Raw genomic sequence first — 57,671 nt, forward strand, 5'->3', positions numbered from 1 at the left:
GTTGCTGTTGTATTCTTTGATCACCTCAAGGTGCTGGCTGTAGCCTGTTAGAGCTGCAACCAACATCATGAAAACTAAAATTGTTGATCTTACCATTTCACAACTTTTTTCGTGGTGATATTACCATCAATATCCTCAATTTGCATTAAATAGACGCCTGAATTTTTTAGACGTAATTGCTTTCTTCTTTCTGAAAGTTGATCTTGTTTGATCAATGAACCTCGTAGATCATAAATTTTGATCCCGGTTATCATTTTGTTTGATTCAATATTATAAAGGCCGTTGCTCGGATTCGGATAAACTTTAATATTATTTCCTTTATCTGTAAGAGTTTTACCGTCAGAACTGATAAAACTGTTATCCTGCAACAACCTCGATTTAAACCAGCAATACCCAAAGATATGACTATCACTGTTTCCGGCATGTGTGGCTGTATCAAAATCGTATTGTTCCTGGAAAATGTTTTCAACGTAGCTCAGGTACGGTTGATAGCCGTTATTCTGCAAATCCAGGAGTGCTCTGCCAGTTCTTTCACTACAGTAGTCACAGGAGTCCTGGACATTGTCACAGCCCATGTTACCATCTCCGTAATAAACCGGGCGGTTAGGATCATTCAGCAAGCTCTGATCGTGATACTTGGCCATGAAAACAGGTAATATAAATGACTCCCCGTAAGGTAGAGGGTTTCCAAAATCGTTATTCTTCAACAGGTTCACTTTGTAGTTAAAGTCATTATAAGTGCTGTTCGGGTTATTCGCTCTTCCCCAATAACAATCACAGGGGTTTTTGTGATAACTGTACAAATAAATGCGATGAGCGATGGAATCAACCAAATCTGCTCGTCTTTGTTCGGTGCGGTAAAGTCCTGTCCAACCATTATCACTGAAATTATCCTGCGTGACGTAATGTTCAGGATAACAAGGTTCAACGAGCTCTTTTAGTTTAGCAGAAAACTCAATTAGTCCCAATAACTTGTCGAGTTCCTGCTCGTGTTTGTCATCTGCTACTACATTATTATTCCACCACTCCCATTCAAACAAATGACCGTCAAAAGCATTATCACATATATTTTCTCCTTCTCCTATTTCGTTACACTCTTCTCCTGTGGCGTTTGTAATGAATCCGTTTTTTACCCTGAATTCAAAAAGATGTAAATTGTAAGCATCAACAATTACTTTGTCGATATAGGAAATACGTCCCTGCGAATCTTTTGGCAAGAACAAGGTATCTTCCCCGTAATCGAGGTATTTCAGGTCTTCAGGATTGTTGAGCCAGGTATCTTCATAGCTGTCGATAAAAGCCTCATTAAAACCTTCGATCATTTCTGTGTAATCGTCATACCAATTCCTCGAATACTCATCGTAATAGCTGTAAAAGCGTCCGTAGTATTGCGGTTTTGTCAATCCGGGAACAGCACCCACAACTTTGAGGTTGTAATCGTTTTTTGCTTTGTAAATGAAGCGCGCCAGGTGCCATTCGAGTTTTTTCTCTTCTTTCATTATATTATCGTAAGGTGTAAAAGGATTATTATTATTTACATCATAATCTTTGGCAGTTTGATCCCCGTCTTTTAGAATACCGGAAACATTGTAGAGGATGATCTCATCAAAGTGATTGTCGACAAGAAAATCGAGTAGTTCATTTTCGCGTTCATAAACACAATCATTATCTTCATCAATTCCAAAAGTTGATCCTACATCATTCGGGTCAAAATAGTATTTGGTTCCACTGGAGTTTGAATCGACAACCGCAAAACCGCCTACCCTGTTAATGCTCTGGTTGACAAAAACAGAACGATAGCGTTTCTTCATGGCAGCTTGCCCGCCAGTGTAATCATCATAGTCCTGTATGCGTTCACCCCACGTATCACCAAAACCACTCATAGTATCATACATGCATTTAAAACTTTCATTGAACGGAGGATTATTCGTTGGTGAAGTACAACTTTGACTTTTAGCATTTATTGCAAACAATGTTAATGCAATAGTAAAGATTCCTATAAGGTGGATTTTGCCTTGAATAAATTTTAATTTTTCGGTATTCATGGGTTTAAAATTTTTGATTAATTGTTCAAAGGTTATAAAAATAAAAACAACTAACAAATTATAAGGGTTGATTAACTTGTTGTAAATGTGTTAGAAAAGGGTTTGTAGTGCTGTGTGATAGGAAGGATTAGCCAATAACTATATGGTCATTTGGTTTTGGATTTTATAAGTTCATGTTAGTGCCGGGAATGTCATTAGGGTAGGGAGCTTGTTGTAATGATTAGATGAGTGGAGAAGGAGAAAATTGGGTATAAAAAAAGGGAACTCAATCGAGTTCCCTTCAAATAATTCAGATCAAAAATTCTTACTTTATTTTACTTTATTGACAACGGCTTTAAACGCTTCAGGATGGTTGAGCGCTAAGTCTGCAAGAACCTTGCGGTTCAACTCAACATTTGAATCCTTCAACTTGCCCATGAACTGTGAGTAAGACAATCCTTCCTGGCGAGCTGCTGCGTTGATACGCTGTATCCAAAGTTTTCTAAAGTTTCTTTTCTTTTGTTTGCGGCCGATGTAAGCATACTGCATTCCTTTTTCTACAGCATTCTTCGAAACCGTCCAAACATTCTTTCTGCGGCCATAGTAACCTTTGGCCTGCTTCATTACCTTTTTTCTCCTCGCTCTACTTGCTACGGAGTTTGTTGATCTTGGCATATTAAATTTCGTTTTTTGGAATTAAGCGGCACGAGGCACTTTGTTCAATTTTGGCTCAATTCCGGGTTTAACATTTTTGAAACCTGACAACTCTTACTTGAGTGTCAACAGGCGCTTGATGTTTGCTTCATCAGATTTGTGTACCAAACCTGAGTGCGTAAGCGCACGTTTTCTTTTCTTCGATTTTTTGGTGAGGATGTGCGATTTAAACGCGTGCTTCCTTTTCACCTTTCCAGAACCTGTAAGCTTAAAGCGCTTCTTGGCACTGGAGTTTGTTTTCATCTTTGGCATAAACTAACTATTTATCTCGATCTGAATTATTTCTTACTCTTCTTGGGCGCAAAGAACATCGTCATGCGTTTACCTTCCAGCTTGGGCATTTGTTCAACTGTACCGTATTCTTCAAGATCCTGAGCGAGTTGAAGTAAGAGCATTTTACCTTTATCCTTAAACAGGATTGAGCGTCCTTTAAAGAACACAAATGCTTTTAGCTTGGCACCGTCTTTCAAAAATTTGACAGCGTGATTTTTCTTAAACTCGTAATCGTGATCATCGGTGTTGGGCCCAAAACGAATTTCCTTCACAACAACTTTTTGCGTCTTTTGCTTGATCTCTTTCTGACGCTTCTTTTGTTCATAAAGGAACTTTTTGTAATCGATGATTTTACAGACAGGCGGATCGGCCTTTGGCGAAATTTCAACGAGGTCTAGCCCCATATCATCAGCCATATTCAATGCCTCTTTCAAAGGCATAACATCTTGTCCAATATTGTCACCAACTACCCTTACAGGATCAGCTTTAATGAAGCGGTTAATCCTGTGCGGATTCTCTTTCTTTCTGCGGATAGGTTTTTTTCTTCTTATGACTAAGTCCTCCTACTTTAATTAAACTTTGTGTTCATTAACCATTAAAAGTGCCGGTTTGTTCCTGCACCTCATTTTGTACGTGCTCGATGAACTTATCTACCGGCATCGTACCAAGATCGCCCTCTCCATGCTTGCGCACTGCCAGCGACTGGCTTTCAATTTCTTTTTCTCCGTAGATGAGCATATACGGGATTTTCTTCAATTCGTTGTCCCGTATCTTTCTGCCTATCTTTTCATTACGATCATCTACGAGGGCGCGAATATCGGAATTATTTAACTTTTTTGAAAGTTCCTCGGCTGCTTCGTTGTATTTTTCACTTACTGGAAGAATCGCAACCTGCTCTGGTGTGAGCCACATCGGGAAGTTTCCGGCACAGTGCTCAGTCAATACAGCGACAAAACGCTCCATCGAACCAAAAGGCGCGCGGTGGATCATTACCGGGCGGTGTTTTTGATTGTCGGATCCCGTAAACTCGAGCTCAAAACGCTCCGGTAGATTGTAATCTACCTGGATTGTTCCGAGTTGCCATTTTCTACCGATTGCATCGCGAACCATGAAGTCGAGCTTTGGCCCGTAGAATGCAGCTTCGTCTTCTTCGATCACGTAGTTGAGTTCTTTTTCCTTAGCTGCTTCAATAATTGATTGTTCTGCTTTTTCCCAGTTCTCTTCAGATCCGATATACTTACTGTGATCTTTAGGATCTCTCACTGATACCTGAGCCGTGAAGTCTTTAAAGTCGAGTGTTTTAAAGATGTAGAGAACGAGATCGATTACTTTTTTGAACTCGTCTTTTACCTGGTCAGGTGTGCAAAAGATGTGTGCATCATCTTGCGTAAATCCGCGAACACGTGTGAGTCCGTGGAGCTCTCCACTTTGCTCGTAACGATAAACAGTGCCAAACTCAGCGTAGCGAACCGGCAAGTCGCGGTACGATTTCGGCTCTGACTTGTAAACCTCACAGTGATGCGGGCAGTTCATCGGCTTGAGCAAAAACTCTTCACCTTCATTAGGTGTATCGATGGGCTTAAATGAATCTTCACCATATTTAGCGTAGTGACCACTCGTTACGTAAAGATCTTTGTGCCCGATGTGTGGTGTGATAACGGGTTCATAACCCGCTATTTTTTGAGCTCTTTTCAAAAACTGCTCAAGACGCTCGCGAAGTGCAGCACCTTTAGGTAACCACAACGGAAGTCCCTGACCAACTTTTTCAGAGAAAGTAAATAGGCCGAGCTCTTTTCCGATCTTTCTGTGGTCGCGTTTTTTCGCTTCTTCGAGTTGCTCGAGGTATTCTGTCAATTCCTTTTTCTTGGGAAATGTGATACCGTAAATGCGAGTGAGCATTTTGTTGTTCTCATCACCTCTCCAATATGCACCGGCAGTGCTCAAAAGCTTGGCAGCTTTGATAAAGCCGGTATTTGGAATGTGCGGACCTCTACACAAATCAGTGAAATTTCCCTGTGTGTAGAATGTTATTTCGCCATCGTTGAGGTCGTTTATGAGTTCCAGCTTGTACTCATCACCTTTTTTGTTGTAATAATCGAGTGCATCTTGTTTGGATATTTCCTGGCGCTGGTACTCATTTTTCTCTTTGGCCAGTTCGAGCATTTTTTGCTCGATTTTTTTGAAATCATCACTCGAAAATTCGTGATCGCCAAAGTCAACATCGTAGTAAAAACCATTTTCAATTGGCGGACCAATACCCAGTTTTATACCCGGATAGAGTTCTTCGAGAGCTTCTGCCAGCAAGTGAGCTGATGAGTGCCACATGGTTGATTTTCCGTCATCATCATTCCAGGTGAGCAACTTGAGCGTTGCATCGTCATCAATAGGACGTGTAGCATCGCGAACTTCACCGTTAACCTCTGCGGCTAACACGTTGCGTGCCAGTCCTTCACTAATACTTTTGGCAACATCCAGCGCTGAAGTTCCTTTTTCCACTTCGCGCTTTGAACCATCCGGTAATGTAATTGTAATCTTTTCCATAGCTATTCGAGGCCGGCAAAGATAGTAAGTTTCCAACGTTTGTAAAGGCCTCTTCTCATCTTTACACGATTGAGTTACGAGGTATTTTCGGTCAGAGCCTGAAAAATATCATTAACACAAACTCTAAAGTTTAGTGATATCGATTGGTTTTGATCGTAAAAGACACATTACTTTTATTCAAAAGCCTGCAAGTCAGTGAGTTTTTTGTAAACACCACCCTGAGCGATGAGATTATCGTGATTTCCGCGTTCTACGACTTCACCTTCCTGCATGACGATGATTTCATCAGCGTGTTGAATAGTCGACAATCGGTGTGCGATGACGATAGAGGTGCGGTTTTCCATCAATTTGTACAGAGCGTCCTGTACAAGTTTTTCAGATTCTGTATCAAGGGCAGAGGTTGCTTCGTCCAGAATCATAATGGGTGGGTTTTTCAATACAGCTCTGGCTATGCTGATGCGTTGTTGTTGACCGCCTGATAACTTTCCTCCACCATCGCCAATGTTGGTGTCGTATCCGTTTGGAAGGTTCTCGATGAATTCGTGTGCATTCGCAATTTTAGCCGCTTCAATCACAGCTTCGCGATCGGGGTTTTCAACTCCCAGAGCAATGTTATTGAACACGCTGTCATTGAACAGAATTGAACGCTGAGAAACAATTCCCATGAGGTTGCGCAGATCTTTGATCTTGTATTCCCTGATGTCTTTATCATCGATGAAAACTCCGCCCTCAATGGGATCGTAAAAACGAGGAAGTAAATCTACCAGTGTGGATTTACCACCACCTGATTGGCCTACAAGTGCGACTGTTTTTCCCTTGGAAACTTTGATGTTGATGTTTTTCAGAACCTTAGCTTCTTCATAAGCAAAACTCAAGTTTCTGTATTCGATTGAGTTTTCAAAACTCCTGATAGGAAGGGCATTTGGCTTGTCTTTGATTTTGTTCTCAGCCTGTAATATTTTTTCGATTCGCTCCGTTGAGGCAGCTCCTTTTTGAATGTTGTAATAAGCTGTTGAAAGCGATTTGGCCGGATTCAGCAACTGTGAGAACATCGCGATGTAGCCGAGAAATTCTTCAGCACTAAAGTCGATTGATTCATCAACGACCATCTTTCCACCGTACCAAACCAAAATAACCATCACTAATGCTCCTAAAAATTCACTGGCCGGAGAGGCGAGATCGCGTTTGCGAAACATGCGCAACATGGTGTTGCGGTAAATGGTATTGATACCTGTGAATTTTTTATCAGCAGATTCTTCTGCATTAAAAGCCTTAAGAATACGCAATCCTCCCAGTGTTTCTTCAACGGTTGACAGTAATTCTCCCATTCTGATCTGGAGCTTGGATGAGGTGCGTTTAAGGCTTTTTCCAATTTTCCCGATTATGAGACCACTAATTGGTAAAAGGATGAAAGCGAAAAGTGTCAGTTCTGCATTTAGCGTCAACATGAAAATGAGAGACATCACAATGCTGATGGGATCGCGAAAGACCATTTCCAGCGAGTTCATGATCGACCACTCGATTTCTTGTACGTCTCCCGTGATCCGACTAATAATATCTCCTTTTTTCTCTTCAGAGTAGAATGAGAGCGGAAGTGCTAAAATCTTTTTGAAAACCTGGGCTCTTATATCTCTTACAACTCCACTCCGAATTGAAGCGAGAAAGAACTTCGCAAAGTAGCGGAAGAGGTTTTTGAGAAAGAATAAAATAGCGATCAATATACAGATGTAAAAGAGTGCTCCCTCAACACCAAAATCATCGATGTAAGGTGTGATTTGATAGCTGAACATCTCCTTTACATAATCAGAACTCAACTCAAATTTCGGACGTTCTGTAACACGATCTGCCCGGCCCATGATGATGGACAAAAACGGGATGAGCGCCAGAATTGAAAGCAGGTGAAAGATTACGTGTAATACATTCGAAAAAACACTTAAAAAAGCGAGTGTTTTGTAAGGTACTATGTACTTAACTATTTTGAGTAAGCTCTTCATTCAGAGAATTTAAACGTTGAGTAATTTCCAGTTCTTAAAAGGGAAAAAGTGTTTTCCGCCATTGATATTTCGCTCCAAGAACGAAAGAAAGCGGTATTTCGTCTTTTCGTGTTTGAACTTTGGCCGGTTTGGCAGTTTGTTGGTTGTGTAATTGAGGCTATCGGCCCAGTTGAAATCTTTCATTTTATCTTTCATCACAGCCGGGTGTGTCTCTTTGAATTTAGGCAGTCCTTTTAGCGGACCGTAATCAAATTCCTGTTCCCGATCTTTGTAGAGTGCTTCGGCCTTGCTGTCTCCTTTGTGAATGCTGTCGAGTGCTTTCTTTTTACTCTGCATGTATCTCGGTGGTCGTACCCAGCCGTAGTGATAAATGTAGGCGTCAACCTTAGCTACATTCAACAGGTAAGAGCCTTTTTGCTGGCGGTAACTCTTACCATCAAAATTCGGAATTCTGCGAAATGATTGTGCTGATTCAAATGAGTGGATATCAGGTTTGTTACGCACAATTCTAATCTCATTTTGGTACCAACCGTGGTGATTGATGTAGTGGTCGTAATCGCCAAAAAAGTGACGGTATTTGAACAAAAGACCTTCAACCTTTTCATTGTTTAAAAGCTCTTCACATCTCGCTTTTATGACGGGTAAATATTTTTCGTGAACCACTTCATCAGCCTGTACATAAAACAACCAGTCACCGGTGCAGTGCTTCATCGCGATATCAGTTTGATGGGCGTTTTCCATTCCGTTTGGAAAAGCTTCCGTATCCCACTCAGTCTCGATGATTTTCAGTTTTGGCGAGTCAATACTCTCGAGAATCTCTTTCGTGTTGTCGTCTTCATCACCTTTGCCTAAAACGAAAATAAACTCGTCACAAATCGGCAAGATAGAAAGGATGGATTCTTTAATCGGGTAATATAATTTCGATACGTTTCGCCCAAAGCTAAAACCGCTTATCTTCATGCATGAAAGATTTTGTGCGAAATTAGGTTTTTTGAAATTATACTAATGCGTTATCAGTACTTTCTTGGTGTAGTTACGGTCAGAGCCGGAAATGCTGATTACGTAAACTCCGGGATTTAGGTCTGCGGGCAAACTGGTTCTGACCATTGAGCCGGCATAGAACGGTTTGCTGTAAACGAGCTGACCACTGAGGTTGTACATCGATAATTCAATTCCGGAGTCGAATGCTTTGTCAATCGTGATTTGTCCACCCGGTGAAGCCGGATTGGGATAAAAGTTGATTTCGTCAGATTCTTTTTTAACGATTTCATTTCCAACAGCAAAAGTTGGTTGGTAAACTAAAATATGATTTCTCGGGTGTACATTTTCTGAGGTAAAGTCGAGTACCTGTCCGCTCTCGCGTTTAACGATAACTTTTCCATTGTTTTCAGTTCCGTGTACTCCAAAGCTCAAAAATGGGTCGAGTGGAAACTGATCATCGGGAATTGTGATAACTGTTGTGCCATCGCCTTGTGGTTCTGACCAAAAACGGAGTTGTTCTCTTTTCTTCCAAAAGTTGCCGTAAGTTTCCATGTCGAGAATCATGTTTTTCTCGCTCAGGTAGTCGAGGTAGAGTTTCATCGCATCAACTTTCCATATTCTGTTGGGGTGGATGAGCAGTGTGACAGGTGAATAGTTGTATTCGTATTGTTTTGTCGCCTTCACCCAGTCTGTTACACCTTCATGGTAATTGTAAGATTCAAATCCGTTTGCATTGTAAACATCGCTCAGTGTCATCGAGATTTCGTAAACGGATGTTGTGCGTCCGCTGAAACTTCTGTTTTCTTTTAAAGGAAATGGAAAACTGTACATGAGGTCATTAGTACTCAGAGAGCTTTCAAACTGGTAATTTTGAGCTTCCAGCGCATTGGCGAGTTTATCGGGGAAGCGTAAATGTCCTGATCTAAATGTTTTGATGCTGACACCGTGATTTGCTTCCAGTATGTTTTTGGAAACTTCAACTTCCGGCATTACATAGCCATTATTGGTGCTGTTGCCATCGTAAAATGGCGTGTAGTTGAATGGTGTTAATCCTGACGGACCCAATGGGAATTCGTGAAAATCATAAAAGTGACCAACGGAGTGGCTGCTGATGATTTGGTTGTAGGATAATAGTTGTTGAACTTCAGGATGGTTTTCCACGTAGAAGTCGCTCATAGCGCTATCGGCAAAGTAACGAGTAGTGATGTTGTAATTTGCTCTTATTCCTCTTTTTAGTTCTTCCATAGCGAAATACTTCATGGTGTCCATACCGGTTCGGCTGTCTACATCGTGAGTAACCATTACGGTGTTGTAGCTATTAGCCGGTGAAGTATGCTTCCAAACAAAGTTATCGATTTCTTTTGCTAGAATCGATCTGATAAAGAGCGGGAAAACATCGGCTCCGGGCTCAAAACCGTTTGAAAAAGTGCGTTCAGCATTGTAGTCGTAATTCAGCATGCAGCGGAGTGAGACATCTCTCAGCGACAAACCAAAAGCATAGAGTTTTCCCTGTCCGTATTCATGGCGAATTACAGCTGGCTTTGACTGATCATTTTCAAAGTAGGCGAGAGGTGTTGCGCCATCTAAATCGTAATGGCGTGAGTAAATTACCTCGGGGTAATCGGTTCTACCGAGTTGAATTTCCTTTTCGAGGGGATCATCAAAATAAGTGAAAAGATCAGGATTTGAGTCAGTATCCCAATTGAGGAAGTAGTTGTTTTGAGTTGAGGTATAATCTGAAATTCCAAACAGGTCGTAGAAATCCGGGTCTTTGACATTGGAGGTGATCACTACACCACCGTTTGAAACATAGTTTGTAATGGAGTCGCGCTGTGAAGAATTAAAAGTTCCGTTTAAAATATCAGATGAGAAGAGAATTGCTCCGTACTGACTGGCATCTCCAATTGATTTTCGCACAACAAATGAAGCTCCTGTCGCGATTAAAATCTGCTTACAAGCGAAAAGGCGTGAATCGTTGTTATTGTTGAGGTGAGTCATGTCGAGCAGGCAAACCATGCTCTGCTTTTGAATGCTATTTTGTGCCTGTAAACTGAAAGTCAGTAGCACAGTTACGAAAGCCAGTAAAATACTTCTCATACGTAATGGATTTAGAACTCAGGTATTGACACAAATACCAGGCCGACTAAAATACGCTTTTCTTCTAACTTACTGAAAGCTTGTGTTAACGGTATGAGCGAAGTTTTTTGGCTGTAAAACGGACTCTAAAGTTTTCTAATTATGGTAATGCCATCTCTAATTGGGAGAATGATCTCGCTTACACGATGATCTTCTTTGACATGTTTATTGAACTTGCGGAGCGCTACAGTATCCTCATCATTTGCTTTTTCATCGATTACTTTTCCGCTCCACAGTACGTTATCAGCAACGATGAAGCTACCCGGTTTCATTTTAGGAATTACTTTTTCGTAGTAATTAAGATAATTTGATTTATCGGCATCGAGGAAAACCAGGTCCCAGTCTTTATCGAGTTCATCGATGATCTCGAGTGCGTTTCCCAGGTGAAAGTGAATAGGGTTATTGGGCTCGTCCAGTTTTAGGTATTTTTTGAGAATGGGTTGTAATTCTTCGTTTTTATCAATGGTGTGAATTTCACCTCCATCTTTTAATCCTTCAAGCCAGCAAAGTGCTGAGTAGCCTGTATATGTGCCTATTTCCAGAATGTTTTCGGGTCTGACCATAAAGCTGATCATACTCAGGAGTCTGCCTTGATAATCACCGGCTAACATCCGTGGATTTAATACTTTAATGTGTGTTTCGCGATTGAGTTGTTGTAAAATTTCAGGTTCTGAGTCGCTGTGATTAATCGCGTAATCGAGAATATCGTGTTCGATGAAATCCATAAATCAATTGTTTGGCTCAAAGATAAGAGAGCTCATTTGATCGGGATTGAAAATGTCAGCTGCAACATCCTGTAATTGCTCGGCTGTGATGGATTCAATTTGGTCGAAAACATCTTCTAATGTGTCAACCTCGTTGTAATTCAACAGACTTTTGCCCATTGCCAACATCGTGTTGAGTCCGCTTTCACGGGCGAGTGAGAGCTGACCTTTTAATTGTTGCTTAGCCTGGTTGAGCTGGATTGGTCCCAGTTTTTTATTTGCTAACTTGTTCAGCTCTCTGTGAATCAGCTTGATTGATTTGTCGAGGTATTTTGGCTCAGTCCCCAAATAAACACTGAATAGACCTGTATCAGCGTAAGAGACAAATGCAGATTCGAGATGGTAAGCAAATCCGTATTTCTCGCTGATGTTGAGGTTTAGCCTGCTGTTCATAGCAGGTCCGCCCAAAATATTATTCAGCAAAACGAGCGCTCTCCTGTTTTCGTGATGCGAGTCATACGCGACATTTCCCATCATGAGATGCGCCTGGTTGACATCGCGTTTACTGACGACTTGCTGTGGTTTGTAATTTAATTTTGAAGGAGACTTTATTGCGTTTCGGTCAGAGCCGGCTGGCGTGTATTTTTCCAGTAGCCGAACTATTTTATCGAGTGATTCAGGTCCGGAGTAAGAAAAAATGATGTTTGAAGGAGTGTAATTCCGCGAGTAGAAGTCGATCAAAGAAGAGCGATTGAAGCGCTTGATATTGTCGAGCGTACCCAAAATATTATGCCCTAGGGGATGATCAGCAAAAAGTTGATCCTCAAAGTCATCGTAAATCTGCTCACCCGGGCTGTCCTGGTAGGCGTAGATTTCATCAATCACGATGAGTTTTTCTTTTGTTATTTCACGATCGGGGAAAATTGAGTTGAAAGTGATATCGCTCAACAACTCAACAGATCGCTGTGTGTGCTCAGCTAAAAAAGAGGCGTGAATAACGGTGTCTTCCTTTGAAGTGAAAGCGTTGAGCTCGCCACCTACATTATCAATTCTGCTGAGAACGTGAAATGCTTTTCTGTTGCTTGTTCCTTTGAAAAGGCAATGCTCGATGAAGTGAGCCATTCCAAATTCATCCTGTTTTTCATCGCGCGTACCGCAATCGATAAAAAAGCCGGCATGTGAGGCAATGCTGTTGTGTTGTTCGTAAACAACGCGTAATCCGCTATTTAATTTGACAACTTCTGGATCCATTAATCTTGACCTTTATTCTTTGGTCGCGGGTTGTTGTGCTTATTTTTATTTTGGTTATGACCGTGATGCTTTTTGCCTTTGTGGTGGTGTTTGTGCTTCGGTTTTCCTTTTCCCTTAAACTTATTTCGGTTATTCCCCGATTTTCGTTTTGGGTCATAACCCGGGCTTTTACCAATCTCCTCAGGCGTTTGGAGCTTTTCAACGTCCTTTTCAATCAGTTTTTCAATATTGTAGTATTTGAATTGATCTTTAGGGTTGATGAATGAAATAGCCGCTCCTGACTTTCCGGCTCTTGCTGTACGGCCAACACGGTGAACATAATCAGCAGGATCATCCGGGATATCATGATTGACAACATGACTCAAATCATCGATGTCGATTCCGCGAGAGAGAATATCAGTTGCAACAAGTACTTTGTAGTGACCAGCTTTGAACTTTCTCAAAATCTCATTTCGCTCACTTTGGTCTTTGCCTGAGTGAATAGCTGCGATGGGGAAGTTGTATTTTTTGAGGCTATTCGCAATGCGATCTACATCGCTTTTTCGTGAAGCAAAAACGACCATTGTTTTCACATCCTGTGTTTTGACAATATGTTCGAGCAGGGCTACTTTATTGTCATCGTAAACAAGGTAAGCCAGTTGGTTGATATTTTCAGCCGGCTTATCAACAGATAGGTTTATTTGTGTTGGGTTGTGGAGAATTTTCTCTGCCAGTTTTCTAATGTTAGGAGCCATCGTGGCAGAGAACATTAAGGTTTGCTTTTTCTCAGGCAACTTACTGTTGAGCAGTTTGATGTCTTCAATAAAACCCATATCAAGCATGCGGTCTGCCTCGTCCAGAATAAAAAAGTCTAATTCGCTGAAATCAGCATAACCGAGACTGATGTGCGATTTTAATCTCCCCGGTGTAGCGACAATAATATCGACACCGTTTTGGATAGATGCTTTTTGTTGTGAGAATTCAGCTCCTTCATTGCCACCGTATACTGCCTGGCAGGAAACATGAGTCCCGTATATAAAACCGATGAGGTTTTGCTCTATTTGCTGAGCGAGTTCGCGTGTTGGCGATAGTATCACACAACGAACTTTACTGCTCTCTTTTTCCAGTAGCTTATTGACGAGTGGAATGAGAAAGGCTGCTGTTTTACCGGTTCCGGTTTGTGCACAGCCAATTATGTCTTGACCTTTTAGTATTTCAGGAATTACCTGAGCCTGAATAGGAGTGGGTTTGTCAAAACCGAATGCGTCTATTGCTGAGAGTAAGTCCTGATTGAGATTGAAATCTGAAAATGCTTTTATTTCCATATTGTATTGATATGCGAAGCTGTATTGCTTCTCTTTTGAATAGTTGAGATTGATGGGATATTGACTCAACTCTTTAATAACTGCTTCAAATGTAAAGAAGCTGTTTTAATTATTCATCAAATTACCAAAACGAAAAAAGGCTTTCTCAATTTGAGAAAGCCTTTGCATTATTGGGAATAATTGTTGGTATCTATTTTGAAACAGGAGCTCCGTCACTTTTGTTCACAGGCATTGTTTCTTCTTTTGGAGCTGGGTCGATGTGACCTTTAATTCTGATAACTTTTGTTGGCTGATTAACAGCGTTAGAAGATATCGTTACACTCTTGTTGATCGGTCCAATTCTCTTTGAATCGTACTTCACTTTTATCGCTGCACTTTCACCCGGAGCGATAGGTTCTCTTGGCCATGATGGCACTGTACATCCACAAGAACCTCTTGCATTCGATATGATAAGTGGTTCAGAACCAGTATTGGTAAACTTAAACTCCGTAGAGGCGTCACCGTACTGCTTCATCTTACCAAAGTCATGTACATTCTTTTCAAATTCGATTTCTGGTCCGCCAACATCCTGTGCGAACAAAGTAGCTCCTGCAAACAATACAAGGCTCAATGATAATAGTAATTTCTTCATAGCTATTTACTTTTTAAAATAGGTGAATACAAACATAAAAACTTTTACAAAACGCATATTATGCTTAACTAATAGTTAACAACGGAACGAGATTTGTAAAATATTCCTCAAATCTAATGATTGTTTTAAACAACAAGTAAATTTGTAATCCTTAAACCCGGAAAAATGAAACTGACATTTTCGTTTAACTATTTTCTCTTAATCATATTGACGGCTTTCTTATTGAATGGATGCTTCCCTAAAGAGGAAAGCGGAGATAGTAATCCATCCTCAACTAAAAAAATTGAACTGACAATAGAAGACATTAAAGGAAAAACTGTAACTTACGATTTTTATCAGGTTAATGGAGATGAGCTCGAGTATGTGTCAACTGAAATATCAGATAGAGATGGCAGTACAGTGGTACAGGTTGAAGTAGATCAAGAAGTAAATAACATAATTATTAAAAGAACTAAAGAAGGCGTTGAAAAACGCCAGGTTGTACCACTGAGGAGCAATAAAGAGAATGTTCAATTTGTGTTGTAATGAATAAAAACATCGTAAGACTCGCGATAGTAATTATACTCTTAATACTGTTATTTGTCTTATTCTACGATTGGGGAGAGCCAGATTTACCATTCGGGTTTGATTAATCGAATTTATTCTGCTGCCCCATTCCTGTCTTTGTACTAATTCAATAAATTTGCGCCCTTTAAACGGTGCAAAATGACTGAAATTCCATCAAAATACAATCCGGCTGAAGCTGAAGGTAAGTGGTATGACTACTGGATGAAAAATAACTACTTTCATTCAGAACCAGATGACCGCGAACCCTTTACAATAGTAATTCCCCCGCCAAACGTTACCGGTGTCCTTCACATGGGGCACATGCTCAATAACACCATCCAGGATGTGTTGGTAAGAAGAGCGCGTATGCAGGGAAAAAACGCCTGCTGGGTTCCCGGTACTGATCACGCTTCAATCGCTACAGAAGCTAAGGTTGTTCAAAAGCTAAAAGCTGAAGGAGTTGACAAGCGCGATCTTTCGCGTGAAGAATTCATGAAGCACGCCTGGGAATGGACCGATAAACACGGTGGTATCATTCTCGATCAACTGAAACGCCTTGGAGCTTCCTGTGATTGGGATCGTACCGTTTTTACGATGGATGATATCCGTTACGAATCAGTTCTTAAGTCGTTTGTTGATCTCTACAATGATGGATACATCTACCGCGGTTACCGAATGGTAAACTGGGATCCTGAAGCTCTTACGACAGTTTCTGATGAGGAGGTTATTCACAAAGATATTCAGTCAAAACTCTATCATGTTCGTTACCAGGTAGAAGGTGAAGATGAGTTTGTGACAATCGCTACAACTCGTCCCGAGACAATCCTCGGTGACTCTGCAGTTTGTATCAATCCAAATGATGAACGCTATTCTCACCTCAAAGGCAAACGCGTTATCGTTCCGATTGCAAATCGCTCGGTTCCGATTATTGAAGATGATTACGTGGATATGGAGTTTGGAACAGGATGTTTGAAGATTACTCCTGCTCACGACATCAATGACAAGGAAATTGGAGAGCGTCACAAACTCGAAGTGATCGATATCCTCAATGACAATGGAACGCTCAACAAGGAAGGTCTTCACTACGAAGGAATAGATCGATTTGAGGCGCGCAAACAAATTGTCATCGAACTTGATGAAAAAGACTTTTTGGTAAAATCTGAAGATTATCAAACTTCGGTCGGAACCAGTGAAAGAACAGGAGCGATTATCGAGCCCAAAGTTTCATTGCAGTGGTTCGTTGCCATGAAAAAGCTTGCCGGACCTGCACTCAAAGCAGTGATGGATGATGAGGTAAAATTGATCCCATCGAAATTTAAAAATACTTATCGCCACTGGATGGAGAATGTTCGCGATTGGTGTATCTCGCGCCAATTGTACTGGGGACATCAAATTCCGGCCTGGTATTACGGATCTGACCATGACGATTTTGTCGTGGCAATGACCGAAGATGAAGCGCTTGAAAAAGCGAAAGAAAAATCCGGTAATAAGAACCTAAGTGCCAAAGATCTGCATCAGGATGACGATGTTCTCGATACATGGTTCTCGAGTTGGCTGTGGCCGATGAGCGTTTTTGACGGAATTCGAAATCCTGACAATGAAGAGGTCAATTATTATTACAAAACGAATGACCTCGTTACTGCTCCTGAGATTTTATTCTTTTGGGTTGCGCGCATGATCATGGCAGGTTATTATTACCGCGATCAAAAGCCTTTTGACAATGTTTACCTAACCGGAATTGTTCGCGATAAAGAGGGCCGAAAAATGTCAAAATCGCTCGGTAACTCGCCTGATCCAATTGGGTTGATGGAGCGTTACGGAGCTGATGGTGTTCGCGTTGGAATGCTATTCACTTCACCGGCCGGCAACGATTTGCCGTTTGACGAACAACTCTGCGAGCAGGGACGAAATTTCGCCAATAAGATTTGGAACGCGTTGAGATTGCTCAAGTCGTGGAAAGTCGATGAAAAAATAGATCAGCCTGAGACTGCAGCTCTCGCTAACGAATGGTTCTCAAATCGTTTTACTTCAGTTTTTGCCCAAATTGAAAAAGACTTTTCCAATTACCGTATCAGTGATGCGTTGATGGGAATCTACAAACTCATTTGGGATGACTACTGCAGTTGGTACCTCGAAATGATTAAGCCGGGTTATGGCGATCCTGTTGACGGAAAAACAATTGCTCAGGCTATTGAGCACTTTGAAAACCTGATCAAAGTATTGCATCCTTTCATGCCATTCCTCACTGAAGAATTGTGGCACCGAATTGAAGAACGCGATGCTGATTCTGCATTAATCGTTAGTCAGTGGCCGGTTATTGAGTACAAGGCGAATGACGAAATACTCAACGATTTTAAACGAGTGGAAAAAGTGATTGCGGGGATTCGTACTTTCAGAAAGCAAAATAACATTCCGCAAAAAGAATCACTAAAGCTCTTTGTGAAAACACATGAAGAGTCGAGTTCTCATTTTGACCCGATAGTCGCGAAACTCAATAACCTCGAGTCTATCGAAAAGACAGATGATAAAGTAGAAGGAGCTTACTCATTTGTTGTGGGAAGCAATGAATACTTTATTCCGCTCGAAGGAGCTGTCGATGTCGAGGAGCAAAAAGAAAAGATCAAGGAGGAGATCGACTACATGAAAGGGTTTTTGAAAAAGGTTGAGAAAAAGCTAAGCAACGAACGATTCGTTGAAAACGCACCTGAAAAAGTCGTGGAAATGGAACGCCAAAAACAGCACGATGCCGAATCAAAAATCAAAGTGCTTGAGGAACAACTAGCCGGACTTTAAACATAACCGGCAGCCCAGTAAGCGAGATAGCCGATTACCTCGTGATTGAGTTTGTTCCATTTTGATAGAATCTCAACATTGGGAACAACCCAAAAAGCAAAATCGTAGCGCGGGTCTGATGATTCGCGATCTACCGAAAATTCATTAACAATAAGGCCTGTTTGATCGAAGCAGGCCTTTGCTCTTTTCATATGAGCTGCTGAAGTTACGAGCAGTAGCTTCTTATCGGTCAGATCCAGTTGTTCTAAAACCTTTTTGGTAAGCTCCGCATTTTCGCGAGTATTGCGCGATTCACTCTCTGAAATGATATCATCTTCAGGAATTCCCGAATCGATGAGGAACTGCTTAATCAAATCGGAATAGGGATGGCCACGACCGATTAATTCTCCTGATCCTCCGCTCAATAGAATTTTATCAATCTTGCCCTGGTTATAGAGCTTGAGGGGCATGAGAATTCTGTCAGAAGAATTATTGAATTCGATTCTGTCAAACTGCTCATCGTAGTAAGCAAACCCGCCCAAAACTATTGCGATGTCGTGATGCTCGAGGTTTTCGGTTCTGACCGTTTGCACTTCCCAGCTACTCAATACAAAGTTGTGCAGTGCTCTGTTTGAGAATATGTAAAAAACGATAATGCTGGCTAAGAGTAGTTTTTTTCTTTTCGCTCTCCAAAAGAAAGCAGCAACCAAAAGCCCGAAACCCCAAAAGTAAGGGGAGATGAGGAATGCCAGGACTTTTGATAAAAAGTAAAACATTACTGCACAGTCATTATTTTTCCAATGTTGAACGATTCTCCCGTCAATTGTACAAGATAGTTTCCTGAAGTCAAATTATTGACATTCAGTTGCTGGTTGTTCTTTCCGCTATTGAAGAGTTTTTTCTCAGTCAAAACTCGTTGACCGTTCATGTTGTAAACTTCGATTTTCACTCGCTCACTTTGCTGGAGTTCAAACGAAATGTTGACGTTTGTCTTAGCCGGATTGGGATAAAGCGTGTAATCGATTTCCTTCTCGTAAGCAGATTGATCAGCTAAACCAACATTTCCGCCCATATTCAATGTTGTGGAATAAACTCCATTTCCGTGAGTTCCCACCACAGTGTAGCCATCACTCAATCGAACGTCAATCATATCTACCACGACATTTCCAATTGTTTGAGTACCCTGCTGAACCCAGCTTGTACTGTCGCCATCGAGCTCAGTAGCAGCAAAAAGACCGATACTCGTTCCAACCAGGTAGATTGAAGAATCACCATTTTGAGTTGGAACAATTTCAGCCCAGCGGCAAGAAGGTCCGTCACTCAAATGTTGGAGATTATCTGGAATACCAGGCTGGGCGGTACCCTTTAAATTTCCTTCAATATCAGTCCATGATTGTCCACCATCTTCAGTGTACCAAAGACTCACAACATTGTAGTTCGAGTAAACGACAATTGCTTTATTGGCATCACGCGGATCAACAGCAATGCTTGAAGTGTAATTGCCTGAAGAAATATTATTCGTGACTGAGGAGACAGTAGAGTTTGAATTTGCATTGTCAATTCTGTAAATCTGTTTTGCATCAGTACCCACGTAAACAACATCTTCATTATGAGCAACACCAATAGCCTTGATGTTTGCATTGATCGATAAGTCAGCAACCTGACTCCAATTGTTTTTGACAAACGGAGATGCCAGGTTTACATTTTTATACAGCTCGTTGAAAATTGGTAAGTACATCTTGTTTCTATCCTTTGGATCGAGCGTAAAAGGATGAACGAATGAATAGGAAGCCCACTGAAAATTGGGCATGATATTCTCTCTGTTGAGTACATTTCCGGTTATTGGGTCCATATCGGTACGCTGAATATTTGCGTACTGAGTAGAAATAAAGGCTGTTGCACCACCATTGGTCAGAGCCGTATAAGCTCCGTCAGCACCTCTTGCTTTTTCCCAGTTGTTGCCCAGAGTTGAAGTGTTGGTGAACCAGGTTCCGTTATCCTGCGTACCACCGGCAGCGAGCGGAATTTCAGCATCGTGAACAGTTCCCACTGCATAAAATTGAGAGGTTATATAGCCATTATTCAAATCTTCCCAAATCACTTTGAAAGCAAGGCAGTCTTCTGTTTTGTGAATTCCACCGTCTGATGAAGCTAACATCACATCAGGATTGCCGGGCATGAATTTAACGTTGTGCTGATCGGGGTGTTGGCCATCTCTTATGTAGCGATAATTATTGTATCCCTGAGCATCGTAACCACCTAACTGAGCTGTGTTTGATGAAGAAGCAAAACCATCAGTAGTTCTGAAAAGATTTGTACCGCCAATAAAAACAACATCTTCATTATCAGGCTTTACAGCAAGCGACATACAATAGTTGTTGAAGGTGTTGAGCTGGTTATCGCCCTCAGTAGATTGTGGTAAGTTAGAGGATCTGTCGAGCCATTCACCATTGCTACCGGTTCCGTCTCCGCTAAGGAAACGATAACGCCAAAATGAGTTACTCTCAGAATTTGGTTCGCTTGGATCGATGTTTTGTCCTGCTCCAGGAGTGCGACAAAAGAAATACACGATGTTTTCATTAGATGGAGCAATTGCCAATCTACCGCGTTGTTGGTTATTGGGAAAATTTGAAGGTGAAATTTTCAACCAGTTCATACCATCAGTACTTCTGTAAATTCCTGCGCTATTGTCAGATCCTGAGATGTGAGCATAGAATATTCCGGATGAAGTACCCACGACTTCACTCCAGTCTGTTGTGAAGCCGCCACTCAAAACATTTTTCCATGAATCACCACCGTCATTACTGCGCATAATACCGCTTTCAGTTGAAGCCAGTACGATATCACTATCGTTGCGTGATGGGTCTGTCGTAATAGTAAAAACAGCACTCCAGGTTGAAAATGTTTGCGGTTCAGTTGAAGTGCTTGTGAGCTGAGTCCATGTTTGTCCGTTATCGGTAGATTTAAAAACTCCGTTCCCATTGTACGAAGCAGATGAAGATTTGCTGGCACTGTTACCGCGCGTTTCTCCAGTTCCGTAGTACCAAATATCAGTTTTTCCTGAGCGAACATCTTGCGTAACGCAGGAAACAGAAGAAATATCCATCGAGCTGGTTGTGCGGTTCCACGACTGACCACCATCAGTTGAACGCCACATTCCGCCTGAAACACCACCTGCCAAAATGATATCAGGATTTTCCTGATCGAAAGCGAGCGCCCGGGTTCTCCCGCCTACATTGTAAGGGCCAATTGGTTCGTACACTTGTGCGCCACTTCTCTCTAGTCCACTCGATTGTGGAAGAGTGTGAGAAAAAGCCATTTCTCTGAACTTGATCCCTTCAGGAATTTTCCCGGTTGCAGGATCTTTGAGCCTGTTCAATTCGTATTCAAATCTTCCTTCTGGACTCTCAGTGTTGGCTGAATCACGGTTCTGACCATTATCAATACTACACTGGAAGCTCAGCAGAGCTACCACAACAAAATAAAAAACTCTTTTCATCTACCTCAACGTTTTATAAAACTCAATTGAAAATTGTGACCTCTTCTCAAAAATCTCGGCCTCAATTTTCATATTCTTCTCGAGCGAAGTTAGGGGGTGCTTTTTTAATAACGGATATTTTGCAGTATCGGGTTGGTGAGAAAATATGAAATGGACATTTAGGGTGTCGTTTTCACGAATCTGACCGTGGTAATCAAATCCTTGTTTTACAAGTTTTTCAACAGTTACCAAAGCATCGCAATTTTGGCAATTACAATCATGATAACCTTTATATTGAGCATTTTGTTCCAGCTCGAGTATTCTCAACTGAACAACAGTATTTGTTATCTTGTTTTGCTCACCAACCTGTTCTTCATGTTCATTTTTTGAGTTCGATGAAGTACTTTTGGATGATGTTGAGCAACTCATCATAAAAGCGCTCAGGATGATAATGTATAGAGATTGCTGCATTTGGGTGCGCAATTTAATCAATTATTAAAAACAGAATAAGGATGTGTAAATTTTGGATGAAGCTTTGTGGAGTAGTGCTATTCTCACTTTTAGCGAATAGTGCGTTTTCACAGGATTGGAAGTTGAGCAAAGCGATGCAGCAGGAATTAGCTGAAAGAAACAGTGATGAACACCATATTTTAGTTGTTGGCCCAAACTGGGCAAATTGGGATTCTCTAAATTTATCGGTCAGATCCAAAGGTATTACCCGCAAGGAGCGGGCGAAGTATGTAATGACTTACCTGAAAGAAATCTATAAAAAGTCTCAGGATAAAATTATCAACGAAGGAGATATTAGTCGTGACGATATCGAGCACACCTTTTGGATTGCCAATGTCATTGAGTTAAAGGCTTCAACACAAAAAGTTTACGAGTTGATGACTGTAGGCGAGGTACAATCTATCCAACTCGCTGATGAAATCAAAATCGCTCCGGTTGAGTTTGAAAAGAGTGAATCGGTTCAATCGCGATCCATTGGCGGAATTGAACCGGGAATAGAAGCCGTTAATGCTCGTTTTTTATGGAACCTCGGTTACACCGGAAAAGGACAAAAAGTTCTCAACTTCGATACTGGTGTTTGGCCAGATCACCCAGCGATAAGCGAGAATTATCTCGGTAACCACAAACCGCTCGATGAAGTCTGGTTTCCGTACGATAAAATTATTCCGGGTGATAAAGAAAGTAGTCACGGGACACATACTAACGGAACGTGTATCGGACTTGATCGCAGTACGAATGACACAATTGGAATCGCATATGAGTCGATGTTCATCGCAACTGACCCAATTGTGAGTAATGCGGCTGATATCCGCACTTTTCCTAATATCATGCGCGGTTACGAGTGGGCTTTGAATCCTGATGGCGATTCTACAACAACTGATGATATACCGGATGTGATCAACAATTCATGGGGACGCACTTTTGACTCTATTTTCCTGCCTGAAGTTTGTGGCGGAATTGTGGAAAATACGTTGATAGCAATTGAAAATGCCGGGATTGTGAGTATTCACAGTGCCGGGAATAGCGGTCCGGGTAGTGGTACGGTTGGCCTGCCTTCCGGTTCAAATCCATCGTTGGTCAACAACTTTGCAGTTGGAGCAGTAAACGCTGATAATCCCTCTTATCCGATTGCGGGTTTTTCCTCACGCGGACCTTCATATTGCCCGTCATCAGGTGCTTTGGAGATAAAGCCTGAAGTTGTAGCACCCGGAGTTAACGTACGTTCGGCTGTGCGAAATGGATCTGACTATACCTATGATAATTATCAGGGAACTTCGATGGCTGCTCCGCATGTTTCGGGAGTGTCATTGCTGCTCACTGAAGCTTTTCCAAATGCAACAGCCGAGGAAATAAAAGAAGCACTTTATTATACGGCAGTGGATCTCGGTGATCCAGGGGAAGACAATACTTACGGAAGGGGAATGATCGATGCTGAGGCGGCTTACAACTATTTAGCTCAAAATTATACACCTTCAACTCCGCAAACCAACAGCTTTGATATTTCAATCAATAAGATTACTCCATCAAATGAATTATCGCTTTGCGGAGATTCATTTACGCCCGTGATTCATTTTGACAACACAAATACTGTCGATAAAAGTGATCTCAGTGTCACTTACGGTTTTTACGGTTCTGCTGAAATGACGCAATCAATAGGGACGGGGACTTTACAGCAACAGGATTCAATCGTTTTAGATCCCGTTCAAATTCCATCATCGGGCTATTTGGAGTTTTATGCTGAAGTTGAATATAGTGGCTCTAACCAGGAACTGAATTCCGTGAACAACACACGTTTTATCCGATTCAAAAAGAACGGAAACAGCCAGTTACCTTATTTGGAGACTTTTGAAAATATTGATGAATTTCTTTATTCGAGCTGGATTAAAAATGATGAAGAAGCCAACCAATCCTGGGAAATCGACTCAGCATTGAGTTCAAACGGAACAGAAAATAGTGTGGCAACTATGCAGCTTTCGAGCTATTTAACGGGTAGCGGAGATCGTGATTTCCTATACAGCCCTGCTTTGAGAGTTGATGGTCAGAACCAGCTTCACCTCGCGTTTGATTACAGCTATCAGCTCAAGTTTTCCGGTTTTCAGGATTCGCTTATTGTAGCGTTATCAACAGATTGCGGAAATACCTTTCAGCGCGTTTTTGAACAGGGAGCTGAAGAGTTAAACTCGACAGATAAAACATTGCAAAGCGACTGGACTCCTCAAGACACTTCAGATTGGGAACACGTAAATATTTCATTGCCACAAGTTGCTGATGGAAATGATGTGATCGTGAGGTTTGAAACATACAACGAGCGCGGGAATAACCTCTATCTCGACAATGTTGAGGTCTTTGATCCAGCTCAGGGATCTGTTGGTCACAACGCAATTGTCAATAAACCAGAGTTGGAAATTTTCCCAAACCCTGTTGAAAAAACACTGAACTGGAAGAGTGATGAAAATGTTTACGTAGTTGAGGTTTTTGATATTACCGGCCGATCGGTTCTGACCAAAACAGTGAAAGGCGAACAAAGCATATCAGTGAGTAGCCTGAATTCAGGAGCTTACATCGTTTCGTTTGAGATGCAAAACGGAGAATCTGTTCGTGAGCGAATTGTTGTTCGTTAGTTTTGCTGAACTTCATTACATCGCAACATGACAAGAGTCATTTTCTGGGATGAATTGTTGTGAGAAATTTGCAGCGCAATGTCCAATCCAAATCCTCATACCAAAGCGACTTGTTACCATTGTGGTGGCCCATGTGATACCGGAGTTATCCACGCTCACGACAAAACTTTTTGTTGTGAGGGTTGCAAGATGGTTTTTGAACTTCTCGATGAAAACGAGATGTGCGCTTATTACGATTTGGAAGAAAATCCGGGTATTCGCATCAATTCAGATTTAGGGGAGAAGTATAAATTTCTCGACAACGAAGAAGTTGCTGAGAGCTTGCTCGATTTTCACGAAGAGGATGTAGCGAAAGTCACATTCTACGTTCCCAAGATTCATTGTAGTTCGTGTATTTGGTTACTCGAACACTTAAACCGTCTCGATTCTTCAGTTATTCGGTCTCAGGTTAACTTTTTAAAGAAAGAAGTTTACGTCACGTTTAACGCTGAAGAAGGATCACTTAGAAGTTTGGTTGAATTGTTGGCTACGATAGGTTATGAGCCGGCTATCAATTTGGGATCTGACAAAAAGAAGAAAAAGACAATAGGGAAACCTTTTTACTACAAGTTGGGCGTTGCTGGATTTGCTTTTGGAAATATCATGCTGCTCAGCTTTCCCGAGTATTTATCGATCAATGATATCGTTGATGATCAGTATCAGAAGCTATTCGGGTATTTGAATTTAGCGCTCGCATTGCCGGTCTTTTTGTACAGTGCATCAGATTATTACAAATCTGCATACAAAGCGCTCAAAGGAAAGTTCGTCAACATTGATTTACCGATCAGCATCGGGATAATAGCGTTGTTCTTGAGGAGCACAACCGAGATTGTGACAGGAACAGGAGTGGGGTTCATGGATTCATTTGCCATGTTCGTTTTCCTGCTTTTGGTAGGGAAATGGTACCAGGAATACACTTATCAGGCACTTTCATTTGAGCGCGATTACAAGAGTTATTTTCCCATTGCTGTTTCCAAAATCGTAGATGGAGCTAAGGAAATTATTCCACTTAAAAATGTGGTAGTTGGAGACATACTGGAAATCAAAAACAAAGAATTGATTCCGGCTGATTCCGTTTTAACGAGTGATGAGGCACGAATCGATTACAGCTTTGTAACAGGAGAATCTCAACCTGTTCACAAACACAAAGGCGATAAACTGTTTGCCGGTGGTAGGCAAATGGGAGCTTCTATCGAAGTTGAGACGATTAAGCCCGTTTCGCAAAGTTATCTGACCAATTTGTGGAATCAGGAGGCATTTCAAAAAGCCGAAACACCTATCAACAGCATCGTCAACCGGATGAGTCGTTACTTTACGATTGGCGTACTCATTTTGGCTACGATCACTTTTGTCATTTGGCTGTTCCTGGATTCGTCAAGCGCGGTGCAGGTATTTACTTCAGTGCTTATTGTGGCGTGTCCGTGTGCTTTGGCTCTGACCGTCCCTTTTACATTTGGAAACGCAATGCGCATTTTGGGAAAGAACGGACTATTCCTCAAAAACACTGATGCGATTGAGAAAATGGCTTACTCTGATACGCTCATTTTTGATAAAACCGGAACCATCACGCTCAGTAAAAATGCCACAGTCGTTTACGATGGTGAGGCGCTCAACGATGAGGTTAAAAGATGGGTTTACTCACTCACGAATCAATCGAATCATCCCGTGAGCAAAGCAATAGCAAATTCTTTACAGTCAGATCCCGTTCCAATCCAGTATTTTGAGGAGTACGAGGGTAAAGGGATAGAAGCCAAAATAGATGGTCATCATTTATTACTCGGCAAGTCGAGCTGGGTTCAACAGTCAGATCCGATAAAAGCATTGTCGACAGAAAGCTATCTCGCAGTTGATGGAAAAGTGCTGGGGAAATTCACGCTTCAAAAAGAGTTTAGACCGGGTTTAAATTCTCTGCTTACCAGATTGAAAGAAAAGTTTGAAATGTTCTTGTTATCAGGTGATAACGAAGCTGAAATGGAGAGAGTACAGCCGTATTTTGAAGACCGAAAACACATGCAGTTCAACCAGTCACCTGAAGATAAACTCGAGTTTGTATCAGCACTTCAAAAGCACGGGCACAAAGCAGTCATGGTAGGAGATGGACTCAACGATGCCGGAGCGCTCAAGAAAGCAGATGTAGGCATAGCAGTTGCTGAGGATGTGTATCAGTTTTCACCGGCTTGTGACGGAATTTTAGATGCTTCTTCTTTTAGTTATTTAGACACCTATTTAGACTTCAGTAAAAAAGCACTGCGAATCGTTAAAATCAGTTTTGGGATCTCGATTGCTTACAACACGATCGGGATGTTTTTCGCTGTCCAGGGCTTGTTGACACCTATACTCGCAGCTATTTTGATGCCGCTCAGTTCTATAACTGTAGTAGCTTTCACGACAATTGCCACAAGATGGGCGGGAAGGCTTATTGGATCTGACCAATAACAGTTTGCAATTCACATAAATTTAAAACTGACGAAAGTCATATTTTGCTGTGATTGCACTCATTTTTTTTACCTTTCGAGAACTTCACTTTTGTTAAGTAATCTTAAAATAGAAGAAATGAGTGTAATTTATATTTTGATAGGGATCAGTTTGCTGGCCGCATTGGGCTTTTTAGCCGCATTCCTGTGGAGTATAAAAACGGGTCAATACGAAGACGATTACACACCGGGTGTACGCATTTTATTTGACGATATAAACAACGAGAAAAAATCTAAAAACAAATAATCAAATCATTATCCGATGGCCGAAGACAATGTAAATAAAGCAGCTGAGGACAAAAAAGAAGTCAGTACTGATGCTGCCGATGTTAAGCGCAAGGTGGAAGGGAGTTCTGCCAAATTGGAAACGTTTGAGTACGATAATGAAATCGTAAGAAAATTTGCTATCGCTACTCTAGTTTTTGGTATTGTGGGAATGTTAGTTGGTTTGACAGCAGCTCTGGAATTTGTGTTTCCGGAGATCAATGCTGGTATACCGTACATAACATTTGGTCGAATTAGACCACTCCACACGAATGCAATTATTTTTGCTTTTGTGGGGAACTCCATTTTTACAGGAGTTTATTACTCCATGCCTCGATTGCTCAAAACCCCGATGTGGAGTAAAAAGCTATCGAATTTTAACTTTTGGGGATGGCAGGCAATTATTTTAGCTGCTGCTATCACGCTCCCATTAGGTTTTAACTCAAGTAAAGAGTACGCTGAACTCGAATGGCCAATCGACATTGCAATTGCAGTTGTTTGGGTAGTGTTTGGGATCAACATGTTTATGACAATCCTCAACAGGAGAGAGCGTCACCTCTACGTTGCTATTTGGTTTTACATCTCTACGTTCCTCACAGTTGCAATGCTTCATATTGTCAACAACCTCGAACTTCCTGTTAGCCTATTTAAGTCTTACAGTATTTTTGCAGGTGTGCAGGATGCCCTGGTTCAGTGGTGGTACGGTCACAATGCCGTGGCCTTCTTCCTCACTACACCAATTTTGGGATTGATGTACTACTTTGTTCCAAAAGCGGCTAACCGTCCTGTTTACTCTTATCGATTATCGATTATTCACTTTTGGGCGCTCATCTTCATTTATATATGGGCTGGTCCTCACCACTTGTTGTACACAGCACTTCCAGATTGGGCTCAATCATTGGGCACTGTATTTAGTATAATGCTCATCTTCCCATCTTGGGGTGGTATGCTCAACGGATTGCTCACACTTCGCGGTGCATGGGACCGAGTGAGAGAAGATCCGGTTTTGAAATTCTTTGTCGTAGCGATCACGGCTTACGGTATGAGTACATTTGAAGGCCCAATGCTTTCAACTCGTTCATTGAACGCAATTGCTCACTATACAGACTGGATTCCGGCTCACGTTCACATCGGAGGTCTCGGATGGAATGGTTTCATGGCGTTCGGTATGCTTTACTGGTTGTTCCCTAAAATGTGGGGCGGCAAACTGTGGAGTACTAAAATGGCGAATGCTCACTTCTGGATCGGAACATTGGGTATTCTGTTTTGGGCACTGCCAATGTACTGGGCAGGTTGGACTCAGGCTTCTATGTGGAAGCAGTTTACTGATGAAGGAATTTTGGCCTATCCGAACTTCCTCGAAACAGTTACTCAGCTCGCACCGATGTACGGCCTCAGAGCAATTGGTGGAGCGTTGTACTTAACGGGAGCTATCTTAGGTGTTATCAACCTTTGGAAAACTGCCCAAAAAGGCTCTTTTGTGAAAACTGAAACAGCTCAGGCTCCTGCACTACCTAAGAAATACAAAAAGCCAAAAGGAGAATACTGGCACAGATGGATTGAAAGACGTCCAGTTCAATTTTTCATCCTTTCACTTGTAGCTGTTGTAATTGGAGGTGTAATTGAAATGGTTCCTACTTTCCTTGTGAAAAGTAACGTTCCAACAATTGCCAGCGTAAAACCTTACACACCACTCGAATTAGAAGGTCGTGATATTTACATCAGAGAAGGCTGTAATAACTGCCACTCTCAAATGGTTCGTCCGTTTAGATCTGAAGTTGTTCGTTATGGTGATTATTCCAAGGCAGGAGAATATGTTTACGATCACCCACACCTTTGGGGCTCAAAACGAACTGGTCCTGATGTTCACAGGTTGGGTAACAAGTACCCTGATTCATGGCACTATCGCCACATGCTGGATCCGGAGTTAACTTCTCCCGGCTCAATTATGCCACCATATCCATGGTTGTTTGAGAATGACCTGGATGTAAGCAATACTCCTGATAAGATTGAAGCGATGCAAACTCTTGGAGTTCCTTATGAAGAAGGTTACTCTCAGGAAGCACTCAAAGATCTCAACAGTCAGGCTGAAGAGATTGCCAGCGGATTGACTGAAGAAGGTTATGAAGTATCACCTGATAAAGAAATTGTGGCGTTGATTGCTTACTTACAGAGACTGGGAACTGATATTAAAGCTCAGGATCAACAAAACGAAGAATAAGATATTGGTTTGTGAAATAGGATTTGGAGGCTATTTGGCCTCCTCTTCCAAAACAAAAAGATTATGCTAAAATTCATCAAACATCACATGTCATCAATCACAGATATTGAGATTTTTCCTTTGATCTCGTTTTTGATCTTTTTCTCAGTATTTGTGGGATTCATAATTTATGTGATTACAATGCGTAAAAGCACAGCAGAGGAATGTGCAAATATCCCGATCAACGATGAACCTAATCAATAACTCCTGAAAAACATTGAATTAAAATGAAAAGTCAACGAATAAATACGGTATTGAAAAAAGCCCTTTTTGCAGGTAGCTTTTTATTACCTCTTGCTACGATTGCCCAGGAAGCAGAGCAAAAAGTTGAGTCTGCCGGGATGTCTGATACATGGAAATTGTACATCTTACTGGGAATGATCGCTTTTCAAATTATCTTAATTTTCACAATTGGGAATATTATCCGCAACCTTACAGGAAGTAAAAAACTGTGGACTTCAGCTCTCACAAGCAAAAAGGCGGCAGGTGTTGTAACAGTTGGTTTTGTCCTTTCATCTTTCTCTGCTTTTGCACAGGATAGTGGTCAGAGCCCGTTTCACCTCGACAGTGGGTTGGAAAACCTCTTGCTTTCGCTCAATGGTGTTTTATTGCTCTGTATTCTAATTCTTTTAGGAATGTTGAGATCATTGATCAGAACACTCACTACAGCAAAAGAAGGTGTTGAGGCAATTGCTGAGAAAGAGAGTGCATGGAGCAAATTGATGCAAAAGCTTACTGACAGTGTTCCGGTTGAAGAGGAAGAAGAAGTAATGACGGATCACGAATACGATGGAATTGTTGAGCTTGATAACAACCTTCCACCATGGTGGCTTGCAGGTTTTTACATTACAATTGTAGCTGCTGTTGTCTACATTGGCTATTACCACGTTTACCTGGATGGAAATATGCAGGAACGCGAGTTCAAAGCTGAAATGGCTGAAGCTGCAAAACAGAAAGAAGCTTATTTAGCAAGTCTTGAAAATCAGGTTGATGAGTCTAATGTGACGATGCTCGAAGACAAATCTGCATTGGCTGAAGGAAAATCAATCTACGATGCAAACTGCGTTGCCTGTCACGGTAATCAGGGACAGGGAGGTGTAGGACCAAACCTCACAGATAAGTACTGGTTACACGGTGGTAGCATTAAGGATGTTTTTAAAACCATTAAATACGGTGTTACTTCAAAAGGAATGATTGCCTGGGAAGATCAATTGACACCACCTCAAATGCAAAAAGTTGCCAGCTACGTGAAAACATTTGTAGGTACAAATCCTCCTAACCAAAAGGAACCACAAGGTGAGATTTGGGAACCGGAGGTTGAAGATTCAGGATCTGACAGTGAAACTGACACCGAAACTGAAAAAGGTGACGAAAACACTGAGGAAGAGTCTGGATCTGACCAAAAAGATGATGTAGCTGCGCTATAGAATACGATTATGGGATTAGCTGAAGAAGTGAATAGAGATGCTTTTAGAGATAGCATCGCTACGGTAGATGAAGAAGGAAAAAGGAATTGGATTTATCCCAAAAAGCCTCAGGGCAGATATTACAAATGGAGAAGTTATGTGAGCTATGTATTGCTCGCATTCTTCTTTTCTGCACCCTTCATTAAAATTGGTGGGGAACCTCTCATCATGCTGAATGTCATCGACCGAAAGTTTGTCTTTTTTGGACAGATTTTTTGGCCACAGGATTTTTATCTTTTCGTGATAGGGATGATAACCATGATTGTGTTTATCATCCTTTTCACCGTTATTTACGGCCGACTTTTTTGTGGGTGGGTTTGCCCGCAAACTATTTTTATGGAGATGGTATTCCGCAAGATCGAGTACTGGATTGAGGGCGATTTTCGCAAACAGCGCAAGCTCGATCAAATGAAGTGGAACGGTGAAAAGATCAGGAAAAAAACGCTCAAGCACGCTATTTTCTTTGGGCTGTCCTTTATCATTTCAAATCTGTTTTTGATTTATATTATCGGTGATCACGACTGGTTTAGTTTGGTAAGTGATCATCCAAGAGAACACGTTGGCGGACTCACATCTATGGTGATTTTCACGGGTGTTTTCTACGGGGTTTTCTCCAAATTCAGGGAACAGGTTTGTACAGTTGTTTGTCCGTACGGAAGGCTGCAGGGCGTGCTGCTCGACAGCAAGTCAATTGTTGTGGCTTACGACTTTGTTCGCGGTGAAAAACGCGGCAGATTCAAAAGAAGAGAAGATCGGGAAGAGCAGGGCAAAGGAGATTGCATCGATTGTCATGCCTGCGTGGATGTTTGTCCAACAGGGATCGATATCAGGAACGGTACTCAGCTCGAATGTATCAACTGCACCGCTTGTATAGATGCTTGTGATGCGATAATGGATAAAGTAGGTTTTGACCGCGGACTCATCCGTTACGCATCTGAAGAAAACATTCGCGAGAAAAAAGAATTCACTTTTACGAGCAGAATGTTCGCTTATACCGGAGTTCTGGGAGTTTTAGTAGGAGTGCTGTTAATGCTTTTCGCTTTCAGAACCGATGCCGAAGCCACAATACTCCGTGCACCTGGTACCATTTATCAAAAAACTGAAGATGGCAGATTGAGCAACCTGTACCAGTACAAAGTCATCAACAAAACGAACGAAGAATTACCTATTCATTTTCAAATAGAATCAGAACACGGGGAAATTAAGATGGTAGGTAAAGATCTGGTTGTCAAAAAGGGAGAGTACATTGAGGGAGCTTTTTTCATCATACTCGATGAAAGCGAACTCGATGGAATGAAAACAAAAGTTGAAGTTGGCGTATATGGCGGTGACCGCAGGTTAGATGTCAACACAACATCATTTATTGGTCCAATTAAATAATCGAATATGAAAAAGTTCAACTGGGGACATGGAATTACGATCGTTTTAGTGATGATCATCGTTGGTTTTTCCTATGTTCTTTTCATGAGCTTTAACAGAGAGTATGATCTCGTTGCCGAGGACTACTACGCCAAAGAGTTGACATTCCAGGATGAAATCGATAAGCGCGAAAATGCACTTCGAGCTGATAAACGAATCGCGACAACTTTTGACAAAGAGCACCTCATTCTAGAATTTATGGGAGTTGATAACACTCCCGATTCTGGAACAGTAAAGCTTTTTAGACCATCGAGCAAAGCGTTGGACATGACTTTTGAGATGAAACTCGATACAGCTCAACGCTTATTCATTCCGTTTGAAAAATTGCGCAAAGGAAAATACATCGTACAGGCCGATTGGACTGAAAACCAAACAGGTTTTTACGTTGAAGAAACTGTATTTGTACCGTGATTCCGTATTGGACCGCCATATCGCTAGGGCTAATCAGTAGCCTACACTGCATGGGAATGTGCGGACCAATCGCTATGGCGATACCTGTAAAACGACAATCAAAACTACAGGTAGCAACCGGAGCCGCTATTTACAACGCAGGCAGAATTTCAACCTACATGATCCTCGGTTTGCTATTTGGTTTGCTTGGAAAAACCTTTTTCACGGCAGGTGTTCAACGTGGAGTTTCCATCGGGTTGGGAATTGTTTTCTTATTGGCGGTGATCATTCCTCGCCTCACAAATGCTAAAATTCCGCTGGAAAAGACAGCTTACAAAGTCGTTGGCCGACTCATGGGACGCTTTAAAAAACTCTTTAAAACGCACTCTGCCGAGTCTGTTTACTCGATTGGTGTTCTCAACGGACTTTTACCTTGCGGAATGGTTTACCTGGCACTTGCCGGAGCAATCTCAACCGGTGGTTGGTCTGAAGGTGCAATTTACATGCTGTTTTTTGGCATGGGAACGCTTCCGCTGATGTTATCGGCAACGATGGCCGGCAGTTTGTTTTCTGCATCGGTAAGAACCAAATTCCGCAAGGCCATTCCGGTTCTGATCGGAGTAATGGGCGTTTTGCTTATTTTGCGTGGGATGAACCTCGGGATTCCCTATGTAAGTCCTGAAATTGAGTTTGTTAACCCGGCAATCACCGAGTGTGATTGACAGATTTTGGCTCTGACCATCACTACCAACTTTTAGGTATTTTTTAGTTAAATTCAGTCTAAATAAAGCTAAATTAATCTCACCTACGTATATTTGAATGCAATGAAACTTTCAGATTTAAAACAAGGTCAGGAAGCGATTATCACAGAAATCGAAGATAGCTCAGTAACGGAGCAACTCATGGAAATGGGATGTTTACCCGGTGAATTGGTTGTCATTGAAAATGTTGCACCAATGGGTGATCCAATTGCTATTTCTGTAGTTGGATACAAATTCAGTCTTCGTAAAGCTGATGCCGCTAAGGTTGAGGTGAAAATTCCGGCAGGTTATACCAACGCCTGATAAGTGATAAAACTCGCTATGTAAGCCAGTGCAGTTAGGTATGAAAACTGCAGAATTGGCCATTTCCAACTATTGGTTTCCCGTTTCGTAATCGCCAGTGTGCTCATACACTGCATCGCAATCACATAGAAAATCAACAGTGATGAAGCTGTTGGAATACTCATGTATGCTTCGCCCGTTCTGGGGTTGACACTGTTCTTCATCTTTTCTTTCAGAGCCTGTATGTTATCCGCTTCTCCTTCTACGCTGTAGAGAATAGACATGGTTCCTACGAATACTTCGCGGGCAGCGAATGAAGTGACAACAGCAATACCTATTCGCCAGTCAAAGCCCAATGGCTGAATAGCAGGCTCAATCGCTCTTCCCATGATTCCGGCATAAGAGTTTTCGAGTTTCTCTGTGTTGCGCATCGTTTCTATTCGTTGAGGTGTATGCTGTTCGGTTTGAGCCATTTTATCGTATTTCTCATCAACCTTTTGCATAGCATCTCCGGGTCCGAAAGAGGAGAGTCCCCACAACAAAATCGAAATAATGAGAATCACTTTTCCGGCTTCAGTAACAAATGTGTAGCCTTTGTTGATCATGCTCGTCCATACATTTCCCCAGCGAGGAGCACGATAGGTAGGCAATTCTAGAATAAACGAGCTCTGGACTTTATTCTGCAACACGAGATTGAAAACCCATGCCACACCAATTCCCAGGAGTAATCCCAGCAAGTAAAGCCCGAGCATGAACAATCCCTGTAAGCTGATAAAGCCAAAGTAATATTCCTCCGGAACGATAAAGCCCACTAAAAATACGTAAACCGGTAAGCGTGCTGAGCAACTCATGAGCGGAGTAACCATAATCGTGATCATGCGCTCTTTCCAGTTATCGATGTTGCGGGCAGCCATAATAGCTGGGATTGCACACGCAAATCCACTCACTAGCGGAACGACTGATCGTCCGTTCATTCCCACACTTCGCAAAAAGCGATCGTTCATGAAGCTGACGCGTGCCATGTAGCCGGTATCTTCCAGCAATGTCACGAGTCCGAACAGAATCATAATTTGAGGCACAAAAATGACAATACCGCCAATCCCGGCCACGATACCATTAGCGAGGAAATCAGTAAACATGTTTGTGGGTAGCGCATCCATCACAGCACCCGACAACCAACCAAATGCATAGTCGATCATATCCATCGGGTAGGCTGCGAAGCTGAAAACTGCCTGGAACAACAAGAAAAAGACCGCTACGAAAATGATAAATCCGTAAACGGGATGTGTCAGATATTTATCGAGCTTGGCTGTGATAGCTTTTGGTCCGTCATCCGGTTCCACTTCAGCCATTACGAAAGGAAGGATCTTTCCGATTTTCCTGTAGCGTTCTGATATCTCGAGGATTTCCTCTTTTTTGGGGTTGATCTCGAGATCTGAAAAAGCCCTGTTTAAAGCGTCCTTTTTCTCACTTAGCCAACTGTAGCGATTGATACTTACCGAGAGCTTAAAAGCACGGTAATCGTGATCGACATTGAGTATATCCTTGAGCAAATCATTGCCCAGTTTTTTCATCTTATCAGACGGGCGAAAGAAAGTTACTTTGCCCGGCTGTAATTCGTCAATTCTATCTTTGAGCTCGCTGACGCCCTCTTTCGATTTAGCGTTGATCGCCAGAACAGGAACGCCCATTTTTTCTTCCAGCGCTTTATTGTCGATCGAGACACCACTTTTTTCAGCAATGTCACTCATGTTGAGCGCTACGATAGCCGGAATTCCTAAATCGATTACCTGGGTGGCGAGAAATAAGTTTCGCTTGAGGTTTGAAGCATCGATCACGATGATCACGCCATCGGGATGTTCTTGTGCCTCAGGTTGAAAAAGAACTTTACAGGCAACTTCTTCATCGAGTGATTTTGGCGATAAGCTGTAGATGCCGGGCAAGTCGATAACACGATACCCGTTGCCCGAGCTGTCTTTAAATCCGCCAACTTTCTTGTCTACCGTAACGCCCGGGAAATTCCCCACTTTTTGGTTCATTCCCGTAAGGGCATTGAACAGTGATGTTTTTCCGGAATTCGGATTACCGACAAGCGCTATTTTCTTCTTCCCCTCACTCATTTTGCAATTGCAAAGGTGGTTTTTCCGAGTTATTCCTACAATACCTATTTGTAGTTATTCTAAATAAGAATCACTCTTATTTTAAAAGCTCAAATTGCTCAAAGTGATGCTTGAAGTGCTTGTTATGAAACACAATCCATTCAGAATGGTTGAGGTTACCCATAATCGGGTGCATGGGCTTTGAGTTGGGATTATTGATGAAATAATCGTCAAATGCTTCCAGTCCTTTTTCCAACTTATCAATCGCTTCTTTGAGAGACTTAAAGCGCAACTCTTTTAATTTTCGGTCAGAGCCGGGCTGAACGACACCTTTCGGGATTGGTGCTTCACCGTCAATGATTTTTTCCTTTGTAGCACGGGCATTGCTTTCTTCAACCATTAGCGGTAGCTCCACTTTACCATTTGACATGATAATAGTTTCGCCAAGGTGCTCAATCATGTGTTGTGGGGTCATTATTCCGAACACAGGCTTTGCTGATTCGCTCAATGATCGCAATTGATCAATAGCTTTCTTTCTCTTATTGTGAATATCAACGGTCATAGTTTGGTATTTTTAAAACAGCATTGGATAAAGTTACATCATCAGCATGAGCTGCAAAAGAGTGTTTGCTATCCGATATATGCATGTGAATGTTTGTCGTGTGGTGTGTAAAAACTCCCTTGTGGTGATCGCTGTAGAAGCCTAATATAGTTCCGTTTAAGTCGTTTTTGGTTCCGTGCGGACCTGAAGTCCGATGTTTATGGTGATTGTGTTCTTTATCGTTTTCATCCCAGTTGACAACGTGCCAGTCTACAGAGCTAAATTCCCCTTCAACCAAAAACGGAAAAGCAGTAGAGGAGGAGATGCCATTTTCTAAAGCGGTCTTATGAATGAAGTTTTCAAGTTCTTTTTTGGATCTGACCGAAGCGGGAATTTGAATTTCTTTCCATTCTTCTACCTGAGCCCAAACCAGCATGCTCGCTTTGTGGTTAAATGAGCTCTCAACAACTGCTTTTTGATCTTTTTCAAATCCGATAAGCGGTTTGCTGTCTAGTATCATGATTTCCCCTTTAAGTCCTTCGAGCGGACCCAAGGCATAGAGATTCTTTTTGGTTTTGAGGGAGTCTAAACTGAGGTGTGCTGAGAGATCACCTTTTTTCATGACGTTTTTCAGAGCACCGGATGTGTGAACTTCCTGACTGAAGCCGATAATTGAAATCGAGAACAGAAAAATAATGGTTAAAAATCTCATTTCTGCAAATTAAAAAACTCCCGCTCAAAAGAACGGGAGTTTGGTCAAATGTAAAACGAAAAAAGCAGATTTAATCGGTTTTTAACGTATCAACCCATTTCAAACCCTGCATCTTTCCCTGGTCGATGGCTGTATTTCCTCGCGCATCTTTGATCATGGGATCGCCACCGTTTTTAATTAGGATGTCAGCTATCTCAGGCTGATTAAAAGTGCAGGCATAGCTCAGGGCTGTTGCACCATTGAGGTTTTGCGCATTCACATCAGCGCCATTCTCAATCAGCGTTTTTACCGTTTTTTCAAATCCTTTAAAACAGGCACCCATCAGAGCCGTATTACCCGATCTATCTCTAGCGTCCAAAGGAGCTCCCAGATCGATCAGTTTTTCCACAGCCTTTTCATTGTCGTAATACGCGGCCATGATCAGAGCCGGATAGCCGGCTTCGTTCGGTTCTGACAGTAGCGATTCATCTTGATGAACTAGATTTCCAATTGTCTCGATATCTCCTTCGCGCAGCGCCTGGTCAAATTCGTGTTGTCGTGTTGCAGTTTCCATTATCCGTAATGTTTTTTGAGTGCTTCACGAACGCCTTTTCCGTAATCCGGATCAGCTTTGTCAAAGTGTTGCAACTGACGATCAATGATTTCCTGCGGAACGCCTTCCATTGCGCGAGCAATGTTGTTGAACAAACGCTCTTTTTGTGCATCGTCAAACAACCTGAAGAGATTTCCCGGTTGTTCAAAATCGCTCAATTCATCATTGTCTTCATAACGAGAAATATCTCCACTTACTTTTAATGGCGGCTCCTGAGCTGTTGGATCTTCAACCGGGCCATCAAATGAATTTGGCTCGTAATATGCATCGGGATTATCGCTGTTATTGTCGAAGAAACGCATTGAGCCGTCTTTGTGATAGTGATTTACCTCTGCATTTTTTGGTGCATTTACAGGTAGTGCCTCGTAATGTGTTCCTAGTCTGTAGCGGTGAGCATCAGCGTAAGAGAAGATACGTGCTTGCAACATTTTATCGGGAGAGAACGCAATTCCCGGAACTATATTAGATGGCGAGTAAGCCGCATTTTCGATGTACTGGAAGTAATTATCAGGATTTTTGTTGAGTTCCAGTTCCCCCACTTCAATTAACGGATAATCATCATGTGGCCAAACACGTGTTAAATCGAACGGATTGTAAGGAACTTTTTCCGCATCTTTCTCAGGCATTATTTGAACCTTGAGCTTCCATTTTGGATAGTTCCTTTTTTCAATGGAGTTGAATAATTCTTCCTGGTATTTTTCTCGTGTTTTACCTGTTATTTTTTCAGCTTCCTCATCCGTGTAAAAATCGTGACCCTGTTCCGTTTTAAAGTGAAATTTCACCCAATAACGCTCACCCTCATCATTCCAAAAAGAAAATGTGTGTGAACCATAACCGTTCATGTGCATAGGGGTTTGGGGTAATCCGCGGTCACTCATGAGAATTGTTACCTGGTGGAGCGACTCTGGAACCTGCGACCAAAAATCCCACATAGCTGTTGGGTTACGTAAATTCGTTTTTGGATGACGCTTTTGTGTTCTGATGAAATCTGGGAATTTGTAGCCGTCTCTGATGAAAAATACCGGAGTGTTATTTCCTACCATGTCCCAGTTTCCTTCCTCAGTGTAGAATTTGAGAGAGAATCCGCGGACATCGCGCTCCGTATCTGCAGCACCTTTTTCCCCTGCTACCGTAGAGAAACGAGCCAGTACTTCAGTCTTTTTACCTACTTCACTAAAAAGTTTCGCTTTCGTGTATTTAGAAATATCGTTAGTTACAGTGAAAGTACCCTGAGCACCCCAGCCTTTGGCGTGTACCACGCGTTCAGGGATGCGTTCGCGGTTTTGGTGAGCCAGTTTTTCTACCAGTTGATAATCCTGCAACTGTACCGGGCCTCTTTTTCCGGCAGTGAGTGACTTTTGATTATTCGGAACCGGAGAACCGGCTGATGTAGTGAGTTTTTTCTTTTTTGCCATAGTTGTCAAAATTTATTTCTCCGAAATTAGCTACTCGGAAGCGCTTATTACGAAGATCTGGTTTTTTACTTCTAATCGATGTATAAAAATAAATTATATTGATTGAAAACAGGATAACTTTACTGAATTTAATGGTCAGAGCCGGAAGTTGAGGCCGGGGCCGAAGAAGAGCGACAGTGAGAATGAGAGTGAGGTGGAGGAGATATGTTCTTTCGCAAACTCAAGAACGAAATAGGAAATGTGTTTTAAACCTTCAGACCCGGATGCTGAGCGCAGTCTTTGCGGAGTCGAAGTAGTAGGGAGTTAGAATGCTGAGGTTAAGTTTTCAGCTACAAACCCACCAGGAAATAACTTTGAGCCTTTGCGACTTTGTGGCCATTCTAAACGCTTAAACCTCGTGACTAAAAACAATCCCAGTGAATCAAAAACACTGATAGTAATTGTGGAAAAGTGAAAAGATGGGTATACTTGTTATATTATATTTTATCATTATAGATGATACAAGAAAAGACAGTATTTGTATTAGGGGCAGGAGCAAGTAAACCATTTGGTTTTCCTTTAGGAAGTGAACTTGTTGACTTAATTTATTCAAGTTTAGAGTATAAGCCATTATTGAAGAAAGAGTTAATAGGTTCTAGTCTTATGAAAGGCGCACCTTACAAAGAAACTCCAGTTGAGGATGATTCTAAATCAGCTAATCCATTGTTTCAGATGTTACTAGATTTGGGTCACACTAAAAATGAAATACTTAGCTTCAGAAATGACTTAGTAGTTTCTCAACTAAATTCAGTAGATGCATTTCTTGAGCATAGAGTTGAGTATATTCCAATTGGAAAAGCCGCTATTGCCTATAATCTATTACAATTTGAATCAAGTCAATATTTGTACGATAATCCTGATTGGTATAAATATTTGCGAAACATTATGAATTCAACTTATGATAGCTTCGCAGATAATCAAATATCTTTTATTACATTCAATTATGATCGTTCTCTTGAGTATTATTTAATAAATTCATTACGTGCTACTTATGGTAAGTCGATAGTTGAAAGTTATGAGTTGTTGAAAACTACTCCAATAATTCATCTTCACGGAAAACTGGGTCCATTACCCTGGGAGACTCAAGATATGGATATTCCTTTTGGTTACCAACCAAAAAATCATGGTGAGTTAAAGTATGTTGCTGATTCAATTAAGATTATTCATGAAGATATTGATTCTGATAAAGAATTTACTTCAGCGAAAAAGCTATTAAGTAAAGCTAATAAAATATATATATTAGGATTTGGTTTTAGTCCCACTAACATATTAAGATTAGGACTTAATGAACTTGATACAGAGTCTATTTGTTCTGCGTATAAATTAACTAAATTAGAAATCAATCTCATAAGAAGATCTAACCCTAAAATGAAACCTACTCTATTTCCAGCTTACGATTGTTTAGATTTTTTAAGAAATGAGGTACCGTTAAAATAATTCAAACATTGGAAATAAATATTTCTTACACTCAGTTAACTCAAAATGATCAAACACCTAAGCATTTTCATAATACTTGCGCTTGCTTCCTGTAAGAACAATGACTCTATTATAGATAAACACGTAAAAATCGCTGTTCACACTTATGAGAAGGAAGGGAAGATTAAAGCATCCGCTATGCCTGAGCTTCGATCACAAAGTGAATTGCAACCTTACAAACGCAGGTTTGAATATTTGCTCATCAATGTTTCAGAGATTCATCTTCCTGAACGATCGGAGAGAAGAAAAGAGATTTGGAGTTTATACCCGGATACGACAAAACTCAAACGCCTCTATTTGAAAGAATATGTGCGGGACAAGAAACTGAAAAATTACTTTGAAACAACGAGTGATGCTATAACTGGATCTGACTATGAATCAACCATTTCTTACAGTAAAGAAGAATTGATGGAAGTGGCATCGAAGTTTTTCTATTGTGATAAAGTCTTTCCTGATACTTCTGTTCAGACTCATATTTGCGTGGGATTGAACGGTGTGGATGAAGCAAATTGGGAGAAGGATTACACGTTACTGGAAGCATTCTGCTACGAGGGAATTTTCAATGATTTGGTTAAGGATTCCTCACAAATAGATGAATCGTACAGCGTTGAAAAGACTCAAGCTTGTAAAAAGTACAGAGATTCAATCACATCCCTGGATGAGTATTTGAAAGACGTGAGAAGCGAATTGTTCAGCAGAATGAAGAATGATGCTATTTTAGAAAGAGCTTTACTGGATTATTACGGAGAGAATGAAGATAACTTGGCGTTTAGGATAAGTGAGTAGGTTTGGACTCATTGTTGTTTGGAATGAATTTGTTCAGAACCGATATCAGAACTTCTAATACAGGAGTATTAAGTGGATGAATTGAGAGCATATTTAGAAAAATTAATACACTTTACAGAAAATGAATGTGAGGTGTTTACCAGCTTGTTTTATGAGGTTAAGCTCGAAAAGTACGATTACATTGCAAGGGAGGGTGAATATTCTTCGAAGCTAGCATTTCTCTCAAACGGGGTGATGCGTGCATTTTTCAGAAATGACTCTGGAGATGAATACAACAAAACGTTTTTTACACCTCCAAGTTTTGTTGCTGCCTACTCCTCGATAACCACCAAACAGAAAAACCTGATAAACATACAGTGTCTGACCGACTGTACACTTCTTGTAGCGGATTTTACTAAAATTACTTCTCTGTATAGAGATTATCCCAGGATTGAAAGTCTTGCCAGGATATTAGCAGAATATAAGTTCGCAATAAAGGAAAAGAGAGAGATAGAACTTGTCACGCTTGAAGCCAGACAACGTTATGAGATATTTAAAAGAGAACATCCCAATTTAGAGAATCAAATTAGCCAATACCATATCGCTTCATATTTAGGTATTTCGCCAACTCAGTTGAGTCGTATCAGGGCTAAAAAGTGAAATCTTTACATATGTAAATGCATTAAATTTTTCTACTCATGAGTTTTGTCAGCAAATATCATAAGTATGAAAAATTTAATATTAGTAGCGTTTGTGCTAATAACCAATGTGGTTTTCGCACAAAACAAAGTTTTATTTGTAATGAGTTCTGCAGACACCTTAGAGCTCAATAATGGAGAAAAATTACGGCAGACAGGTGTTTTCTTAAATGAATTTTATCTGGCTTACAAATCTGTCACTGAGAATGGTTATTCTGTAGATTTTGCTACACCAAATGGAGTAACGGCAACCATAGATAAAGAAAGTATTGATGATAAGTACTGGAACAATTTAGAAATAAAGGAAAAAGCGTTGTCATTTGTCAGAAGTGACAGCTTATTTAATAATCCTAAAACTCTTAAAGCTGCAATCGAAAACAAACCTGATTACATCGGGTTGATAATTCCGGGTGGACAGGGATTAATGATAGACTTACAATGTAATCCCAATATTCCCAAGCTGCTAAAGTATTTTGCAGGAGAAGAAAAGCCCACAGGCTTAATCTGTCATGCACCAAGCCTCATTCTCACAATTCCAAAAGAGGAAAACCCTTACATCGGTTTTAAAGTCAATTCCGTTTCACCTCTTGAGGAGTTTGTTATTGAGCACTTTATTATGAAGGGAAAGCCTCAAAACAGAAAAATAGCGAAGAGATTAAAAAAGTTGGGATTAAAGTACAGGCATGGCTTACCTAAAGCAAACTATGCAATAAGAGATAGAAATTTGATTACCAGTCAAAATCCTTACTCTGGAGAGGCTTTTAATAAACTTTATTTAAAAGCATTAATTGAATATCCTGGAAAAGAGTAAGCCTAAAAAAGACTCATAGGCGAGTTATGGATTAGAGTGATTGTTGATGAGAATTCATTTAGTAACCGTTCCTGTTTGTTATGGGGCTGATTAAAAAATACAATTAATGTAGTTAAACCACATAATAAATCATATAACGAACTAGCTGGGCTTACACGACAACTTCAATTTTGTTCTAAGTTTGCCGGCTAAATGGTAAAACAGATTTCTATTTTCCTGCTGTTTTTATTGTCTCTTTCTTTAAGAGCTGAAAAACGATCAGATAGTCTTCTTGCTGAACTAAATGAAGCACAATCTGATACACAAAAAGTAAATATCTATCTCAAGCTTTCTAGGCGAAGTGTCACACCTGAACTTTCGGTAGCTCTTAAATGGGTACAAAGAGCTGAAGCAAAAAGTATACAAAGTCATTATGATAAAGGGCTATTACAAAGCTTAGTTCGCAAAGGGTACTTGTTTCAAATACATGGATTATCAGATTCTTCTATTGTTTATTTCAAAAAGGCTTTGCAGAAAAGGCTACTAAAATCTACTAAAGATAGTGCGGACCTATTCAACAAAATGGGGGTTTATTTCCTATCAGTTGAAAAGCCTGATAGTGCTTTACACTATTTAAACTTAGCCTATGAGAAGAATAGTAGAATAGATCATAAAAAAGGGTTGGTTGAAGTGTTGGTTAATATGGGTAATGCCTTTTATGCAAAAGGAGAATTAGAGCAAACACTGCATTCATTTGAAGAAGCTTACCTAAAAGCTACTTCCATTGAAAATTATAAACCCATGGCTGTAGTTCTTTCTAATTACATGGGGATAAAGTTGTTGCTTAGAAATGATACCGCAAATGTTTTAGAGTCTTTATCGATGATCCTAAACCATTCTTATGTGAAAAATAACGCTGATATGGAGGCGAATGTTTATACGAACATGGGGAATTTTTACATGCATAATGTAAAGGATAGCAGTGAGGCAGAGAATATGTTTTTAAAAGCATTAAATATATATGAACAATCAGACTTTAAGGTTGACCCGCTTATTTATAGTGGTTTGGGTAAAATCTATATGGGTAAAAAGCAATTTAAAAAAGCGATCTCTTTTTTCCACTTATCGCTTGACTTAAAAGGAAATATACAAAACCGTAGAACCGCTTATGAAAACATAGCCCAATCGTATACTGAACTAGGAATGATGGATAGTGCGGTATATTATTTAAATGAAGTAATTGGCTGGATGGAAGAGAGTCAGAAGAGGAAGTCCGATGAATTGTTACTAAAAGCTAAAACAAATTTAGACTTGGTAAAGAAAGAAGCTGAAATTTCTAAACTTGAAGACCAGCATCAAATTGATGTTTTGAATCAAACAAGGAGTCGGACGATTCTGATTGCCTTAGGTGTTGTCCTAATCTTATCAATAACTATTTTTCTATTACTTCTTAAGCAAAAGAAAAGGCAGAGCGTTTTACAGGAAGCAGAACTTAAATTAAAGAATCAGAACCTGGTAAACCTATCACTACAAATTAACGAGAAAAACCAAATTTTGAAGTCCTTTGAAAGAAAAGTGGTTAAGGGGAAAGATGCTGCTCCTTCGCTTTTATACAAGGATGTAAAGTCAACACTTAAAAAATCACTAAAAATTGATGATGACTGGAAAAAATTTGAAGTTTACTTAAATGATCTTCATGGAGGGTTTTATGATACTTTAAAGAAAGAGTATCCTAACTTAACTAATAGTGAATTACGAGTTTGTTCTTTGAGTAAGTTGAGGTATTCACTTAAAGAAACCGCTCACACACTTTCTGTTTCAACTGACTCTGTTAAGTCGGCTCGATACAGAATCAAGAAAAAAATGAGCTTAGGTGCTGAACAGGATTTAGCTGATTTCTTAAACAGTTTGTAATTACGATATATTCTTTTCTAATTATCAGGATAATTATAACTTGCTGTTAATGAGAGCGTTTGTTGCTTTGACGCCTTTTGCATACCTCGTTTTCTTCATTTGGTGATGCTTTAAAAGTTTATTTGAACTTTCATTTAACTTAAAAACTATTCTCCATGAAAAAAGCAAGTATTCAACTTCTTTTACTATTACAAGTGTTTAGTGCTGTAGCACAAATCAGAGTTACAGATATTGACACAGCGGGCAGTAGTGCCCCAGCTTATTTAAGAGCTATCGGGAATCAGCTATTCTTTAGTGCAAATAGTGCTAGTTTAGGAATAGAACCCTATGTATTGGACACTGCAGGTAATGTTCAACTTATAGGGGATATCAGACCTTCGGGCAATTCGCGGGCGTTTGGGTTTACAAAATTGAATTCTGTAGTTTGTTTTTTGGCTTCTCCCAGCAATGGAAATACTGAGTTGTATCGCTATAATTCAGGTACCTTGCATAAGGTTAATGCGTTTGGGGCTCAAAATACCTATCGGACCAATGATGATGAACAATTAACCAATTACAATAATCAATTAGTGTTTGCCTACGATGATAATTCAGTAACTTTTGGAGAGGAACTCTTTAAATATGATGGGTTTAGTTCATCCATTGTGGGTATTCAAAATATCAATACCGGTTTTTTTGGCTCATTTCCCAGTGATTTCATTGAAATGAATAATGTCCTTTATTTTTCAGCACTTACTCAGTCAAATGGACTAGAAATTTGGAGTTACAATGGGGGAACAGCCAGTCGTAGAACGGATATAGTACCAGGTTCTGCAAACGGACTACCCTCTACTTCTGGTATTTTAACTCCTCGGTTTAAACTTTTTCAGAATGAGTTGTATTTTGCCGGTAATACAGGCACAAATGGATTGGTGGCTTTACACAGGTACAATGGCTCAGGTGCAGCGCAATTAATACCCATAAACAATAAGAAATTTAAACAGCTGCATAGTTTCTATGAAGTGAATAATAAACTTGTATTCACCGGGCTAGATAGTAACTTTCATCAACAATTATATACTTATGATGGTGTTAACCCGGTTGTAGCAGTCTCAGATACAACAATAGGTCAAGCGATCAAATTTAAGGACAGGTTACTTTTTATTAGGACAGATTCAATAAACGGATATGAATTATGGGAATATGATGGAATTACCAGACCCGAACTGGTTTCAGATATAAACCCGGGGGCAGCTTCCTCAATAAGCCGCAGTAGTTTTATGAAGAAAAAAAGATATGCCGTATTAGATGGCCTGTTCTATTTTACTGCAGACAATGGCTTTGATGGACCAGAGTTATATGCGTATGATGGAACTTCGACCCCATGGTTGGTTAGTGATGTTAATCCAGGTTCAGAAGGCAGTAACCCTTCTGATTTTGAGGTTTTTAATAATAAGTTGTATTTCGCTGCTGATGATGGTATTCACGGAGCTGAAATCTGGAAATTAAATCCGATTCAGGTATCTGTAGAAGAACAAACTGCTGTGCAGTTTAAAATGTACCCAAACCCAGCACAAAACATAATTCAAATAGACTCATATCAAGAGATAGATAAACTTGAAATTGTAGATATTATGGGGAGAAGCTTTTTACAGATTGAAAATCCAGGCAGGAAAGTGGATATAAGCCATGTTAAAAATGGGAGCTATTATTTATCAGTATATTCAAAAGGAAGGAGAAAAGGTTCCAAGCTTTTGATAATCAATAAATAAACTGGGGCTTATACAGGGGGCTTTTTCAAGAAAAAGCATTACAGTATAGTTGTTTTAAATTCTTCTTTAAGTAATAGTAGAAATTTGACGACCATTATACCTAACATTTAATGAGAGCTTGCCGAAAGGCAGGCTCTCATCGTATCAAGTATGTCTCATAAATCAAAATTCCTCATTTACCTTTCAAAAACCAACCAGTTTTAAAAACAAGTTTCCATTAATATGGTTACTTTGCCAGTAACTCAAGCAGGAATAGTACATGTATAAAAATACTGCTCGCGCAGCTCTTGTCATAATCGCCACGTTGTCAATCGTTGCAGCATTTTTGTTGCCACGTGTGAAGTTTGACTACGACTTTGAGAGTTTTTTCCCAATTGATGATCCCGATCTCGCTTTTTACAAAGATTATCGCGAAAAATTTTACCCGGATAACGAGTTCGTGCTCATCGCGTTGGAAAAAGAGGATGGTATTTTCGACACTGAGTTTTTGTTGAAAGTGGATTCGTTGACAGGGGATCTGAAAGAAATCGATCTCGTTGAACGCGTACAATCTCCCACAAGTATTAGTCAGGTTGTGATGGGACCTTTTGGTCCTATCAACGTGCCGTATTTACATCCTGATAAACCGGAAAAATACAAGTCAGATTCAACCAGGATCTATCGCAGCGAACATCTCATTGGATCATTCTTCAGTGAGGATGGAAAATCGGTGAGTATTTCGCTACAAGCTGAGCCGTACCTCTCAAAAGCGAAGAGCGATTCACTCGTCACAGACATCGACAACGCAATCGCGCAATACAACTTTGAAGATGTCCACATTGCCGGTCGCATACACGGACAAAAATATTACATCCAAAAAATGAAAGAGGAAACGGCCCTGTTCATCTCGGCCGGTATTGTTTTGCTCATCATCTTTTTAATCATTTCGTTCAGATCCTTTTGGGGTGTGTGGGTTCCGCTATCGGTGGTGTTGCTTTCCGTTATTTGGGTTGTGGCACTTATGGTTCTGACCGATAAACCGCTCGACATCATGGCGGTATTATTGCCAACAATTCTCTTTGTTGTGGGGGTGAGCGATGTGGTTCACATCATCACGCGATATCTGGAAGAGTTGAGGCTGGGTAGGACAAAACTCGAAGCGCTAAAAGTGTCGTTTAAGCAAGTAGGACTGGCGACTTTTCTCACTTCACTCACTACGGCTGTTGGTTTCCTGACCTTGCTCACTGCTAACATCCAACCGATTAGGGATTTTGGTGTTTACACAGCAATTGGGGTGTTTATCGCGTTCATTCTTGCCTTTACGCTTTTACCGTCAATCTTGATTTTACGTAAAAAGCCGACTCTGCCGTCTACGCTCAAGTCTAACTTTTGGAGAAAATACATGCACATGGCTTTCGGTTGGATGCTGGGCCACCAAAAGCTGATTGTAGGAGTATCAATTGTTGTCTTAGTGCTCACTGGAGTAGGAATCTCCCAAATGCGAGTAGATAATTACCTGCTCGAAGATCTAGCTGAAGACGATCCACACAGACAGGATTTTGAGTTTTTCGAAAAGCATTACAGCGGTGTGCGTCCGTTTGAGATGGCGCTCTTTGTTACTGATTCATCCAAAACAGTTTTCGATTACGAAGCAGTTGTGGAGTTTCAAAAAGTTGAGAATTACCTGAAAGACCAATATGGAATAGGCTTTTCATTTTCTCCGCTCACCTATGTTAAAATGGCGAACCAGGCTTTGAATGGCGGTAATCCGGATGCTTATAAGGTTCCGACCGAAAAAGAATATCCCAGAGTAAAACAGTTGATCGATAAGTTTAAAGACCGCGAGCAGTTCAACTATTTTGTGACTGAGGATTTGAAAGAAGCCAGGTTCAGCGCAAAAATACGCGATTTGGGCGGACATGTACTCCTCCAAAAAAATGCTGAAATGCGCGAAGAGTTACCGGCTAAAATCGATACGTCTGTTGTCGATTTCAGGCTCACAGGAATGGGATTGTTAGTTGACAAGAGCAACAAAACGCTGGCGTCAAATATGCTTTACGGTTTGTTGATCGCGTTTGGAGTTATTGCACTCATTATGGGTGTTTTGTTCAGATCCGTTCCCGTTATCATTGCGACATTGATTCCCAACGTTATGCCGTTGCTCATCATAGCCGGAATCATGGGATTTGCCGATATAGACCTCAAGGTGACGACAAGCATCATTTTTACAATTGCTTTTGGAATTGCTGTGGATGATACCATTCACTACATGAGCAAAGTAAACCTGGAATTGCGGAACGGGAAATCGATTTTGTACGCACTAAAATCTGCTTCTATCACTACCGGAAAGGCTATTACAGTAACATCACTTATCCTCATCAGCGGATTCATCAGTTTGATCCTGAGTACTTTTGCGAGTACATACTACGTGGGTTTACTCGTTAGTATCACGCTTTTCTTTGCAGTTATCGCTGATCTTTTCTTGCTCCCTGTTTTATTGATGATTGTTTACAAGTGGAAGAGGAAGAAATAGACTTGAAGTAAGTATAAATTTTAAAGCCCGGATATCGAGCGTAGTCGAGATAGTATTGTTACAGGAATGCCAATTGCAGTTCGAAACCTAAAATTAGCTACTAAGTCACAAAGAGCACTAAGAATAGATTTTGTGTCCTGGTGCCTTTGTGGCAGCTTTTGATAAGTGATCAGGTTTCTACATCTCTTTTTCAGTAACAACACCATTGTTCACATACTCCTTCTTCACAGTAGCTTCTCCTTGTTCGTTGTAATACGTCCACCAGTTGATTTTCATGTAAACGCGGGTAGCCTCGTTGAACTTCATTTCACCTTCAGCTTTTAACGTCCCGTCTTCATAGTATTCTTTTTTGGAGTAAAGCATTTTCCGCTTTTTCTCCAGTTCCAGAACAAATTGGTGCTGGCCGTTTTTGTAAAATGATTCCTGCAGTTCGTAATACTGGTAATTTCGGTCATATTCTTCATTGAATTCAACCTGTCCACTCGGGTAGTAGTCTGTCCACTCGATCGGGTTTCCATTGAAGTATGTCACTTCAGATTTCGGTTTACCATCTGGGTAATACTTGGCGATCTTGCATTTTACCGGACTAACTCGCTTAAAGTCTCTTTCAACTGTTCCATCAGGATAGTAGTTTTTGAAAGTCACGAGCTGCCCTTCAGTATAGTATCCTTTGTGAAGGAGCTTGCCGTTTTTGTACTGATCTTCAATTTGTTCGTTGCATGGCGATCCGTTGCACATGCGTTGTTCTTCACCACCCAAAAAGCTGTTGTAGCGTTTGTAGTATTCTATTCCGTATTCAGAATCAATGCTATCGGCAGTGAAATTTTGGGGTTGAGCGATCACACCACACGAAAATGCGATGAAGATCATCGTGATTATTTTTCTCATAATTAATAGGATTTAACACATCCGAAAACTACAAGAAATTTCGGTTTTGTGAAAGGATGTTTTTTAAATCAACTTTGACATTGGTGCATCAAGGCAAAAGGACAAACCCAATTACATCACTAACTGATGAGACGAGACTTACGAATCGAGATTCGGATTGATTGTTTAGTAAAGGATCGCCCGTATTTAAGTTTAAATCAATAAGCTTTTTGGATTAGAATAAACAACTACTTCCTAATCGCAATCGTATCAGATACATCAATATCTGCAGCGTAGAAATAACCTAAAGCTCTTTGTCCATCAGTGTTTTCTTTGATGATGTTTCCAACAATTTGTGCCGGTGGAGCTGCAAACGGACCACCACTTGAGCTCTGCTGAGAAAGTTGAAATAGGAAATCGTAATAAGATGGAGTAATACCAAGTTGTTCAATATAAACTTCAACTTCATTGTTGGCATTAGCCCTTTGATTGAACTCATCCTCATCTAATACATACATCAATGCTTCCTCTATATATTCATCATCAACGAAGTCGTCATTGAAAAATGTAAGATCATCCGGTTGGTTTTGATAAGCACCATTCAGATATACTTTCCACTGGTAATTATCTCCTTCACCTGGCAGTTCCTGAGCATTGATATAGACACTGTAAGTGGAATCGAAGAAATCGGTTAGTTGTTCCTTTTTGTAATAGATGGAATCGACATCGCTGACTTCCCGAATTGTTTCCGGTTCTGACCGATAACTTTCACCACTCTCTGTTTCAATTTCTATATGATAGCTGTTACCAACAAAAGCAGGATGCGCAATCTCAAAGCGGTTTGTGGAGTCGTTGAAAACGAAATTTCCTATGTAAGTTTCATTTTCGTAAAATCTTATAGTCGCATTTTTCTCTGCTTCGTAATCGGGAAACTGCGGATTGAAATAATCAGTTGTTCTGCTAAGTCGAATTGTTTGAACGCTGTCTGATGTGAGAACACGACCATCAACCACCAGGGCATCTTCTTTTTCATCGATATCTAGATCCACGACATCTGTACAGGATGTAAAACCAATGGTCAGAACCGCAAATATGATACTCAAGTTTTTCATCATGACTTAAAATTCAAAGTTAAAGGTTACGGCAGGCACCGGAATACCGATAATTGCTAAGCGTACTGCTTCGCTCTGCAATGGGTTACTTTCGCTTTGCTGGAAATAGATGGAGTAGGGGTTTTTCCTGCCATAAGTATTGTAAACACCAAAGGTTAAGCTGTAACTGAATTTATCAGATATTGACTCTGGGTTAAGCGTAGCCGATAAATCTAACCTGTGATAGGCAGGAAGTCGCTCATTGTTACGATCCTTGAAGTTTGGAATAAGCTTTCCATCGTAATAGTATTTTCCCATCGGATAGGTGATAGGTCTTCCCGTTTGAAAGGTGAAGTTAGCAGCGACACTCCACTTTTTTGAAATATCGTAATTGGCGACAACTGTTACATCGTGTGTTTTATCCCAGTTCGATGAATACCATTCGCCATTGTTAATCCCATTTTTGGCTTCAGTGTAATCGCCAACCTGGTAGCCTTCAACTTTTTGTTGAGTGCGTGACAGTGTGTAGCTGACCCACCCGGTAAAGTCCCCTTTTTTCTTTTCCACCATAAACTCGAGTCCGAACGATCTTCCTCTACCGGTTAAAAATTCATTTTCAACATTTTCATTCAAAATCAGCTCTGCCCCGTTTTTGTAATCGAGCAGGTCGTACATCCATTTTCCGTAGACTTCAGTACTCACTTCATACGTGTTGCTTTTGAAATTCCTGAAATATCCTGCTACAACCTGATCGGCTTTGGCCGGCTTTACGTATTCTCCTGCCGGTTTCCACACATCTAGCGGAGTAGCTGCCGTGGTATTGGAAACCAAATGCAGGTATTGCCTTGTGCGCATGTAGCTCGCTTTGACAGAACTCACCGGTGATACGAGGATGTTTGCTCCAAACCTGGGTTCCAAACCACCGTAGTCGGCAATGACTTCGTTTTGATCGTAACTTTCAGATCCGATTATATCCGCATCATTTGTTGGTCTGCCGTAGCGGTAAACGTTGACATCTCGCTGACCGAGGTTGAAAAAGTGCGAATAACGCAAACCGTATTTTAATGTCACGATTTCACCTACTTTTTGTTCGTTACTCGCATAAATTGCCGGTTCTAGAGCGTATTCGGTCGGAACCACAATTTCACTGGTAAAGGATTCACCACTTGCCTCAGCTCTTCCCGGTTCAAAGATGTAGTACATTCCGTTTACACCAAACTTAACCGTGTTCTTAGGGTTGAGGTAATAAGTGAAATCTGCTTTGAAATTGGTGTTTTGAATGTTCGATTGCCAGTCAAAACCCTGTCCGCCCTGGTCAGCACCAAGCGCATAAGAGTAATTGCTGTAAAAGGCTGTGAAATTTGAAAAGAGTTTTTCAGAAAAGAGGTGATTCCATCGAGCCGTAAACGAAGAGTTTCCCCAACTGGCTCTGAAGAAATCGCCAAAACTGAAAATGTCTCTACCAAAATATCCCGATAAAAATATACGGTTGTTTTCGTTGATTTTCCAGTTGACTTTGGCGTTGAGGTCGTAGAAGTAAGCTGTGTTATCGGCCAGTTCGTCATCCAGTTTGAGGAAGAGATCGGCATAGGAACGCCTTCCAGATACGAGGAAGCTGACTTTGTCTTTCGCGATGGGACCTTCTAAAGTGAGTCTTGAAAATAGCGCTCCAATTCCGCCTTTTCCTTTGAACTCACGCATGTTTCCTTCACGCTGGCGCACATCCAAAACACTTGAGAGTCGGCCACCGTAACGGGCCGGAATTCCACCTTTGTAAAGTGTTGCGTCTTTAATTGCATCTGGGTTGAAAGTGGAGAAGAACCCAAAGAGGTGAGAGGAGTTGAAAATGGGCGCTTCATCGAGTAGGATGAGGTTCTGATCGATATTTCCTCCTCGCACATTGAATCCGGTTGCACCTTCACCCACGGTAGAAACTCCGGGTCTTAGTTGAATACTTTTCACGACATCGGCCTCACCGAGAAGTTGCGGAATCTTTTGGATTTTATCCATGGTGAGCTTTTCAACGCTCATCTGTACATCCTTCACGTTTTGATCTTGTCGCTCCGCCTCAATGACAACTTCCTGTAACTGCTGACTATTACTCTGCAGTTCCACATCGCGTTTGGTATCTTCAGTGAGATCAATTTCAATGGTTTTCTTTTGATAGCCGAGGTAGGAGTACTCGATGTTGTATTTCCCTTTTGGGAGGGTGAGCGAGTAAAAGCCGTACATGTTAGTTGTGGCTCCGTTTTTGAGCTGGGTTACATAGACTGTAGCTCCTAGCAGTTCACTACCGCTGGAAGCGTCTTTCACGTATCCTGAGAGGGTGAATTTTTCCTGCGCAAAGGCGAAGAATGGCAACAGTAAAAGAAGCGCCAGGTTAATCGATTTTTGCATGGTTTAATTTTTCCGGTGCAAGGTGAACAATTGTTTGGGCGCAAAGTTCTTAAAAACCACGTTACGAGCAACAAAAATCAATGATCGGTTTATGGGGATGATGTGTGGTTGGGGAGGTGAGTTTATTAAACGCTTTATGCATTAATTGTTTTTATGAAATAGAACTCTTTATGGAATTCTTAAATGCTTCATTAATATATTTTTCAGTAGAATCAATTAAGTTGTCATAATGCTTGATACTAATATTATTTACGCCTTTTCTTCTCAGTCTATAAGTTTCTGGGGTGTAATGCTTTCTTTTTCCAGCAATGACTAAATAATGTATTCTTGTTTTGTCTAGTTCGAAAAATTCGATAGGTAATTCTTTTCGGGGACTTTTATGTTTTTTAAAAACATTTTTCAAAGACGAAAAATTAGAATCAATCCAAAAATCCCAATCTTCTATTTGTTTTATCCCTTTTCTATATGACTCACCAAGTCTTCCATCTTTTAAGGTAATGGACTGATTTGGGCTTTCTAATTCAATAAAAAGAAATTCATATCCTCCAGAGTTTTTACCAACTAAAAGATAATCAACTGAGTAATTAGGGGGGAAGGGAAACTCATAAAATAAATATGCATCATGATGGCCAAAATCATAAAATGTGAATAAACTTTCGATTATGAAATAGGCTTCTTTTTCCTTAATAAAACGCTGAATATCCCTTTCAAGAGTTGTTTTTGTATTTAATAAAGATCTAAATTCATCAAATAGTTTGTGAACCTTCTTGTGCTTAATGTAATTAAAGAAAATGTAATTGTTTGGAAAGAGAGAGTCATAGTGATGGCCGGCTTCAGAAAGTAATTCGTGAATTTCATCTATGTGGGTAGCAGATACACCTTTAGGATTTTTTAATATTTCCTTAGCTTTGTTATAATCAGCCTGTTCTTTAGTTGTTAGCTTTGAATAGTTTCTTTCATATAGCATTACTGGTACTGTTAGCTTAAATATCCTTATTTATGATGGAATAACAACATATCGAAACTGGATAAAGTCATCAAAGTCACCATAAGCATGGTAGTCTTTTTTACTTTTTATTTTTATTTGAATATCACAGGTTTTTCCAATATCATCGTGTTTAAATGTTAATTTTCTTTTATTTGATTCTGACCAGTTTTCTTCACCTATCCTTTCTATGCTAAATTCAATTTTATCACCAAGTGGATCCGTTGAATAGGCCTTTAACTCAATTTCTTCTCCTACTCTTACAGTACCATCATTGACTATGATCTGTGAATAAGTAGGGTTACTTATTGAGTTTCCAAGACTATCATTAGCAGCCTCTATTCTTGGAAAAAAATCTTCTGAATCTTCTTTTTTACCTCTATATTGCATTATTGTTGTCCTTATTTCTCCGCTTATTCCTTTTATTAAATACTTTTGATAATCAAATAACTCCCTTCTATGAGCATGGGCGTCTCGATATTTTTCAATTAGGCTTAGTAAAGCTGTTATCAATTTTTTATCTCTGAAAACAGAATCTAAGCCATCGTCCCAGTGTTTTATTATTATGCCTTTTAAGTCGTAGAAATCAGAATAATAAATTAGTCTATTATCAAGAAAAGTGCTTCTTAACCTTTTTTCTTCTATTACCTGTCTTTCCTTCCATTTTCCAATTCTAGATTCAGAAATTTTTAGGTTACTTACCCAGTTATCTCCAAGTGATTTTTTTAATACAAAGGTGATTATATCTCTGACAGAGTTTTCTAGAATTTTTAACTCTTCTTCTACATCTACCATAAATTAAGTAGTCATTAGTAAGTTAAAATTATTTACTTTTTAGTTTCATTGAAGCTGCTTCAACCTTGTCAATAAAAGACTCTAAAAAATTTCGCTTCATTCCCTTCGTTTCAAAAATTATAGGCTTTCCTCCATCTGGTGTGATAGAGACAACATGTCTTTTTGATTTATAGTAGATGATGATTAACACAATCCCTATCAATACTGGTATTGTTATAATCCCAATTATCAGTAGCCATACATTGCTTTTGTAATAAGTCAATTCAATTGAGCTTATTTTATCAAGCATTATTGATGTGAAATTTGAATTTCTTTTAGGAGTTTCGTGGTAACGTAGTCTATGAGTGGTTAGTCTTATTTGTTTATTATTTGATTCAGTGATGAGCTTTTCGTTATCTAATCCTTCCATTTTATTTCGGTTTGGCTAATATAATAACTGCAATGGAAACCAGTTTTTAATTCTTCCTCCTGATGCACAGTGATTGAAAGAGAGTTGGAATTATTATGCAGGGTTAAATTAAGTTTAATTTATATCTCAAAACTAACGCTTTGTGCTCCCTTTTACAAATAATGTTTTATTGAATTTTGATTGAGTATGAGATTAGTTTGAACTTCTTAGGTGTTCTTAGAGAAGCTACAAATAACTTAATGGGTCAGTAGGATGGTATATTATTAATATCTGCTAAGTTTTACGCATAAGTTACTGAGTCCGTAAAGCTCGTAATTGTGTTTTCTGTGTAAGAAGGTAAATTAGCTTGTCCTCTATGATGGTTTAAACCATTAAAACAGGCGATACTTAATTCAACAATTAACCAGAATCTTAATTCGTGGATTACGTCTCATCAGTCAGCGATATGTAGCGGATGTGCGTAGTCGCGTCTTTGAGTTTCTTGCCTGTGACAGAAGCGTCAGAGGCTTAGAAAGTCATAGACCCACGCACTTGCTGCGGGGTCTCAAACTACGAAAAAGACAAAGCACGAAGCACACAATCCGACTACGGTTTTCGCAGCGGACGCGGAGAAAAATCGCCTCTGATGAGACTTGACTTTTACGTCCTTTGTGTCAAGACAAAGGACAAAAAATACTGGAATACTCAAAACAGCTGGTCAGCATTAAATTTGAAGTCTTAACTCCCTATGCTTCGATCACGCATTTCGGCTTCGCTCAATGCACCGCTCAGCAGCCGGGTATTATGACTCAAAACCAAACCAACAAACCTCCAAACTTGTTCAACCTCACTTCACCCTCGTAGTCAGCATTTTTTCATCGCCCAGGTATGCCTCCAGTGTGTCGCCAATTTCTACTTTTCCTACGCCTTTTGGTGTACCCGTGTAGATGAGGTCGCCAATCTTGAGTGTGAAATATTTAGAAACGTGGCTGATGATGCTGTCGATCGAGAATATCATGTCTTTTGATGTTCCCTGCTGTACAACTTCCCCGTTTTTTTCGAGTCGGAATTGAATGTCGTTCAGATCCAGAGTTTCTTTTTTTACAAACTTACCGAGTGGGGCAGAGCCGTCAAATCCTTTTGCTTTTTCCCAGGGTAGTCCTTTTTCCTTGCATTCTTTTTGGATATCGCGAGCAGTAAAATCTATTCCAATCCCGATTTCATCATAATATTTGTGAGCGAATTCTTCATCGATGTGTTTGCCCACTTTGTTGATGCGAACAACGAGTTCAACTTCGTGGTGAACGTCACTGGTAAATTCCGGAATAAAAAACGGCTTTCCCGATTGCAGGATAGCAGAATCGGGTTTGCAAAAAACGACCGGTTCTTTGGGAACCGGGTTGTTCAGTTCTTTGGCGTGATCACGGTAGTTGCGACCTATACAAATGATTTTCATCGCTATCCTATTTGTTTTCTTTATCGAGTTCGAGTTTGACTTTTTTCAAAATGGTTTTTGTGCTCTGCGGGAAATCGCCTTTCATCATCCACGAATAGTAAGACGGTTCTGACCTAAATACATCTTTGACGAGCTTGTTGCGGTGCTTCCCGAAGTTGAAAACAATTTCCTTTTTCTTGTTGTAGGCGAGTCGGCCCATGAGATCAGCAAAGTTACCGCGCTTTGAGAATTCGTGAAGGAACTCCATGTCGTTTTTGAGCGTGTCGTAGCGATCGAGCTGAGCCAAAAAAACCTCGTATGTTGCCATCGTATCAGCATCGGCACTGTGGGCGTCATCGAGTGATTTGTCGCAATAGAATTTGTAAGCTGCAGCCAGTGTGCGCTGTTCCATTTTGTGAAAGATGTTTTGTACATCGATCAACCTGCGATCGGTTAAGTCAAAATCCAAACCGGCACGGTAAAACTCTTCTACTAGGAGCGGAACATCAAATTTGTTGGAGTTGAATCCGCCCAAATCGCAATCTTTGAAAAACAGGAACAGGGCAGGAGCCAG

The 57,671-nt window shown here is 40.6% G+C and carries 47 protein-coding genes (1 of these 47 running past the window's edge); 19 read left to right on the plus strand and 28 right to left on the minus strand.

The genetic code is table 11. The annotated features are described in order from the left end of the window. Positions 1 to 89: 89 nt before the first annotated feature. The 12 genes from F3059_RS04885 to F3059_RS04940 form a co-directional block, all read right to left on the minus strand. Positions 90 to 2,045, minus strand: a complete 1,956-nt coding sequence (locus F3059_RS04885) for a T9SS type A sorting domain-containing protein (RefSeq protein ID WP_151167011.1) — start codon at positions 2,043 to 2,045, stop codon at positions 90 to 92. 309 nt (positions 2,046 to 2,354) lie between these two features. Next, the gene (gene rplT / locus F3059_RS04890) at positions 2,355 to 2,699 is read right to left on the minus strand and encodes a 50S ribosomal protein L20 (RefSeq protein ID WP_151167012.1); all 345 of its coding nucleotides are present in this window, start codon (positions 2,697 to 2,699) and stop codon (positions 2,355 to 2,357) included. A gap of 93 nt (positions 2,700 to 2,792) precedes the next feature. Then, positions 2,793 to 2,990, minus strand: coding sequence for a 50S ribosomal protein L35 (rpmI, locus tag F3059_RS04895; protein WP_151167013.1), 198 nt, complete (start codon positions 2,988 to 2,990; stop codon positions 2,793 to 2,795). Positions 2,991 to 3,016: 26 nt separating this feature from the next. Continuing rightward, positions 3,017 to 3,544 (minus strand): translation initiation factor IF-3, encoded by a 528-nt coding sequence (infC, locus tag F3059_RS04900; protein WP_262713925.1) that lies wholly within the window; start codon positions 3,542 to 3,544, stop codon positions 3,017 to 3,019. Positions 3,545 to 3,599: 55 nt separating this feature from the next. Continuing rightward, positions 3,600 to 5,552: a threonine--tRNA ligase gene (thrS, locus tag F3059_RS04905; protein ID WP_151167015.1), complete on the minus strand. Its 1,953-nt coding sequence runs from the start codon at positions 5,550 to 5,552 to the stop codon at positions 3,600 to 3,602. Positions 5,553 to 5,725: 173 nt separating this feature from the next. Then, the gene (locus F3059_RS04910) at positions 5,726 to 7,546 is read right to left on the minus strand and encodes an ABC transporter ATP-binding protein (protein ID WP_151167016.1); all 1,821 of its coding nucleotides are present in this window, start codon (positions 7,544 to 7,546) and stop codon (positions 5,726 to 5,728) included. Positions 7,547 to 7,555: 9 nt separating this feature from the next. Then, positions 7,556 to 8,506, minus strand: coding sequence for a glycosyltransferase family protein (locus F3059_RS04915; protein ID WP_151167017.1), 951 nt, complete (start codon positions 8,504 to 8,506; stop codon positions 7,556 to 7,558). Between the two features lie 42 nt (positions 8,507 to 8,548). Continuing rightward, positions 8,549 to 10,624 (minus strand): T9SS type A sorting domain-containing protein, encoded by a 2,076-nt coding sequence (locus F3059_RS04920; protein ID WP_151167018.1) that lies wholly within the window; start codon positions 10,622 to 10,624, stop codon positions 8,549 to 8,551. Between the two features lie 125 nt (positions 10,625 to 10,749). Beyond that, positions 10,750 to 11,388: an O-methyltransferase gene (locus F3059_RS04925; protein WP_151167019.1), complete on the minus strand. Its 639-nt coding sequence runs from the start codon at positions 11,386 to 11,388 to the stop codon at positions 10,750 to 10,752. A gap of 3 nt (positions 11,389 to 11,391) precedes the next feature. After that, positions 11,392 to 12,618, minus strand: a complete 1,227-nt coding sequence (locus F3059_RS04930; RefSeq protein WP_151167020.1) for a M16 family metallopeptidase — start codon at positions 12,616 to 12,618, stop codon at positions 11,392 to 11,394. After that, positions 12,618 to 13,922 carry a DEAD/DEAH box helicase gene (locus tag F3059_RS04935; RefSeq protein ID WP_151167021.1) on the minus strand — a complete coding sequence of 435 codons (1,305 nt, stop codon included), beginning with the start codon at positions 13,920 to 13,922 and terminating at the stop codon, positions 12,618 to 12,620. The genes F3059_RS04930 and F3059_RS04935 overlap by 1 nt, the downstream gene beginning before the upstream one ends. A gap of 190 nt (positions 13,923 to 14,112) precedes the next feature. Next, a complete protein-coding gene (locus F3059_RS04940; RefSeq protein ID WP_151167022.1) occupies positions 14,113 to 14,553 on the minus strand; it encodes a DUF1573 domain-containing protein in 441 nt (146 codons plus the stop codon). 165 nt (positions 14,554 to 14,718) lie between these two features. On the opposite strand from F3059_RS04940, the gene F3059_RS04945 reads away from it, so the two are divergent. Continuing rightward, on the plus strand, positions 14,719 to 15,078 hold the full coding sequence (locus F3059_RS04945; protein ID WP_151167023.1) for a hypothetical protein: 360 nt from the start codon (positions 14,719 to 14,721) through the stop codon (positions 15,076 to 15,078). A 180-nt stretch (positions 15,079 to 15,258) separates the two neighbouring features. Then, positions 15,259 to 17,892, plus strand: a complete 2,634-nt coding sequence (locus F3059_RS04950; RefSeq protein ID WP_151167024.1) for a valine--tRNA ligase — start codon at positions 15,259 to 15,261, stop codon at positions 17,890 to 17,892. Here the strand turns inward: F3059_RS04950 and F3059_RS04955 are convergent. From F3059_RS04955 to F3059_RS04965, 3 genes are read right to left on the minus strand one after another with little or no spacing between them, the layout of a single operon-like run. Further along, positions 17,889 to 18,647, minus strand: coding sequence for a YdcF family protein (locus tag F3059_RS04955; protein ID WP_151167025.1), 759 nt, complete (start codon positions 18,645 to 18,647; stop codon positions 17,889 to 17,891). The two genes, F3059_RS04950 and F3059_RS04955, sit on opposite strands and share 4 nt — an antisense overlap. Beyond that, complete coding sequence (locus tag F3059_RS04960) at positions 18,647 to 21,370, minus strand: T9SS type A sorting domain-containing protein (protein ID WP_151167026.1); 2,724 nt, start codon at positions 21,368 to 21,370, stop codon at positions 18,647 to 18,649. Before F3059_RS04960 ends, F3059_RS04955 begins: the two co-directional genes overlap by 1 nt. Further along, entirely contained in the window at positions 21,371 to 21,820 is a 450-nt protein-coding gene (locus F3059_RS04965; RefSeq protein ID WP_151167027.1) for a hypothetical protein, read from the minus strand. 41 nt (positions 21,821 to 21,861) lie between these two features. Here F3059_RS04965 and F3059_RS04970 point away from each other — a divergent pair, with 41 nt between their 5' ends. The 10 genes from F3059_RS04970 to F3059_RS05015 all read left to right on the plus strand — a co-directional run bounded on the left by F3059_RS04970 (position 21,862) and on the right by F3059_RS05015 (position 33,856). Continuing rightward, entirely contained in the window at positions 21,862 to 24,480 is a 2,619-nt protein-coding gene (locus F3059_RS04970) for a S8 family serine peptidase (protein ID WP_151167028.1), read from the plus strand. Between the two features lie 78 nt (positions 24,481 to 24,558). Continuing rightward, a complete protein-coding gene (locus F3059_RS04975; protein ID WP_151167029.1) occupies positions 24,559 to 26,955 on the plus strand; it encodes a heavy metal translocating P-type ATPase in 2,397 nt (798 codons plus the stop codon). 117 nt (positions 26,956 to 27,072) lie between these two features. Then, positions 27,073 to 27,240, plus strand: a complete 168-nt coding sequence (ccoS, locus tag F3059_RS04980) for a cbb3-type cytochrome oxidase assembly protein CcoS (RefSeq protein ID WP_151167030.1) — start codon at positions 27,073 to 27,075, stop codon at positions 27,238 to 27,240. 15 nt (positions 27,241 to 27,255) lie between these two features. Continuing rightward, positions 27,256 to 29,478: a cytochrome-c oxidase, cbb3-type subunit I gene (gene ccoN, locus F3059_RS04985; RefSeq protein ID WP_151167031.1), complete on the plus strand. Its 2,223-nt coding sequence runs from the start codon at positions 27,256 to 27,258 to the stop codon at positions 29,476 to 29,478. 87 nt (positions 29,479 to 29,565) lie between these two features. Then, complete coding sequence (locus F3059_RS04990) at positions 29,566 to 29,721, plus strand: cbb3-type cytochrome c oxidase subunit 3 (RefSeq protein WP_223274544.1); 156 nt, start codon at positions 29,566 to 29,568, stop codon at positions 29,719 to 29,721. A gap of 23 nt (positions 29,722 to 29,744) precedes the next feature. Further along, a complete protein-coding gene (locus tag F3059_RS04995; RefSeq protein ID WP_223274545.1) occupies positions 29,745 to 30,944 on the plus strand; it encodes a cbb3-type cytochrome c oxidase N-terminal domain-containing protein in 1,200 nt (399 codons plus the stop codon). Positions 30,945 to 30,953: 9 nt separating this feature from the next. Next, positions 30,954 to 32,363 carry a cytochrome c oxidase accessory protein CcoG gene (ccoG, locus tag F3059_RS05000; protein ID WP_151167033.1) on the plus strand — a complete coding sequence of 470 codons (1,410 nt, stop codon included), beginning with the start codon at positions 30,954 to 30,956 and terminating at the stop codon, positions 32,361 to 32,363. A 6-nt stretch (positions 32,364 to 32,369) separates the two neighbouring features. Further along, positions 32,370 to 32,813, plus strand: a complete 444-nt coding sequence (locus F3059_RS05005) for a FixH family protein (RefSeq protein ID WP_151167034.1) — start codon at positions 32,370 to 32,372, stop codon at positions 32,811 to 32,813. Then, positions 32,810 to 33,514, plus strand: a complete 705-nt coding sequence (locus F3059_RS05010; RefSeq protein ID WP_151167035.1) for a sulfite exporter TauE/SafE family protein — start codon at positions 32,810 to 32,812, stop codon at positions 33,512 to 33,514. The genes F3059_RS05005 and F3059_RS05010 overlap by 4 nt, the downstream gene beginning before the upstream one ends. Before the next feature lie 102 nt (positions 33,515 to 33,616). Beyond that, a complete protein-coding gene (locus F3059_RS05015) occupies positions 33,617 to 33,856 on the plus strand; it encodes a FeoA family protein (protein ID WP_151167036.1) in 240 nt (79 codons plus the stop codon). Here F3059_RS05015 and feoB read toward each other — a convergent pair. The 5 genes from feoB to F3059_RS05040 form a co-directional block, all read right to left on the minus strand. Further along, complete coding sequence (gene feoB / locus F3059_RS05020; protein ID WP_151167037.1) at positions 33,841 to 35,955, minus strand: ferrous iron transport protein B; 2,115 nt, start codon at positions 35,953 to 35,955, stop codon at positions 33,841 to 33,843. The genes F3059_RS05015 and feoB overlap by 16 nt on opposite strands. 76 nt (positions 35,956 to 36,031) lie before the next feature. Continuing rightward, positions 36,032 to 36,496 (minus strand): DinB family protein, encoded by a 465-nt coding sequence (locus F3059_RS05025; protein WP_151167038.1) that lies wholly within the window; start codon positions 36,494 to 36,496, stop codon positions 36,032 to 36,034. Beyond that, entirely contained in the window at positions 36,486 to 37,187 is a 702-nt protein-coding gene (locus F3059_RS05030) for an acetolactate decarboxylase (RefSeq protein WP_151167039.1), read from the minus strand. The genes F3059_RS05025 and F3059_RS05030 overlap by 11 nt, the downstream gene beginning before the upstream one ends. Before the next feature lie 70 nt (positions 37,188 to 37,257). After that, positions 37,258 to 37,740: an ankyrin repeat domain-containing protein gene (locus F3059_RS05035; RefSeq protein WP_151167040.1), complete on the minus strand. Its 483-nt coding sequence runs from the start codon at positions 37,738 to 37,740 to the stop codon at positions 37,258 to 37,260. After that, positions 37,740 to 39,194, minus strand: a complete 1,455-nt coding sequence (locus F3059_RS05040) for a catalase (RefSeq protein WP_151167041.1) — start codon at positions 39,192 to 39,194, stop codon at positions 37,740 to 37,742. The genes F3059_RS05035 and F3059_RS05040 overlap by 1 nt, the downstream gene beginning before the upstream one ends. A gap of 495 nt (positions 39,195 to 39,689) precedes the next feature. Between F3059_RS05040 and F3059_RS05045 the strand changes: the two genes are divergently transcribed. The 7 genes from F3059_RS05045 (at position 39,690) to F3059_RS05075 (ending at position 49,139) form a co-directional block, all read left to right on the plus strand. After that, positions 39,690 to 40,670, plus strand: coding sequence for a hypothetical protein (locus F3059_RS05045; protein WP_151167042.1), 981 nt, complete (start codon positions 39,690 to 39,692; stop codon positions 40,668 to 40,670). A gap of 45 nt (positions 40,671 to 40,715) precedes the next feature. Further along, positions 40,716 to 41,495, plus strand: a complete 780-nt coding sequence (locus F3059_RS05050; protein ID WP_151167043.1) for a hypothetical protein — start codon at positions 40,716 to 40,718, stop codon at positions 41,493 to 41,495. Positions 41,496 to 41,567: 72 nt separating this feature from the next. Continuing rightward, on the plus strand, positions 41,568 to 42,134 hold the full coding sequence (locus F3059_RS05055) for a Crp/Fnr family transcriptional regulator (protein ID WP_151167044.1): 567 nt from the start codon (positions 41,568 to 41,570) through the stop codon (positions 42,132 to 42,134). A 66-nt stretch (positions 42,135 to 42,200) separates the two neighbouring features. Next, positions 42,201 to 42,983, plus strand: a complete 783-nt coding sequence (locus F3059_RS05060; protein ID WP_151167045.1) for a DJ-1/PfpI family protein — start codon at positions 42,201 to 42,203, stop codon at positions 42,981 to 42,983. A 192-nt stretch (positions 42,984 to 43,175) separates the two neighbouring features. Next, a complete protein-coding gene (locus tag F3059_RS05065; protein WP_151167046.1) occupies positions 43,176 to 44,876 on the plus strand; it encodes a tetratricopeptide repeat protein in 1,701 nt (566 codons plus the stop codon). Between the two features lie 155 nt (positions 44,877 to 45,031). Next, positions 45,032 to 46,627 (plus strand): T9SS type A sorting domain-containing protein, encoded by a 1,596-nt coding sequence (locus tag F3059_RS05070; RefSeq protein WP_151167047.1) that lies wholly within the window; start codon positions 45,032 to 45,034, stop codon positions 46,625 to 46,627. Between the two features lie 259 nt (positions 46,628 to 46,886). Beyond that, positions 46,887 to 49,139: an efflux RND transporter permease subunit gene (locus F3059_RS05075; protein ID WP_151167048.1), complete on the plus strand. Its 2,253-nt coding sequence runs from the start codon at positions 46,887 to 46,889 to the stop codon at positions 49,137 to 49,139. Positions 49,140 to 49,316: 177 nt separating this feature from the next. On the opposite strand, the gene F3059_RS05080 is transcribed toward F3059_RS05075, so the two are convergent. From F3059_RS05080 to F3059_RS05115, 8 genes are all read right to left on the minus strand, one after another. After that, positions 49,317 to 50,027, minus strand: a complete 711-nt coding sequence (locus F3059_RS05080) for a toxin-antitoxin system YwqK family antitoxin (RefSeq protein WP_151167049.1) — start codon at positions 50,025 to 50,027, stop codon at positions 49,317 to 49,319. A gap of 227 nt (positions 50,028 to 50,254) precedes the next feature. Continuing rightward, positions 50,255 to 51,121: a DUF4249 domain-containing protein gene (locus F3059_RS05085; protein ID WP_151167050.1), complete on the minus strand. Its 867-nt coding sequence runs from the start codon at positions 51,119 to 51,121 to the stop codon at positions 50,255 to 50,257. A gap of 3 nt (positions 51,122 to 51,124) precedes the next feature. Then, a complete protein-coding gene (locus F3059_RS05090) occupies positions 51,125 to 53,494 on the minus strand; it encodes a TonB-dependent receptor (protein WP_151167051.1) in 2,370 nt (789 codons plus the stop codon). Positions 53,495 to 53,645: 151 nt separating this feature from the next. Continuing rightward, entirely contained in the window at positions 53,646 to 54,461 is an 816-nt protein-coding gene (locus F3059_RS05095; protein WP_151167052.1) for a Shedu anti-phage system protein SduA domain-containing protein, read from the minus strand. A 30-nt stretch (positions 54,462 to 54,491) separates the two neighbouring features. Then, a complete protein-coding gene (locus F3059_RS05100) occupies positions 54,492 to 55,274 on the minus strand; it encodes a hypothetical protein (protein ID WP_151167053.1) in 783 nt (260 codons plus the stop codon). A 28-nt stretch (positions 55,275 to 55,302) separates the two neighbouring features. Next, positions 55,303 to 55,683 carry a hypothetical protein gene (locus F3059_RS05105; RefSeq protein ID WP_151167054.1) on the minus strand — a complete coding sequence of 127 codons (381 nt, stop codon included), beginning with the start codon at positions 55,681 to 55,683 and terminating at the stop codon, positions 55,303 to 55,305. Positions 55,684 to 56,509: 826 nt separating this feature from the next. After that, a complete protein-coding gene (locus tag F3059_RS05110; RefSeq protein ID WP_151167055.1) occupies positions 56,510 to 57,118 on the minus strand; it encodes a fumarylacetoacetate hydrolase family protein in 609 nt (202 codons plus the stop codon). A gap of 7 nt (positions 57,119 to 57,125) precedes the next feature. Next, on the minus strand, positions 57,126 to 57,671 hold the 3' portion of the coding sequence (locus tag F3059_RS05115; protein WP_151167056.1) for a 3'-5' exonuclease. 228 nt of this gene lie beyond the right edge of the window; only the last 546 of its 774 coding nucleotides appear in the window; its start codon lies beyond the right edge, outside the window; its stop codon occupies positions 57,126 to 57,128.

Origin of the sequence: Salibacter halophilus (genome assembly GCF_008806325.1) — a bacterium.
GTDB classification, from domain to species: Bacteria; Bacteroidota; Bacteroidia; order Flavobacteriales_G; family Salibacteraceae; genus Salibacter; species Salibacter halophilus.

Coding starts and splice junctions, on each gene's coding strand:
- F3059_RS05090 (WP_151167051.1), bottom strand. CDS start 53,494: ATGCAAAAATCGATTAACCTGGCGCTTCTTTTACTGTTGCCATTCTTC.
- F3059_RS05110 (WP_151167055.1), bottom strand. CDS start 57,118: ATGAAAATCATTTGTATAGGTCGCAACTACCGTGATCACGCCAAAGAA.
- F3059_RS04925 (WP_151167019.1), bottom strand. CDS start 11,388: ATGGATTTCATCGAACACGATATTCTCGATTACGCGATTAATCACAGC.
- ccoS (WP_151167030.1), top strand. CDS start 27,073: ATGAGTGTAATTTATATTTTGATAGGGATCAGTTTGCTGGCCGCATTG.
- F3059_RS05080 (WP_151167049.1), bottom strand. CDS start 50,027: ATGAGAAAAATAATCACGATGATCTTCATCGCATTTTCGTGTGGTGTG.
- F3059_RS04935 (WP_151167021.1), bottom strand. CDS start 13,922: ATGGAAATAAAAGCATTTTCAGATTTCAATCTCAATCAGGACTTACTC.
- F3059_RS04945 (WP_151167023.1), top strand. CDS start 14,719: ATGAAACTGACATTTTCGTTTAACTATTTTCTCTTAATCATATTGACG.
- F3059_RS05035 (WP_151167040.1), bottom strand. CDS start 37,740: ATGGAAACTGCAACACGACAACACGAATTTGACCAGGCGCTGCGCGAA.
- F3059_RS04960 (WP_151167026.1), bottom strand. CDS start 21,370: ATGAAAAGAGTTTTTTATTTTGTTGTGGTAGCTCTGCTGAGCTTCCAG.
- F3059_RS05025 (WP_151167038.1), bottom strand. CDS start 36,496: ATGACCGTTGATATTCACAATAAGAGAAAGAAAGCTATTGATCAATTG.
- F3059_RS04965 (WP_151167027.1), bottom strand. CDS start 21,820: ATGCAGCAATCTCTATACATTATCATCCTGAGCGCTTTTATGATGAGT.
- F3059_RS05105 (WP_151167054.1), bottom strand. CDS start 55,683: ATGGAAGGATTAGATAACGAAAAGCTCATCACTGAATCAAATAATAAA.
- F3059_RS05060 (WP_151167045.1), top strand. CDS start 42,201: ATGAAAAATTTAATATTAGTAGCGTTTGTGCTAATAACCAATGTGGTT.
- F3059_RS04910 (WP_151167016.1), bottom strand. CDS start 7,546: ATGAAGAGCTTACTCAAAATAGTTAAGTACATAGTACCTTACAAAACA.
- F3059_RS04940 (WP_151167022.1), bottom strand. CDS start 14,553: ATGAAGAAATTACTATTATCATTGAGCCTTGTATTGTTTGCAGGAGCT.
- F3059_RS05085 (WP_151167050.1), bottom strand. CDS start 51,121: ATGATGAAAAACTTGAGTATCATATTTGCGGTTCTGACCATTGGTTTT.
- F3059_RS05075 (WP_151167048.1), top strand. CDS start 46,887: ATGTATAAAAATACTGCTCGCGCAGCTCTTGTCATAATCGCCACGTTG.
- F3059_RS04930 (WP_151167020.1), bottom strand. CDS start 12,618: ATGGATCCAGAAGTTGTCAAATTAAATAGCGGATTACGCGTTGTTTAC.
- F3059_RS04995 (WP_223274545.1), top strand. CDS start 29,745: ATGAAAAGTCAACGAATAAATACGGTATTGAAAAAAGCCCTTTTTGCA.
- F3059_RS05065 (WP_151167046.1), top strand. CDS start 43,176: ATGGTAAAACAGATTTCTATTTTCCTGCTGTTTTTATTGTCTCTTTCT.
- F3059_RS05050 (WP_151167043.1), top strand. CDS start 40,716: ATGATCAAACACCTAAGCATTTTCATAATACTTGCGCTTGCTTCCTGT.
- thrS (WP_151167015.1), bottom strand. CDS start 5,552: ATGGAAAAGATTACAATTACATTACCGGATGGTTCAAAGCGCGAAGTG.
- F3059_RS04950 (WP_151167024.1), top strand. CDS start 15,259: ATGACTGAAATTCCATCAAAATACAATCCGGCTGAAGCTGAAGGTAAG.
- F3059_RS04885 (WP_151167011.1), bottom strand. CDS start 2,045: ATGAATACCGAAAAATTAAAATTTATTCAAGGCAAAATCCACCTTATA.
- F3059_RS05040 (WP_151167041.1), bottom strand. CDS start 39,194: ATGGCAAAAAAGAAAAAACTCACTACATCAGCCGGTTCTCCGGTTCCG.
- F3059_RS05070 (WP_151167047.1), top strand. CDS start 45,032: ATGAAAAAAGCAAGTATTCAACTTCTTTTACTATTACAAGTGTTTAGT.
- rpmI (WP_151167013.1), bottom strand. CDS start 2,990: ATGCCAAAGATGAAAACAAACTCCAGTGCCAAGAAGCGCTTTAAGCTT.
- F3059_RS04970 (WP_151167028.1), top strand. CDS start 21,862: ATGTGTAAATTTTGGATGAAGCTTTGTGGAGTAGTGCTATTCTCACTT.
- feoB (WP_151167037.1), bottom strand. CDS start 35,955: ATGAGTGAGGGGAAGAAGAAAATAGCGCTTGTCGGTAATCCGAATTCC.
- F3059_RS04975 (WP_151167029.1), top strand. CDS start 24,559: ATGTCCAATCCAAATCCTCATACCAAAGCGACTTGTTACCATTGTGGT.
- F3059_RS05005 (WP_151167034.1), top strand. CDS start 32,370: ATGAAAAAGTTCAACTGGGGACATGGAATTACGATCGTTTTAGTGATG.
- F3059_RS04920 (WP_151167018.1), bottom strand. CDS start 10,624: ATGAGAAGTATTTTACTGGCTTTCGTAACTGTGCTACTGACTTTCAGT.
- F3059_RS04955 (WP_151167025.1), bottom strand. CDS start 18,647: ATGTTTTACTTTTTATCAAAAGTCCTGGCATTCCTCATCTCCCCTTAC.
- rplT (WP_151167012.1), bottom strand. CDS start 2,699: ATGCCAAGATCAACAAACTCCGTAGCAAGTAGAGCGAGGAGAAAAAAG.
- F3059_RS05015 (WP_151167036.1), top strand. CDS start 33,617: ATGAAACTTTCAGATTTAAAACAAGGTCAGGAAGCGATTATCACAGAA.
- ccoG (WP_151167033.1), top strand. CDS start 30,954: ATGGGATTAGCTGAAGAAGTGAATAGAGATGCTTTTAGAGATAGCATC.
- F3059_RS04990 (WP_223274544.1), top strand. CDS start 29,566: ATGTCATCAATCACAGATATTGAGATTTTTCCTTTGATCTCGTTTTTG.
- F3059_RS05095 (WP_151167052.1), bottom strand. CDS start 54,461: ATGCTATATGAAAGAAACTATTCAAAGCTAACAACTAAAGAACAGGCT.
- ccoN (WP_151167031.1), top strand. CDS start 27,256: ATGGCCGAAGACAATGTAAATAAAGCAGCTGAGGACAAAAAAGAAGTC.
- F3059_RS05030 (WP_151167039.1), bottom strand. CDS start 37,187: ATGAGATTTTTAACCATTATTTTTCTGTTCTCGATTTCAATTATCGGC.
- F3059_RS05100 (WP_151167053.1), bottom strand. CDS start 55,274: ATGGTAGATGTAGAAGAAGAGTTAAAAATTCTAGAAAACTCTGTCAGA.
- F3059_RS04915 (WP_151167017.1), bottom strand. CDS start 8,506: ATGAAGATAAGCGGTTTTAGCTTTGGGCGAAACGTATCGAAATTATAT.
- F3059_RS05045 (WP_151167042.1), top strand. CDS start 39,690: ATGATACAAGAAAAGACAGTATTTGTATTAGGGGCAGGAGCAAGTAAA.